Source organism: Photobacterium halotolerans DSM 18316 (assembly GCF_000425165.1).
Classification (GTDB): domain Bacteria; phylum Pseudomonadota; class Gammaproteobacteria; order Enterobacterales; family Vibrionaceae; genus Photobacterium; species Photobacterium halotolerans.
Genome location: NZ_KE384323.1, coordinates 1 through 48,183 on the forward strand (window position 1 = coordinate 1; position 48,183 = coordinate 48,183).

The 48,183-nt window shown below is 52.3% G+C and carries 46 protein-coding genes, 7 tRNA genes and 2 rRNA genes; 19 read left to right on the plus strand and 36 right to left on the minus strand.

The genetic code is table 11. From position 1 onward, the window contains the following. The 5 genes from H511_RS0119120 to H511_RS0119140 all read left to right on the plus strand — a co-directional run. Positions 1 to 197: ribosomal RNA gene (locus H511_RS0119120) — 23S ribosomal RNA — on the plus strand; the annotation flags it as partial. 240 nt (positions 198 to 437) lie between these two features. Continuing rightward, positions 438 to 553: ribosomal RNA gene (rrf, locus tag H511_RS0119125) — 5S ribosomal RNA — on the plus strand. A 41-nt stretch (positions 554 to 594) separates the two neighbouring features. Then, positions 595 to 671 (plus strand) — tRNA-Asp (locus H511_RS0119130). Positions 672 to 694: 23 nt separating this feature from the next. Then, positions 695 to 771: transfer RNA gene (locus tag H511_RS0119135), tRNA-Trp, on the plus strand. A 217-nt stretch (positions 772 to 988) separates the two neighbouring features. Beyond that, complete coding sequence (locus H511_RS0119140; protein ID WP_027253770.1) at positions 989 to 1,846, plus strand: endonuclease/exonuclease/phosphatase family protein; 858 nt, start codon at positions 989 to 991, stop codon at positions 1,844 to 1,846. Here the strand turns inward: H511_RS0119140 and H511_RS0119145 are convergent. The 3 genes from H511_RS0119145 to gloB form a co-directional block, all read right to left on the minus strand. Beyond that, entirely contained in the window at positions 1,812 to 2,501 is a 690-nt protein-coding gene (locus H511_RS0119145; RefSeq protein ID WP_027253771.1) for a YIP1 family protein, read from the minus strand. The genes H511_RS0119140 and H511_RS0119145 overlap by 35 nt on opposite strands. Continuing rightward, complete coding sequence (locus H511_RS0119150; protein WP_027253772.1) at positions 2,498 to 4,087, minus strand: LysM peptidoglycan-binding domain-containing protein; 1,590 nt, start codon at positions 4,085 to 4,087, stop codon at positions 2,498 to 2,500. The genes H511_RS0119145 and H511_RS0119150 overlap by 4 nt, the downstream gene beginning before the upstream one ends. Before the next feature lie 71 nt (positions 4,088 to 4,158). Continuing rightward, a complete protein-coding gene (gene gloB, locus H511_RS0119155) occupies positions 4,159 to 4,917 on the minus strand; it encodes a hydroxyacylglutathione hydrolase (protein ID WP_027253773.1) in 759 nt (252 codons plus the stop codon). 38 nt (positions 4,918 to 4,955) lie between these two features. On the opposite strand from gloB, the gene H511_RS0119160 reads away from it, so the two are divergent. Then, the gene (locus tag H511_RS0119160; RefSeq protein ID WP_081669334.1) at positions 4,956 to 5,699 is read left to right on the plus strand and encodes a methyltransferase domain-containing protein; all 744 of its coding nucleotides are present in this window, start codon (positions 4,956 to 4,958) and stop codon (positions 5,697 to 5,699) included. 16 nt (positions 5,700 to 5,715) lie between these two features. Here the strand turns inward: H511_RS0119160 and rnhA are convergent, their stop codons facing one another. Continuing rightward, positions 5,716 to 6,180, minus strand: a complete 465-nt coding sequence (gene rnhA, locus H511_RS0119165) for a ribonuclease HI (protein WP_027253775.1) — start codon at positions 6,178 to 6,180, stop codon at positions 5,716 to 5,718. 51 nt (positions 6,181 to 6,231) lie between these two features. Here rnhA and dnaQ point away from each other — a divergent pair, with 51 nt between their 5' ends. Together dnaQ and H511_RS0119175 are read left to right on the plus strand one after the other, a co-directional pair. Further along, positions 6,232 to 6,963, plus strand: coding sequence for a DNA polymerase III subunit epsilon (gene dnaQ / locus H511_RS0119170; RefSeq protein WP_036760053.1), 732 nt, complete (start codon positions 6,232 to 6,234; stop codon positions 6,961 to 6,963). Positions 6,964 to 6,970: 7 nt separating this feature from the next. Beyond that, positions 6,971 to 8,227 carry a TIGR03503 family protein gene (locus tag H511_RS0119175; protein WP_036760054.1) on the plus strand — a complete coding sequence of 419 codons (1,257 nt, stop codon included), beginning with the start codon at positions 6,971 to 6,973 and terminating at the stop codon, positions 8,225 to 8,227. Between the two features lie 155 nt (positions 8,228 to 8,382). Here the strand turns inward: H511_RS0119175 and fadE are convergent, their stop codons facing one another. After that, the gene (gene fadE, locus H511_RS0119180; protein WP_027253778.1) at positions 8,383 to 10,836 is read right to left on the minus strand and encodes an acyl-CoA dehydrogenase FadE; all 2,454 of its coding nucleotides are present in this window, start codon (positions 10,834 to 10,836) and stop codon (positions 8,383 to 8,385) included. A 357-nt stretch (positions 10,837 to 11,193) separates the two neighbouring features. Here fadE and lpcA point away from each other — a divergent pair, with 357 nt between their 5' ends. Both lpcA and H511_RS0119190 read left to right on the plus strand, forming a co-directional pair. Next, positions 11,194 to 11,778 carry a D-sedoheptulose 7-phosphate isomerase gene (gene lpcA / locus H511_RS0119185; RefSeq protein WP_027253779.1) on the plus strand — a complete coding sequence of 195 codons (585 nt, stop codon included), beginning with the start codon at positions 11,194 to 11,196 and terminating at the stop codon, positions 11,776 to 11,778. A gap of 30 nt (positions 11,779 to 11,808) precedes the next feature. Next, positions 11,809 to 12,621 carry a class II glutamine amidotransferase gene (locus H511_RS0119190; protein ID WP_027253780.1) on the plus strand — a complete coding sequence of 271 codons (813 nt, stop codon included), beginning with the start codon at positions 11,809 to 11,811 and terminating at the stop codon, positions 12,619 to 12,621. 64 nt (positions 12,622 to 12,685) lie between these two features. Here the strand turns inward: H511_RS0119190 and purN are convergent, their stop codons facing one another. Continuing rightward, entirely contained in the window at positions 12,686 to 13,330 is a 645-nt protein-coding gene (gene purN / locus H511_RS0119195; RefSeq protein ID WP_027253781.1) for a phosphoribosylglycinamide formyltransferase, read from the minus strand. 3 nt (positions 13,331 to 13,333) lie between these two features. Continuing rightward, on the minus strand, positions 13,334 to 14,374 hold the full coding sequence (gene purM / locus H511_RS0119200; RefSeq protein WP_027253782.1) for a phosphoribosylformylglycinamidine cyclo-ligase: 1,041 nt from the start codon (positions 14,372 to 14,374) through the stop codon (positions 13,334 to 13,336). Positions 14,375 to 14,568: 194 nt separating this feature from the next. On the opposite strand from purM, the gene upp reads away from it, so the two are divergent. Beyond that, positions 14,569 to 15,195 carry a uracil phosphoribosyltransferase gene (gene upp, locus H511_RS0119205; RefSeq protein ID WP_027253783.1) on the plus strand — a complete coding sequence of 209 codons (627 nt, stop codon included), beginning with the start codon at positions 14,569 to 14,571 and terminating at the stop codon, positions 15,193 to 15,195. A 75-nt stretch (positions 15,196 to 15,270) separates the two neighbouring features. Here the strand turns inward: upp and H511_RS0119210 are convergent, their stop codons facing one another. After that, complete coding sequence (locus H511_RS0119210) at positions 15,271 to 16,521, minus strand: uracil-xanthine permease family protein (protein ID WP_027253784.1); 1,251 nt, start codon at positions 16,519 to 16,521, stop codon at positions 15,271 to 15,273. A 458-nt stretch (positions 16,522 to 16,979) separates the two neighbouring features. Between H511_RS0119210 and H511_RS23820 the strand changes: the two genes are divergently transcribed. Beyond that, positions 16,980 to 18,116 (plus strand): DUF2066 domain-containing protein, encoded by a 1,137-nt coding sequence (locus tag H511_RS23820; protein WP_248616622.1) that lies wholly within the window; start codon positions 16,980 to 16,982, stop codon positions 18,114 to 18,116. Between the two features lie 61 nt (positions 18,117 to 18,177). On the opposite strand, the gene H511_RS0119220 is transcribed toward H511_RS23820, so the two are convergent. From H511_RS0119220 to bepA, 4 genes are all read right to left on the minus strand, one after another. Then, on the minus strand, positions 18,178 to 18,603 hold the full coding sequence (locus H511_RS0119220) for a DUF2069 domain-containing protein (protein WP_036760058.1): 426 nt from the start codon (positions 18,601 to 18,603) through the stop codon (positions 18,178 to 18,180). Positions 18,604 to 18,649: 46 nt separating this feature from the next. Next, entirely contained in the window at positions 18,650 to 19,228 is a 579-nt protein-coding gene (wrbA, locus tag H511_RS0119225) for an NAD(P)H:quinone oxidoreductase (RefSeq protein WP_027253786.1), read from the minus strand. After that, positions 19,228 to 19,578 (minus strand): arsenate reductase (glutaredoxin), encoded by a 351-nt coding sequence (arsC, locus tag H511_RS0119230; RefSeq protein ID WP_027253787.1) that lies wholly within the window; start codon positions 19,576 to 19,578, stop codon positions 19,228 to 19,230. Before arsC ends, wrbA begins: the two co-directional genes overlap by 1 nt. 95 nt (positions 19,579 to 19,673) lie before the next feature. After that, entirely contained in the window at positions 19,674 to 21,146 is a 1,473-nt protein-coding gene (gene bepA / locus H511_RS0119235; protein ID WP_051288337.1) for a beta-barrel assembly-enhancing protease, read from the minus strand. A gap of 157 nt (positions 21,147 to 21,303) precedes the next feature. Here bepA and H511_RS24515 point away from each other — a divergent pair, with 157 nt between their 5' ends. From H511_RS24515 to H511_RS0119245, 3 genes are read left to right on the plus strand one after another with little or no spacing between them, the layout of a single operon-like run. Beyond that, a complete protein-coding gene (locus tag H511_RS24515; protein ID WP_081669335.1) occupies positions 21,304 to 21,531 on the plus strand; it encodes a sulfurtransferase TusA family protein in 228 nt (75 codons plus the stop codon). 7 nt (positions 21,532 to 21,538) lie between these two features. Beyond that, the gene (locus H511_RS0119240; RefSeq protein WP_027253789.1) at positions 21,539 to 22,606 is read left to right on the plus strand and encodes an AI-2E family transporter; all 1,068 of its coding nucleotides are present in this window, start codon (positions 21,539 to 21,541) and stop codon (positions 22,604 to 22,606) included. A 38-nt stretch (positions 22,607 to 22,644) separates the two neighbouring features. Then, positions 22,645 to 23,499 carry a DMT family transporter gene (locus H511_RS0119245; protein WP_027253790.1) on the plus strand — a complete coding sequence of 285 codons (855 nt, stop codon included), beginning with the start codon at positions 22,645 to 22,647 and terminating at the stop codon, positions 23,497 to 23,499. Between the two features lie 59 nt (positions 23,500 to 23,558). On the opposite strand, the gene bcp is transcribed toward H511_RS0119245, so the two are convergent. Together bcp and H511_RS0119255 are read right to left on the minus strand one after the other, a co-directional pair. Then, on the minus strand, positions 23,559 to 24,029 hold the full coding sequence (gene bcp / locus H511_RS0119250; protein ID WP_027253791.1) for a thioredoxin-dependent thiol peroxidase: 471 nt from the start codon (positions 24,027 to 24,029) through the stop codon (positions 23,559 to 23,561). Positions 24,030 to 24,052: 23 nt separating this feature from the next. Next, a complete protein-coding gene (locus tag H511_RS0119255; protein ID WP_027253792.1) occupies positions 24,053 to 24,595 on the minus strand; it encodes a glycine cleavage system transcriptional repressor in 543 nt (180 codons plus the stop codon). Between the two features lie 288 nt (positions 24,596 to 24,883). Between H511_RS0119255 and dapA the strand changes: the two genes are divergently transcribed. After that, entirely contained in the window at positions 24,884 to 25,780 is an 897-nt protein-coding gene (gene dapA, locus H511_RS0119260; RefSeq protein ID WP_027253793.1) for a 4-hydroxy-tetrahydrodipicolinate synthase, read from the plus strand. Positions 25,781 to 25,797: 17 nt separating this feature from the next. Then, entirely contained in the window at positions 25,798 to 26,829 is a 1,032-nt protein-coding gene (bamC, locus tag H511_RS0119265; RefSeq protein WP_027253794.1) for an outer membrane protein assembly factor BamC, read from the plus strand. A gap of 134 nt (positions 26,830 to 26,963) precedes the next feature. On the opposite strand, the gene lipA is transcribed toward bamC, so the two are convergent. From lipA to leuS, 12 genes are all read right to left on the minus strand, one after another. Further along, positions 26,964 to 27,935 carry a lipoyl synthase gene (gene lipA, locus H511_RS0119270; protein WP_027253795.1) on the minus strand — a complete coding sequence of 324 codons (972 nt, stop codon included), beginning with the start codon at positions 27,933 to 27,935 and terminating at the stop codon, positions 26,964 to 26,966. Positions 27,936 to 27,937: 2 nt separating this feature from the next. Continuing rightward, positions 27,938 to 28,582 (minus strand): lipoyl(octanoyl) transferase LipB, encoded by a 645-nt coding sequence (lipB, locus tag H511_RS0119275; RefSeq protein WP_027253796.1) that lies wholly within the window; start codon positions 28,580 to 28,582, stop codon positions 27,938 to 27,940. Between the two features lie 115 nt (positions 28,583 to 28,697). After that, positions 28,698 to 28,973 carry a DUF493 family protein YbeD gene (gene ybeD / locus H511_RS0119280; protein WP_027253797.1) on the minus strand — a complete coding sequence of 92 codons (276 nt, stop codon included), beginning with the start codon at positions 28,971 to 28,973 and terminating at the stop codon, positions 28,698 to 28,700. A 157-nt stretch (positions 28,974 to 29,130) separates the two neighbouring features. Then, positions 29,131 to 30,306, minus strand: coding sequence for a serine hydrolase (locus tag H511_RS0119285; protein ID WP_027253798.1), 1,176 nt, complete (start codon positions 30,304 to 30,306; stop codon positions 29,131 to 29,133). Between the two features lie 151 nt (positions 30,307 to 30,457). Then, a complete protein-coding gene (locus tag H511_RS0119290) occupies positions 30,458 to 31,270 on the minus strand; it encodes a septal ring lytic transglycosylase RlpA family protein (protein WP_051288325.1) in 813 nt (270 codons plus the stop codon). Continuing rightward, positions 31,270 to 32,391 (minus strand): peptidoglycan glycosyltransferase MrdB, encoded by a 1,122-nt coding sequence (mrdB, locus tag H511_RS0119295; protein ID WP_027253800.1) that lies wholly within the window; start codon positions 32,389 to 32,391, stop codon positions 31,270 to 31,272. The genes H511_RS0119290 and mrdB overlap by 1 nt, the downstream gene beginning before the upstream one ends. Next, positions 32,388 to 34,325, minus strand: coding sequence for a penicillin-binding protein 2 (mrdA, locus tag H511_RS0119300; RefSeq protein ID WP_027253801.1), 1,938 nt, complete (start codon positions 34,323 to 34,325; stop codon positions 32,388 to 32,390). The genes mrdB and mrdA overlap by 4 nt, the downstream gene beginning before the upstream one ends. Before the next feature lie 5 nt (positions 34,326 to 34,330). Beyond that, complete coding sequence (gene rlmH / locus H511_RS0119305; protein WP_027253802.1) at positions 34,331 to 34,801, minus strand: 23S rRNA (pseudouridine(1915)-N(3))-methyltransferase RlmH; 471 nt, start codon at positions 34,799 to 34,801, stop codon at positions 34,331 to 34,333. Positions 34,802 to 34,808: 7 nt separating this feature from the next. Beyond that, positions 34,809 to 35,126 (minus strand): ribosome silencing factor, encoded by a 318-nt coding sequence (gene rsfS, locus H511_RS0119310; protein WP_027253803.1) that lies wholly within the window; start codon positions 35,124 to 35,126, stop codon positions 34,809 to 34,811. Positions 35,127 to 35,298: 172 nt separating this feature from the next. After that, on the minus strand, positions 35,299 to 36,330 hold the full coding sequence (holA, locus tag H511_RS0119315) for a DNA polymerase III subunit delta (RefSeq protein ID WP_027253804.1): 1,032 nt from the start codon (positions 36,328 to 36,330) through the stop codon (positions 35,299 to 35,301). Continuing rightward, positions 36,327 to 36,974, minus strand: coding sequence for an LPS-assembly lipoprotein LptE (locus tag H511_RS23825; RefSeq protein ID WP_051288326.1), 648 nt, complete (start codon positions 36,972 to 36,974; stop codon positions 36,327 to 36,329). Before H511_RS23825 ends, holA begins: the two co-directional genes overlap by 4 nt. 79 nt (positions 36,975 to 37,053) lie before the next feature. Further along, complete coding sequence (gene leuS / locus H511_RS0119325) at positions 37,054 to 39,630, minus strand: leucine--tRNA ligase (RefSeq protein WP_027253805.1); 2,577 nt, start codon at positions 39,628 to 39,630, stop codon at positions 37,054 to 37,056. Positions 39,631 to 39,844: 214 nt separating this feature from the next. On the opposite strand from leuS, the gene H511_RS0119330 reads away from it, so the two are divergent. Beyond that, positions 39,845 to 40,327, plus strand: a complete 483-nt coding sequence (locus H511_RS0119330; protein ID WP_027253806.1) for a zinc ribbon-containing protein — start codon at positions 39,845 to 39,847, stop codon at positions 40,325 to 40,327. Between the two features lie 59 nt (positions 40,328 to 40,386). Here the strand turns inward: H511_RS0119330 and lnt are convergent, their stop codons facing one another. The 5 genes from lnt to miaB all read right to left on the minus strand — a co-directional run bounded on the left by lnt (position 40,387) and on the right by miaB (position 45,952). Then, positions 40,387 to 41,946 carry an apolipoprotein N-acyltransferase gene (lnt, locus tag H511_RS0119335; protein WP_027253807.1) on the minus strand — a complete coding sequence of 520 codons (1,560 nt, stop codon included), beginning with the start codon at positions 41,944 to 41,946 and terminating at the stop codon, positions 40,387 to 40,389. Further along, positions 41,946 to 42,818: a CNNM family magnesium/cobalt transport protein CorC gene (gene corC, locus H511_RS0119340; RefSeq protein WP_027253808.1), complete on the minus strand. Its 873-nt coding sequence runs from the start codon at positions 42,816 to 42,818 to the stop codon at positions 41,946 to 41,948. Before corC ends, lnt begins: the two co-directional genes overlap by 1 nt. 96 nt (positions 42,819 to 42,914) lie before the next feature. Further along, a complete protein-coding gene (gene ybeY, locus H511_RS0119345; protein WP_027253809.1) occupies positions 42,915 to 43,379 on the minus strand; it encodes an rRNA maturation RNase YbeY in 465 nt (154 codons plus the stop codon). An 8-nt stretch (positions 43,380 to 43,387) separates the two neighbouring features. Further along, complete coding sequence (locus H511_RS0119350) at positions 43,388 to 44,452, minus strand: PhoH family protein (protein WP_027253810.1); 1,065 nt, start codon at positions 44,450 to 44,452, stop codon at positions 43,388 to 43,390. Positions 44,453 to 44,527: 75 nt separating this feature from the next. Beyond that, positions 44,528 to 45,952: a tRNA (N6-isopentenyl adenosine(37)-C2)-methylthiotransferase MiaB gene (miaB, locus tag H511_RS0119355; RefSeq protein WP_027253811.1), complete on the minus strand. Its 1,425-nt coding sequence runs from the start codon at positions 45,950 to 45,952 to the stop codon at positions 44,528 to 44,530. A 302-nt stretch (positions 45,953 to 46,254) separates the two neighbouring features. On the opposite strand from miaB, the gene H511_RS0119365 reads away from it, so the two are divergent. Beyond that, positions 46,255 to 47,415 (plus strand): 2-octaprenyl-3-methyl-6-methoxy-1,4-benzoquinol hydroxylase, encoded by a 1,161-nt coding sequence (locus H511_RS0119365; protein ID WP_027253813.1) that lies wholly within the window; start codon positions 46,255 to 46,257, stop codon positions 47,413 to 47,415. 200 nt (positions 47,416 to 47,615) lie between these two features. Here the strand turns inward: H511_RS0119365 and H511_RS0119370 are convergent. The 5 genes from H511_RS0119370 to H511_RS0119390 form a co-directional block, all read right to left on the minus strand. Further along, a tRNA-Leu gene (locus H511_RS0119370) sits at positions 47,616 to 47,702 on the minus strand. A 58-nt stretch (positions 47,703 to 47,760) separates the two neighbouring features. After that, a tRNA-Gln gene (locus tag H511_RS0119375) sits at positions 47,761 to 47,835 on the minus strand. Positions 47,836 to 47,864: 29 nt separating this feature from the next. Continuing rightward, a tRNA-Leu gene (locus H511_RS0119380) sits at positions 47,865 to 47,951 on the minus strand. A gap of 45 nt (positions 47,952 to 47,996) precedes the next feature. Further along, positions 47,997 to 48,073 (minus strand) — tRNA-Met (locus H511_RS0119385). Positions 48,074 to 48,108: 35 nt separating this feature from the next. After that, positions 48,109 to 48,183 (minus strand) — tRNA-Gln (locus H511_RS0119390).

Here is a 48,183-nt window from a genome sequence, read left to right on the forward strand (position 1 = left end):
CGCATTGCCCGGTAGCTAAGTTCGGCATCGATAACCGCTGAAAGCATCTAAGCGGGAAGCGAGCCCTGAGATGAGTCATCCCTGAGGCCTTGAGCCTCCTGAAGGGCTGTTCGAGACTAGAACGTTGATAGGCAGGGTGTGTAAGCGTTGTGAGGCGCTCAGCTAACCTGTACTAATTGCCCGTGAGGCTTAACCATACAACACCCAAGGGGTTTTACGGACTCCATAAGCACTTGAATGTTGTGCTGAGAACACTAGTTAGTTTCCAGAATTGTGAAAATATCCCACCTGCTCAGGTAGCGCCGGGATAAAGTTCGATAGCAAGGCAAGTTGTGAGTCGAGAGAGGGAGTTTAGTACGCTAAATGACCGAACGAGAGAGCCACTTAACGCCGATAGCGGGCTTTATAACCAGCGGGATATTTTCAACCAGAATTTGCTTGGCGACCATAGCGTTGCGGACCCACCTGATCCCATGCCGAACTCAGACGTGAAACGCAGCAGCGCCGATGGTAGTGTGGGGTCTCCCCATGTGAGAGTAGGACATCGCCAGGCTTCCTATTTAGAAATCAGATTTACTCTGGTTTCGGCCGTGTGGAGCGGTAGTTCAGTTGGTTAGAATACCGGCCTGTCACGCCGGGGGTCGCGGGTTCGAGTCCCGTCCGCTCCGCCACTTATTAGCTAGCAATAGCTTGCAGGGGATTAGTTCAGCCCGGTAGAACGTCGGTCTCCAAAACCGAATGTCGGCGGTTCGAATCCGTCATCCCCTGCCACCTATAGAAAGCCTCGTCTTAGGACGGGGCTTTTTTGTCTGTGGTTCAGCGCGTCTCAATTCTTCCAGTCACCTTCTGTTTCCTGCTCAGTTATCCATCTGTGTTACTGGCTTTGAGGATTTTGCAACAGGTTCACTTAGGGTATGTCTGAAGCCAGCCGACTGATAATATAACAACTTGCTTACCAATATGATCAATCGAGCTGAAGGGTGTACTGATGCTGAAAAAATTGAGTTACTTGGCTTTGTTTCTGATGGCGGTGGTCGTGACTGGTGCATATCTGGCCTTTAATGTACCAGAACAGCCTGAAGTTGCGTCTGGCGCTCAGGTTAGCCAGTACAGTATTCGCTGTGTTGAAAATGCATCAGCAGCGTCGATAGATAAAAATGGTGAGTTAAGTATTACGGTCTGGAATATTTACAAGCAGCAGCGAGATAGCTGGCATCAGGCTCTCGTCGGGTTTAGTGCAGACAGTGATTTAGTCCTGTTACAGGAGGCGAAATTAACTCAGGAGCTAGGCCAGTACCTGCAAGAAAGTCGCTGGCAGGTGACAATGGCAAATGCTTTTACCTTCTTAGATACCCCTGCGGGGGTAATGAACTTGTCACGGGAAAAGGCAGAAAAGACCTGTGCTTATCTGGCGGTAGAGCCCTGGCTTCGTTTACCTAAATCTGCATTGTTGTCGAGATACCCATTATCAGATGGCTCAACCCTCACTGTAGTGAATTTGCATGGAATTAATTTTGCCTGGGGGGTGGATGAGTATCGGGCGCAGTTTGCAGCATTAGCCAATCAGATTGGTAAGGCAGAAGGCCCTGTGATCGTGGCCGGAGATTTCAACACCTGGCGCGAGGAGCGGATGGCGGTGGTTCAAGAGTTCGCTGAACAGTTAGCACTTCATGAGGCGACAATGGAAAAAGATCTGCGAATCAGAATCCTCGGCTGGCCGCTTGATCACCTGTTCTACCGTGGTCTGAAGCTGGAACAGGCAGAGGCACCAGTAACTGATGCCTCAGATCACCATCCAATCATTGCCCGTTTCAGGCTGCTAGAATCAAAAGGGGCCAAACAGTAACGACCAGCAGCCAAGGTAATGCGGCAATAACAATGGCTTTGGCGCGCTCAATACCACACCACAGGCTGACAGCTATATAGCTAAGCGCAATATACCATGGTGCAAGCAAAGGAATGCTGGAGGCAAAAGCGGCCCAGGGATGATGCATCGGCAGTTTGATGAAAGCGTTCAGGCTGTTCAAGTCAGCGGCGTTTGGCAGTACTTGCGCTGGATTGAACAATACATTCAGATAGCTGGCCAGATCACCGATCAGAGTTGGCAGCATAATAAAGCAGCTCGCAGCCAGCCACTTGCCGAAACTTTGTGGCGCTTTGCTGTTCTTGGTCGCCAGATTCAACCAAAGCGCCAAAAGCAGGAGGTTGGCAGTGCGACCAAAAATATCACTGAACACTTCTCCGGCAAGCAGCACTTCGCGTGACAGCCAATCAAGCTGATTTTCTTCTGTCAGTTGGGGTAACTGGTTGCGAAGTGTGTCCTGCAGCCAGGCCAGATCGACCTGATTAAAGTAACTGCCCCACAAACCAAAGGGGGTGAGTATCAATAGCAGATAAGGTAACAGCGCCCATTTAGGGCGCTGGTGCAATGCGGTAAAGCAATCTGCCGGGGAGCGAAACAAGTCCAGTAAAGCGATAAATGGATTGCTGGACGGCATCATACGCTCACCTTAGTGACATCGACAAACAGCTTCAGCTTCTGGCCCGGCTTGAGGTACTTCTGGCTTCCCAGCTGGTTCCATTTAATCACATCTGCCAATTTTACATTGAAACGATCAGCGATAGCACTGAGGTTGTCGCCGGTACGGACTTCATAGAAAACCGTTCTGATCACACCGCCGCTTTGACTGGTTTTCCAGATGTTCAGCTTTTGTCCGACGCGAAGCGTTGATTGCTTGCTTAAGCCATTCCACTTCATCAGCTCTTTAATACTGACTTTCTGTTTTTTCGCAATGGTCCACAAACTGTCACCGGACTCCACTTTGTAAATCGTGCGGTATCCGCTGCCGTGGCTGACCTGGGAGCGAACTTCGGTCAAGCTTGGAAGTGCATTTTCACCATTCATAGCAACAGGGATAAGGATATGCTTACCTGCTCTGATGCCTGAACCTGCCATTTTGTTAGCCCGTTGAATGAGATCAACCGAAGTATGGTGCTTCTTGGCCAGCACGCTCAGGCTGTCTCCGGCTTTGACCTGATAGCGCACGACTTTCATGCCCTGTCGGCCATTCTTTTCAAAGGACTGATTGAAAGTCGCGACATTAGCTACTGGCAGCAGGAGATGCGTCTGGCCTTCAGGTGCTGTTGCCCACTGATTATAAGCAGGGTTGAGCGATTTCAGCTCTGAAAGAGAAAGTCCTGCATATTTGGCGGCCATAGCCAAATCCATCTGAGTTTTTGGATCGACGGTTTCAACCGCAGGTTCATTGGCAATGAAAGGAATATCGACGCCGTATTTGCTTTGATTACGGACGATGTCAGCGACAGCCAGCAGCTTTGGCACGTATCCGCTGGTCTCTTCCGGCAGATTCAGTGACCAGAAGTCTGTAGGCTTACCGGCTTTCTTATTCTCGCGAATCGCCCGGAATACTCTGCCTTCTCCTGAGTTATAAGCGGCAAGAGCATGCAGCCAGTTACCATCGAAACGGCGGTTGAGGTACTCAAGCAGGTCAAGGGCTGCTTCGGTTGACTGGACGACATCGCGGCGACCGTCATACCACCAGTTTTGCTTCAGGCCAAACTGGCGGCCTGTACCTGGGATGATTTGCCACAAACCGGCCGCGCGGCCATGCGAATAGGCAAACTGATCAAATGAGCTTTCTACGATAGGCAGCAGGACCAATTCCAGCGGCATGCCACGTTTTTCGACAGCGTCAGTAATGTAATAGAGGAAAGGTTCTGCACGTGAAGCGACGATAGTGAGATGTCCGGGGTGGCGAAGATACCAGTTACGGTAATAATTGACACGTTTGTTATCCGGGACATCGAATTTGAGCTGCATGGCGATACGCTGCCATGCATCATCCTGTTCCTGTGGTGTCACCACGGGGGCTGGCGGAGCAACAGCAGCCATTGCTGTATCCAATGCGGTCACTGACTTGTCTGCTGTGCCTGTATCTGTATTGTTATTATCTTGCGCTGCAGCTGAACTTTCCTGATTAGTTGCCACAGGCTCTTGTTGAGAATTTCCTGTTATTTGGCAACCAGCCAGAAGCAGCGCACTCGCTAAAAAAAATCGGGATTTCATGTAACCTGCCTTTAGCCAAAATCGCAGGTGATAATACTTGGCGAAAGGTGCTGGTTACAAGTGACCGTCCTTCAAAAATTGTCCTTCCAGCGTCTGAGGGCTGCGAAGGTTTCCAGGTCACTATCGTTAAACGCTTTATCTGAAACAGCTTTTTTGATACTTGGCTGATCACAGCGTAAAAACGGATTGACGCGTTTTTCCAGTCCTAAAGTCGTTGGGATCGTACTTATTCCACGGGCACGTCGCTGACTGACCTCTTCACGGTAACGCTGCAGGTGGGGATTATCCTGCTCTGCAACTAGCGCAAAGGCCAGATTACTACTGGTATATTCATGCGCACAGAAAACTTCTGTTTCGTCTGGCAATGCGGCTAATTTTTGTAACGAATTGTACATCTGGGCTGCCGTGCCTTCAAACAGACGGCCACAGCCAGCTGAGAATAATGTGTCGCCGCAGAAAAGTTTGCCATCGCCAACATAGGCAATATGTCCCGAGGTATGACCGGGTAAGCCCAGCACCATGAAACGTTCGCCGAAAATATCTACCTGATCGCCATCTTCGACCGACTGTGTCAATCCGGGAATGGCTTCTGCGCCTGGGCCGACTATCTTACATGAGGGGAAAGCCCGCTTCAGTTCACTGATTCCGCCAACATGGTCATGATGGTGATGGGTAATCAGGATTGCTTCAAGTGTCAGAGTGTTAGCTTGTAAGCAATCCAGAACAGGAGTGGCGTCGCCCGGGTCAACAACAACACAGCGGTTATCCGGCCCTTGAATTAGCCAGATGTAATTGTCGTTAAATGCAGGTATGCTCTTAATAGTTAGCATGAAATTGTCTCCAGTCCTTGATGTGTGAGTCATCATTTATGAAGCCAGCCCGCACGATAAAAGAAATCGACACACCCTATTCCTGGTCTCAGCTGGTTCAGGGAGAATGGGCGGCACAAATGCTTCAGGCTCAGCTGGATGAATGGTGGCCGAGACTCTTTGGCTACCACATGCTGAAGTTGGGCGGCCTGAGCTGCGAATTAGTCAGTGGTCATTGTAACATCCGCCATCAGGTTTGTATTGATCGCGATAATCCGCTTCGCAATCTTGAAGCGGATCCTATGGCCTTACCTTTTCTGGAAAAATCCTTTGATGCCTGTGTGTTAGCGCATCAGCTGGATTTCTGTGGTGATCCCCATACCTTGCTTCGGGAAGTGGACAGGGTGCTGGTCGATGACGGCTATTTGCTGATCACGGGTTATAATCCTCTCAGCTTGCACGGTATGCGGGGGCTGTTGCCCTGGAACCGGAAACGTGCGCCTTGGTCGGGACGCATGTTCATGCCTATCCGGGTCAAAGACTGGCTGGGGGTCTTGAATTACGAAGTGGTATTTCATGAAAATCTGGCGATTTTACCTCCGACCCGGTATCCGGCGTTTTCTGCCTGGGCAGAAAGCATGCTATCGGGATCCTTCTCCGGAATCGGCGGGATTTATCTGATTGTAGCCAGAAAGCGCACTTTTCCACTCAAGCCGATTAAACCAAGCTGGAAGCTGCGGCGGCAACTCACGCCTATCAGAGTGAACTGCCGCTCTCAGGCTAACAAGAAACAGTCGGGATAACTCCGGCTGCGAGCCGTCAGCTTTCCCGGTAACCGGTATCGTCTTTCGAGGGGGATTCGGCTGCCTGGCGGGCCAGTTCGTCACAGCGTTCATTTTCGGGATGACCGGCATGGCCTTTTACCCAGTGCCAGCGCACTTGATGGCGTTGCGTTTCCTGATCCAACTGCTGCCACAGATCGGCGTTTTTGACCGGCTTTTTATCTGCTGTTTTCCAGCCGCGCTTTTTCCAGTTGTGGATCCACTGTGTGATCCCCTGACGTACATATTGGCTATCTGTGGTTAAATCTACCTCGCACGATTCTTTGAGGCTGGCCAGTCCGACTATGGCCGCTAGCAGTTCCATGCGGTTATTGGTGGTCATGAAAAAGCCATCATTGAGCTCTTTGACATGACCTTTATAACGTAAAATTGTGCCATAGCCACCTGGGCCTGGGTTGCCGAGGCAAGAACCGTCGGTGAAAATCTCTACCTGCTTGGTCATCTTTGGTAGTATTCATCTTTATTAAAACTCTAGTCTGACATAACCGATACTATGAAAGCCACCAATGAACGCATAATTGTATTTGATACCGAAACCACAGGTATGAATATGACCGGCCCTCACTATGAAGGGCACCGCATCGTTGAAATCGGTGCTGTGGAAATCATCAACCGAAAATTCACCGGACGGACCTTCCACGTCTACATCAAACCGGATCGTCCGATTGATCCAGAAGCTGTTGCTGTTCATGGTATTACGGACGAGTTTCTGCGTGATAAGCCGACCTATGCTGACATCCATCACGAGTTTATGGATTTTATCCGCGGTGCTGAGCTGGTCGCACATAACGCCCCCTTCGATATCGGTTTCATGGATTATGAATTCAGGAAGCTGGATCCTTCGATCGGAAAAACCACCGACTTTTGCTCGGTGACCGATACCCTGGACATGGCGAAGAAAATCTTCCCGGGTAAACGCAATAATCTGGACATACTTTGTTCGCGCTACGGTATTGATAACTCTCACCGTACACTGCACGGCGCTTTGCTCGATGCGGAGATCCTGGCCGACGTTTATCTGATGATGACGGGCGGGCAGACCTCGCTGGCATTAAATGCCGCCGGTGAAGAAAGTGACAGTGGTGCAGAAAGCGGGATACGCCGTCTTGCCCCGGGAAGGAAAACATTAAAGATTATCCGTGCTTCTGCCGATGAACTAGAAGCGCATGAAGCGCGTCTGGATATCATTGAGAAAAAAGGCGACGTCACACTCTGGCGTCGATAGGAGAAGCATGCGAAGGCTAGCGTTACTGTCTACATTGATCCCGGTGCTGCTTGGTACGCAAAGCGTGCAGGCAGCGTCCTGGCTGGACAACCGATTTCGGGTTGATCCTACCATCAAGCAAGTGGCCTTCGTGGTAGAAAGAGAGACCGAGAACCAGAATGTGGTCCTGGTCAGGCCGGACGGGGAGAAATACTATCCGTGGCGGCATCCGGATAATGTCGCCTGGCACGAAGAGCCGGGCAGGGACATTATCACGATTGAAAACCCGATGCCGGGCCCCTGGCAGGCGGTTGGCCGGGTGAGTGATAAGAATCAGGTCAAGGTGCTTTCCAACCTGAAGCTGGATGCGGCACCGTTGCCGGAACGACTGTATCAGAGTGAATCTTACAAATTCACCGCTCGTCTGACCCAGGATGGTGAGCTGCTCACTGACAGGGATTTTCTTGACAGCGTCAAGATGTCGGTGAATTTCTATGAATATGTGGACGAGCCTGAAACGCAGTCTGAAGATGCTTTACCCACCCCTCTGTCATTGGGTGAGTTTGCCGATGATGGGCTGAAGCTTGATGAAGCCCCCGGCGACGGTGTGTTTACCGTCGCCCTGCCGGTACACATCCAGCCGGGTCGATACCGAGTGAAGATCACCTCAGGTAATGGCATTTTTCTTCGTACCCATGAGCAGCAGGTCATGGTTTATCCGCCGCCGGTCTTATCCACTTTCATTCAGGCAAGAGCGCAGGAAGATGCCCATCAGTTGGTAGTGACCTCTGAAGAAGGCATGATTGAGCCAGGTTCTGTGTCAGTACATGTCGAGCAGGAAGCTCCTGATGGCAGCGTGACCGTCAGTCAGGAGCAGTCTCAGCCAGAGACAACTAACCTGAACGTTGCCGTTCCTAATTTGCACCAGCCCGGCAGTTATGCCTGGTCCGGCTGGCTTTACGCGACGGACACCTATAAAAAGCGGCCTTTGGTTTTTCCGTTAGAGAAAAGCCATTTTGCCATTACGTCGGTACTGCAATTGGATAAGAACCTGGCAGAGTACCGTGCCCGGCAAGAGGAAAAAGCCCGGCTTGAAGCTGAAAAACAGCGGCTCGAAGAACAGCTGGCCGCCCGCAGGCAGGCATGGAAAATGATTCTGGCGGGGAACGGTGTGATGGTATTGATGGCGCTGGTCTTTGTGATGCTGAGAAAAAGACGAACAAAATCGGTTGCAGCCGAACCGGAAGCACCGAAATTGGAAATACCACCGGATATGAAGGTCTAGCCGTCTAAGGCGCACTGATCCCTGAATTGGGTGCCATGTTAATCAGGCCGGACAATCAGATGAAAAGAAAAAGGGAAGCGCTATGCTTCCCTTTTGGTTTGTGCTTTAAACAAGCAGATGTGTTTACGCAAGCAGGCTGTTACGTAAGTAAATAGTTACGCAGCATTTTCAATGTCTTTCTGCGTATCAGCCACGCCTGCGACTAAACGCTGGGGGTCGAAGTCATCCACATTGATGGTGCGCAGTCGGCCAGCTTCAGCGCGTCGCAGCAGCTCAGCTTCATCTTCGTTGATTGCCTTCAGCGCCAGGCCGGTGTCAGCCACTTGATCCAGCTGCATGAACGGCAGTTTTTTACCGGCAGCCTGACAGACTCTATCGTATAGAGGTTCCGCAGCCAGAATGTCTTTCAGCGCTTCTTCCATCATACCTGCCGGGTTAGTCTCAATGGCTTCAAGGAACTGACCGCGGCCTAACCGATCACGGGTTTCACACGGTGTTTGCAGCATAACGGCCAGCTTGTGATCCAGTTTGTCGCTGGGTTGAACACGAGACAGACCACGCGGCAGGATCAGCACGCGTAGCAGTCCGGCAACGGCACGGTTAGGGAAGTTGCGCAGGAACTGGTCGATGGCTTGCTCGGTCTGATACAGCGCATCCTGCAGGCCCCAGTGAACCAGCGGCAGATCTTCTTGCTTACTGCCGTCATCGGCATAACGTTTCAGGGTCGCAGAGGCCAGATACAGCTGACTCAGGATATCGCCCAGACGCGCCGACAGGCGTTCTTTACGCTTCAGTGAGCCACCCAGAACAGCCATTGACATATCAGACAGCAAAGCCATGTTGGCACTGTAGCGGTTCAACTGCTGGTAATAGCGTTTAGTGGCGTCTTTACGCGGTGAGGAAGAGCCACGACCGTCGGTCAGACCCAGCCAGAATGAGCGCATCAAATTACTGATCACAAAGCCAATATGCCCAAACAGCGCATCGTCAAAGTCGATCAGTGCCTGACGCTGGTCTTCGTTGTAGGCAGCATTCATTTCTGTCAGCACATAGGGATGGCAGCGAATGGCACCCTGACCGTAGATAATCATGGAGCGGGTCAGGATATTGGCGCCTTCCACGGTGATCGCGATAGGCGCACCCTGATAGCCACGCGCCAGGAAGTTACTTGGACCCAGGCAGATACCCTTACCGCCGATGATGTCCATCGCGTCGATGATGCCGCGCTGGCTGCGGTGAGTACAATGGTATTTCACGATGGCAGAAATAACCGACGGCTTTTCACCGAGATCAATACCGGAGACCGTCAGGCTGCTGGCAGCGTCCAGCACATAAGCATTACCGGCAATACGTGCCAGCGGCTCTTCAATACCTTCCATCTTACCGATAGGCAGCTTGAACTGACGACGGATACGTGAGTAGGCACCGGTTGCCAGGGCTGTCGTTTTCAGGCCGCCAGTGGTGTTTGATGGCAGTGTGATACCGCGGCCGACCGACAGGCATTCCACCAGCATGCGCCAGCCTTGTCCCGCCATTTCCTGACCACCAATGATGTAGCTCAGCGGAACGAAGATTTTATCGCCCTGAGTCGGACCATTCTGGAACGGTACGTTGAGCGGGAAGTGGCGGCGACCGATCTTCACGCCGTCTAAGTGAGTCGGGATCAGGGCACAGGTGATACCCAGTTCTTCTTCATCGCCTATCAAATGCTCAGGATCGTAGAGTTTGAAAGCCAGGCCCAGAACCGTGGCCACGGGAGCCAGCGTGATATAACGCTTGTTCCAGGTCAGCTCCATACCCAGGATTTCTTCACCCTGCCACTGGCCTTTTTTGACAATACCGAAATCTGGAATCGCGCCGGCATCAGAGCCTGCCTCCGGACTGGTCAGAGCAAAACAGGGAATTTCTTTACCTGCTGCGAGGCGGGGAAGGTAGTGGTTTTTCTGCTTTTCTGTACCGTAGTGTTGCAGCAGCTCACCCGGACCTAATGAGTTAGGTACGCCAACGGTTGATGACATTACCATAGACACACTGGACAGCTTTTGCAGTACCAGTGATTGCGCATAAGCCGAAAACTCCAGACCACCGAACTCTTTTTTGATGATCATGGCAAAGAATTTCTTGTCTTTCAGGAACTGCCAGACTTCCGGAGGGAGATCGGCCATGTCATGCGTGACTTCAAAGTCATTGACCATACGGCAGACTTCATTGACCGGGCCTTCCAGGAAGGCTTTCTCTTCTGCACTCAGGCGTGGTGCAGGAATATCATGCAGCTTGTTCCAGTCCGGCGCACCGCGAAACAGATCCGCTTCCCACCAGACAGTGCCGGCGTCGATCGCTTCTTTTTCTGTCCGCGACATTTCCGGCATCACGCCTTTGAAGGCTTTCAGGGCAGGTTTGCTGAGTAATTTCTGACGGATTGCCTGCAGATTCAGCGGTAATGCAATGATCAGGAAAGCCAGCCAGCTGTATTCGCCGGTGATATCCAGCACAGTACCAACAGCAAGCGCTACGGCGAAAACAAGGGTGAAGGTTCTGAGGCTGGCTCTGTGATAAGCGAGCACTCCGGTTATCCCCAACAACCCCAGCAGGTACACGAGTGTAGCCATTCTTTCTTCTCCTTATTAGAGATATTCCCTTAGGGTATTTTTAATGAATTTTGTATTCGGGTAAGAGGTCATACCACTTGATTTGATTGTAAGGTAATCTTTAGCGAAATGTAAAAATCTTTTTTTGGTTTTGCTGAGCAGGTTCTCATCGTCATTGGAGGATAGGGGCGACCAAAAGGCGGTAAAAGTGGCAGGAGACCGGGCTCCTTGTCCGTCGGGACGCTGATATGAGGGGAAAATCACTGCAATTGCAGCCCGGTCAGTCGACACTTCCTAGTGTTTGTGGGTAAACTGCCTGTCAGGGCATATCCGGCAGGGAATACCTTGCTTTACACAACAATTCACAGAGAAAAGCCTATGTACCAAGATCTCATTCGTGCCGAACTGACTGAAGCGGCGGACGTTCTGAACCGATTCATCAGCGATGAAAAAAATCTGGCGGATATTCAGGCTGCCGCAAAGCTGCTGGCAGACTCTTTCAAACAAGGCGGTAAGGTTCTGTCCTGTGGCAACGGCGGCTCGCACTGTGATGCGATGCACTTTGCCGAAGAGCTGACTGGCCGTTACCGGGATAACCGTCCGGGCTATCCGGGCATAGCGATCTCTGATCCCAGCCATCTGTCCTGTGTCAGTAACGACTTTGGCTATGAATATGTGTTCTCCCGTTACCTGGAAGCGGTTGGTGCGAAAGGCGATGTACTGTTTGGTCTGTCAACGTCAGGTAATTCAGCGAATATTTTGAAGGCCATAGAAGCGGCAAAAGCGAAAGGCATGAAAGTGATTGCGCTGACAGGCAAAGACGGCGGCAAGATGGCCGGTATTGCGGATGTGGAAATTCGTGTGCCGCATTTTGGTTATGCTGATCGCATTCAGGAAATCCACATTAAGATCATCCATATTCTTATCATGCTGGTTGAAAAGGAAATGGAAGAGGCCGAGTAATTCGGCAGCCTGACTGAGGGATAAGGAAACATGTGTGAATTGCTTGGCATGAGTGCCAACGTGCCTACTGATATTTGTTTCAGTTTCACCGGTCTGATGCAGCGCGGTGGGCGAACCGGCCCGCACGCAGACGGCTGGGGCATTACCTTCTATGAGGGTAAAGGGTTTCGTACATTCAAAGATCCCAAACCCAGTTGCCATTCTAAAATTGCTGAGCTGGTACAACAGTACCCGATCAAGAGCTGCGCGGTGATCAGCCATATCAGGCAGGCGAACCGGGGTGGGGTGTGTCTGGAAAATACCCATCCCTTTACCCGTGAGCTATGGGGACGCTACTGGACTTTCGCACATAATGGCCAGCTGACAGGGTATGAAGAACTGGAAGTCGGGCGCTTTCAGTCAGTCGGAGATACAGACAGCGAAATTGCCTTCTGTTGGTTGATGAATCAGATTGACAGCAAGTTTCCCCAGCCACCGGATGACTGGAGCCAGATCTTTGAGGTGGTGGCTGAATGTTGCGATGAGCTGAGGAAGTTCGGCGTATACAACATGCTGCTCAGTGATGGTGAGTTTGTACTGGCTTACTGTACGAATAACCTGCACTGGATCACCCGGCGGGCACCCTTTGGCAAAGCCTCGCTGATTGATGAAGATGTCACCATTGATTTTCAGAAAGAGACCACACCGAATGATGTGGTGACTGTGATTGCCACTCAGCCGCTGACCAATGATGAGCGCTGGCACAAAATGGCAACGGGTGAATTTGCGGTATTCCATTATGGCGAACTGATCAATAAGCGCGTGCTGGCCGTACCGGAAGATCCCCCGCCGTCACCGAGTTAATCTTGTTCCCTGGATATAAAAAATGCGGCTGTATAGCCGCATTTTTGTATTTGGCACCGAAAGATCACTCTTCCGAGGCGTAACCCTGTTGTGGCAGACGCTCGCCGTCCAGCAAGGCGGCATCATCTTGCATGATCACCCGTCCTTGCAGGAACCACTGACACACCAATGGGTAAATTCTGTGCTCTTGCTGCTGAACCCGTGCCATCACATCTTCAGCTGTATCATCAGAAAAAATCGGCACTTTGGCTTGCAGAATGACCGGACCACCGTCTAACTCTTCCGTGACAAAGTGCACACTGGTGCCGTGTTCCTGATCGCCGGCCTCCAGCGCACGCTGGTGGGTGTGCAGGCCGGTATACTTAGGCAGCAGGGAGGGGTGGATGTTCAGCATACGACCATGGTAGTGACGGACAAAGTCGCCACTCAGGATACGCATGTAGCCTGCCAGCACCACTAAGTCCGGTTGATAGCCATCGATGAGATCAGCCAGTGCGCGATCAAAGCTGTCGCGGTCGGCATAATCTTTTGCAGCGAGGTGGGCCGTTGCAATACCGGCCAGTCGCGCCCGCTCCAGGCCATAGGCGTCCGATTTATTGGAAATAACGGCTGCAATGCGGCCGTTATCTATCACGCCGTTTTCACAGGCATCTATGATGGCCTGTAAATTAGAGCCGCTGCCTGATATGAGGACAACAATGTTTTTCATTGCTTAGCGAATCTCCACCTGGGCTTCACCCTCGGCAGCATCCGCAATGGTTCCCAGCAGCCAGGCGCTCTCGCCTTCAGCATTCAGCAGGGCAACAGCTTGCTCCGCCTGTGCCTGAGGCAGGGCAATGACCAAGCCAACGCCACAGTTAAAGGTACGGTACATTTCATGCGTTTCCACATTGCCCGCGGTTTGCAGCCAGTTGAACACGGCTGGCCATTGCCAGCTCTTGCCATCAATAACCGCTTTTGTACCTTGTGGCAGTACGCGTGGGATGTTTTCCCAGAAACCGCCACCGGTAATGTGAGAGATGGCGTGCAGTTCGCAGCTTTCCATCAGCTTCAGTACGGATTTCACGTAAATGCGGGTGGGTTCCAGCAGGTGGTCAGCCAATGGCTTACCTTCCAGATCCTGAGTCAGATCAGCCTGCGACACTTCAAGGATTTTACGGATCAGAGAATAGCCGTTTGAGTGAGGGCCGCTGGATGCGACGGCAATCAGTGCATCGCCTGCTTTCACTTTGGTGCCATCGATGATTTCAGATTTTTCCACGACACCGACACAAAATCCGGCCACGTCGTAATCTTCACCATGGTACATGCCCGGCATTTCCGCCGTTTCACCACCGATCAAGGCACAGCCAGACTGCACACAACCTTCACCGATACCGCTCACTACGCTTGCTGCCGTGTCCACGTCCAGCTTGCCCGTGGCATAGTAGTCGAGGAAAAACAGCGGTTCTGCACCCTGTACGATCAGATCGTTGACACACATGGCGACCAGGTCGATACCAATGGTGTCGTGCTTTTTCAGATCCATCGCCAGACGCAGCTTGGTTCCTACACCGTCTGTACCGGAAACAAGTACAGGTTCTTTGTACTTGGTCGGCAGTGAGCACAGGGCGCCAAATCCACCCAGACCACCCATGACTTCAGGACGAGTCGTGCGTTTGACTACACCTTTGATTCGATCAACCAAGGCATTCCCTGCATCAATATCGACACCTGCATCTTTGTAACTAAGAGAAGAATGATTACCGCTCACAACAGATCCTCACCGGTTAAATCGCAAAATCCGCAGTATGATAACAGCAGTCAGGGTGGAAAGGAAAACGTTTGCGTCAAATATTCCAGCTGGGGAAATGCTAAGCAGATAAGCGGCTATTCCCTACCTGTAAGACTATGGACTAGTGTATAATAGATCGATTTTTTTGAAATTTTGTTGTGTAGGAGTCCAAGATGAAAGTCGTTGAGGTAAAACACCCGCTGGTGAAGCATAAAATTGGCCTGATGCGTGAAGCCGACATCAGCACCAAGCGGTTCCGCGAGCTGGCGACTGAGGTGGGAAGCCTGCTGACTTATGAAGCGACGTCTGATTTCGAAACAGAGAAAATTACCATTGAAGGTTGGAATGGCCCGGTTGAGGTTGATCAAATCAAAGGTAAGAAAGTGACAGTGGTGCCGATTCTGCGTGCCGGTCTGGGTATGATGGACGGTGTGCTGGAACACATGCCTAGTGCCCGTATCAGCACGGTCGGTATTTATCGTGATGAGGAAACGCTGGAACCTGTGCCTTATTTCCATAAGCTGGCATCAAACATTGATGAGCGTATGGCGCTGGTGGTGGACCCTATGCTGGCGACCGGTGGTTCTATGATTGCCACGATTGATTTGCTGAAAGAGCACGGCTGTAATGCCATTAAAGTGTTGGTGCTGGTGGCAGCGCCTGAGGGCATCGCAGCTCTTGAGAAAGCGCACCCGGATGTAGAGCTGTATACAGCGGCTATCGATCAGAAGCTGAACGACAAAGGCTATATCGTCCCAGGCCTGGGTGATGCCGGTGACAAAATCTTTGGCACCAAGTAACAGCAGATAACGCGCATAAAAAACCGGCAGTCCGCCGGTTTTTTTGACTCTGTTTATTGGCTCAGAACCATGGCATCAGGCGTCGTTAGAACCCATTTGCGCATTATCCACCACTTTGCTCTCACCCAGGTCTTTCGGCAGCACCAGGTTCAGGACAATGGCCACGATACCGCACAGGCTGATGCCCTGCAGGCTGAATTCGCCAATGCCAAATGCCATCCCGCCAATGCCGAACACCAGAGTCACAGCCACAATCACCAGGTTGCGTGATTTGTGCAGATCAACCTGATGCTTAATCAGAGTATTCAGCCCTACAGTCGCAATCGAGCCGAACAGCAAAATCATAATCCCCCCCATCACAGGCACGGGAATGGTTTGCAGTGTGGCGCCCAGCTTACCGACAAAAGCCAGAATGATGGCAGTGACTGCGCTCCAGGTCATGATGGCCGGGTTGAATGCTTTGGTCAGCATCACGGCACCTGTGACTTCTGAATAAGTGGTATTGGGCGGCGCGCCAAACATGGACGCGGCAATAGTCGCCACGCCGTCACCGGCCATGGTGCGGTGCAGACCCGGTTTTTTGAGATAGTCTTTGCCCGTCACATTGGAAATGGCCAGCATGTCTCCCACGTGTTCAACCGCCGGGGCAATAGCGACGGGAATCATGAACAGAATGGCATTGATATTGAATTCCGGCATGGTGAAATTCGGCATGGCCAGCCAGCTCGCTTGCTGTACCGGGGTGAAATCGACCACACCGAATGCCAGACTGGTGGCATAACCGGCCAGAATACCTGAAATGATAGGCACCAGCTTGAAGATGCCTTTGGCAAATACGCTGACCAGAATAGTCACCAGCAGCGAGATACTGGCAATCCACAGAGCCACATCGCCGTTGACGATCTGAATGGCGCCATCACCGCTTTTTCCCAGTGCCATATTGACCGCCGCAGGTGCCAGCCCTAACCCGATCACCATGATGACGGGGCCAACCACTACAGGCGGAAGCAGTTTATGAATAATGCCGACCCCGCGCACTTTAATCACACTGGCCATGATCAGGTAGATCACCCCGGCCATCATCAGGCCACCGAGTGTTGCTGGGATCCCCCAGGTTTGGACGCCGTAAAGAATGGGAGCAATGAAAGCAAAAGAGGAAGCAAGGAAGATGGGGACACTGCGTTTGGTGATGACCTGGAAAAGTAAGGTGCCGATACCGGCGCCGAACAGCGCAACGTTGGGATCCAGTCCGGTTAAAAGCGGTACCAGAACCAGTGCACCAAATGCTACAAAAAGCATCTGCACACCTTGTAATATCTGCATCATTGTCACGAATCTCCCTTGATATAAAAAAAATCGCGCAATGCTAGCACAAGCGCAAACGTTTCCCCAATGTTCCTGAGTATTAATTTTATAATCCTGTTATTAGTGTGGCGTGAAAGGCTGAAGCGTGCGGACTGGCTATGATTTCATCTTGCGATGGGTATGCCATCAGTTTGCTTCGAGTGCCAGCACCCGGTTGCAAGCTCAACCTGTATGAAGAAAGAAAGCTAACTTGTCCCCGTTTTTGGTATTTTTTTATGGTAAATAACGTCATTTGTCGCTGGCTAAGGTATAGTGAGTCCTGTCAATTTGCTGACGTCAGGTTATGCTCACTGCAGTCATAACTCTTACAACAGGGTGGCTCTCATCCTTTATTTACAATGATATTCGACGAGTGATTTATGTGGCGTGTTGCTTTTTTCCTTGTAGCGCTCATGGCTTTGCCGCTGCAGGCGGCTACAGTGAATACTTTATATCAGGCGCAGGTGCCTCTGCCTGATTCCGACCGGCAAACTGAGCAGACCGCGCGGGTTGCCGCCTTACAACAAGTGCTGGTGAAAGTGTCCGGGCAGCGAGACATCGCCAGCAACGAAGTTATCCAGAAAGCGCTGGAAAACAGCGGCTCTTATGTCAGCCAGCTGGGCTACGGTAATGAGCAGGGACAGCCTGTGCTGGAAATCAGTTTTGACAGCGAGAAAATCCGTACGCTGCTGACTCAGGCCAATGCCACCTTTTGGTCTGAGCAGCGTCCTACTGTGCTTGTCTGGCTGGTGGAAGAGGCTAATCGTGATCGCGCGATAGTGTGGGATCAGTCCGGCAATAGCCTGCAAGCGAATCTGAATCTGGCGGCGGCACATCGCGGCGTGCCGGTGCTGCTGCCTATCGGTGATTTTCAGGACGTGACGGCGATCAGTGTGCCGGATTTGTGGGGCGGATTTTCGCAGCCCATTGCGAATGCCAGCACTCGCTATCAGCCCGATGCAGTACTGATTGCGCGTGTTCAGCGTCGCAGCGACAGCATGCAGCTGGCCTGGCAACTGTTTCCGAGTTCCCCGGCAGCCATGCTGGATGGCCATTCAGCGTCACTTGAGGGACGTAACAGCGGAGACAGTACGGCGGCCATTACGGCGATGATGGATCAGGTTGCTGACAATCTGGCAGCACGCTATGCCGTCCAGCTGGGTGGTGCCACCGAAGGCGGCTTTGCCATTGACGTGGCGAATGTACGCCGGGTTGAAGACTTTTTTCAGCTCGAAAAACTGCTGAAAGATCTCAGCTCAGTGGCCTCTGTGAATGCCAGTCACTTGCAGGGTGATAAGGTCCGCTTTGCGATTCAGCTGTTGAGCAACGAGCAGGTGTTTGCCCGCGAGTTGAGCATGGAGCCCAGAATTCAGGCCCAGCCGGTGTCGTCGCTGGTGCGTGATGTTACTTTTGATAATCAATCGCCAGGAGATGAAAGCCGGGAAAATCTGAACGGTATTATTGTGCCGACCTCCAGAGAAGGCTCGGCGTCTGAGCCATTGCCTCAACTGGATGTGTCCGGTACTCAGCCTGCAGCATCTAGCGTTGGTCTGTATTACTGGAATCCAAACGCCTGATTGTCATTACAGAAAAAAGAACCCCGGTTGAGTGTCGGGGTTCTTTTTTCTCGTGCTGGTATTATTTATCGCCGTGGGCTTCGCGCTCTTCCCGCTCAACCTGAGACAGCTTTTTAAGCTTGTTGCCCATTTCCCGGCCTCGTGTCCGTGCAAACAGAATGTTGGCGAAAAAAGCCGCGGTGGTCAGCCCGAGTTCAATCAATGCCAGCCAGCGTTCCCCGCCGTCTACCCAAAGCAGCGTCAGGGCGTGCAGAAAATAGAACATCAGAATGAAGTTTGCCCATGCGTGGGTATAAGGCTTACCTTCCAGCATCCCTTTCAGGGGGAGTAGCAAAGGGAGTATCCACATTCCGGCGACTACATAGTTGTTCAGGTGCGGGTGGGGTGAAATCACGCTCTGCCACAGAAAAACCCACAGCAGCAGAGACAGGTTGGCTGTCAGTGCGAAGTAGCGTAATTTCCGGGTTGAAGGGCTCATCGGTTTCATATCGGTATCCGTATCCATAAACTGCGCAGATGCGACAGGATAATACTTATTGATGCAACTGCCTGGCCGTTTGTGCCAGCCTTTTGCCTAACGCTTGCGCCAGCGATGCTTCGTCTGGTGTCAGCCCGTCGTGCTGATTGAGGTGTGAGGCGCCGTAGGGGGTTCCGCCAGACTGGGTGGTATGCAGCAGTGGCTCGGAGTAAGGCAGTCCCAATACCAGCATGCCGTGATGCAGAAGCGGTAACAGCATGGACTGCAGAGTCGTTTCCTGCCCGCCATGCATCGAAGACGATGCGGTAAACACGCAGGCGGGTTTGCCAATCAGGCTGCCCGAGAGCCATTGCGCACTGGTACTGTCGATAAAGTGTTTCAGGGGCGCGGCCATATTGCCGAAGCGGACAGGGCTGCCCAGCGCCAGCCCCTGACACTGCTCCAGATCAGTCACTGAAACATAGGGATCGCCGTTGTCCTGCGCGTTTTCCAGCTCGCCGTTTGCACGTATTTCAGGGACGGTACGCAGCACCGCCTCACACCCTTCAATCTGGCCAATGCCGCGGGCGATTTGTCTGGCGAGCTGGCGGGTGCTGCCATGGTGGCTATAGTAGAGCACCAGAATGGGTAGCATCAGAGAACATCCAGTACTTGCTCAGGCGGACGGCCAAGCGCCGCTTTATCGCCTTTGACTACGATAGGGCGCTCAATCAGTTTGGGATGGGCAACCATAGCTTCGCGTAACGTCTGCTCAGAGACAGAGTCGTCGCCCAGGTTCAGCGCTTTGTAGATGTCTTCTTTGGTGCGCATCATCTGGCGGGCAGAGTCAAACCCCAGTTTACGTTGCAACTCTGCTAATTGTTCTGCGGAAGGCGTCTCTTCCAGATACTTAATAATGTCTGGCTGGATGCCTTTGCTTTCAAGCAGGCTTAAGGTTTCCCGGCTTTTTGAACAGCGTGGATTGTGATAAATGGTGACAGACATAGTATCTCCCGGATTGTCGGTATCTTATTGTTAAGACAAAGCCCGCCACAATAAGCAGGCTAAATAACAGATATTAAGGTGAAGTATTGCTTTGATCAAAGGTCGGCAAACCTGGCCCGGGCCAGGCGCAGCTGATCGATGCGTGCGTCATATCTGGCCTGATCCAGCGAGCCGACATCGACCATCTGGCTGGCCTGAATATAATTCTGGATCGCTTTTTCCCAGTCGCCGCGCAATGCCATCACTTCAGCACGCGCTGCCAGCTCACCGTCTCTGCGTCCGATGCCGGCATAAGCCTCGGCCAGCATCCCCCAGCCGTTGATATCGGCTGGGTTATCATAGGTAAAACGGCTTAACAGCGACAGGCTGTCTTTTGCCCGTCCGGCTTCAAGATAGGCATGGGCCAGATTGAGCCTGAGCACGGCATTTTCCGGGTTGGATTTGAGCGCTTGCTGCAACCGGTTAATGGCGCTGTCATAGCGCTGCTGGAACACATCCAAATCGGTTGCGGAATCAATAAAGAAGCGGTTACCCGGCTCTGCCTGCAACAGCGGCATCAGCAGTTCCCGCGCCTGGTCATATTTTCCGCTGTCCATATACACCAGGGCTTTACCGTAATTCACTGCCATCTGGCTGGCGCCGCGAGCCTCTTTTCCTTTGCGGTTGAACCAGTCCAGCGCATTACGGCTGTCCAGGTTGGCATACCGGGCGATAATTCTGGCCTGAGCCAGCAGATAGTTTTCCGACACCGGTACACGGTGAGGCGGATACTGAGCGGCACGGCTGCGGGTATCGGCGATGCGTGATTCCGGTAAGGGGTGAGTCAGCAACATAGCAGGAGGCGTACTGGCGTATCGGTACTGATCGGCTAAACGGGCAAAAAAGCCGGGCATAGCCTGAACATCAAACCCGGCTTTGGCTAAGGTCGCGATGCCGATACGATCTGCTTCCATCTCATTGCTGCGGGTATAGTTTATCTGACCCTGCACTGAGGCGGCGGTGGTTGCCTGAATGGCAGCAATACCTGCTTCCGGCGCCGCGATCGCCAGCATCAGAGAGCCAATCAGGGCAGCCATGGTGGCCGGTGATTTCTTGGCCTGATCTTCCATGCTTCTGGCCAGATGGCGCTGCGTGATATGGGCAATTTCGTGCGCCATCACAGAGGCCAGCTCACTTTCACTTTGGGCATGCAGGAACAGCCCGCTGTGCAGGGCAACGTGGCCGCCAAAAAAGGCAAAGGCGTTGACTTCCCGGTTCTGAATCAGAAAAAATTCAAACGGAGTACGCACATCCTGCGCATTGGCCACTAATCTGTGTCCCAGATCTTTGACATATTCGGCGAGCAAAGGATCATTAATGATAGGTTTACTGGCCCGCAGCAAGCGCATGTAGGCATCGCCGTATTCCAGCTCTTTTTCGATTGTCAGTGTCGCGGCGGCCGTTGTCCCGATCTCGGGCAGATCTTCCAAAGAAGCATCGGCCCAGGTCGCTGGCGCTGTGCTGAGCAGAGCGCACAGCAGCAAACAAACTGGCCTTTTGACAAATCGAAGCTTAGAAAAGGTGATCATCTTCATTCGTGTGTTGATATTCCGGTTGCTGCGGGATTTGCAGTAAATCAATCTGCGCGCTTACAGATATGACAACAAAAGCTCCAGGGTGTTTCTTTCTTGTCGTCATAATGTTATTTACAATAACTTGTTGGATAATAACCGCCTGTGCCTGAGAATGGAAATACCTAAGCTGGATTTAACTGATACCCGTTGCCCGCTGGCCTTACTGATGGCAAAGCGAGCCTGCTGTCCGCTCAAAGCAGGGCAGCCGTTGGAGATACATATCTGTGATACCGGCTCGAGAAAAGATATACCACGCTATTTGTTGAATCATGGGTTTCAGGTTCATATTCAATCAGATAACCCACAGTTACTTGTAATTACCGTTACTAGAAGGTTGTGACGCTCATATGCTCGAAATGATTAGTCGCTGGTATCAGCGCAGATTTTCTGACCCCCATGCGGTCAGTTTGGTGGCGATCCTCTTGGTGGGCTTCATCACCATCTATTTTTTCGGCAACCTCATCGCACCTTTGCTTGCCGCAATAGTGCTTGCTTACTTATTGGAATGGCCGGTGATGTATCTGACCCGGATGAAAGTGCCACGAACGCTGGCCGTCACACTGGTCATACTGCTGTTCGCCGGGTTAATGGTGATGGCCGTTTTCGTGTTGATTCCTGTTATTTGGCATCAGATCAGTAATTTACTTTCTGATGTGCCAAGTATGTTTAACGATCTGCAGCATTACGTGTCCAGCCTGCCAGAGCGGTACCCTGAACTGGTTCAGCCGGAGCAGATAACGACTGTCATGACCAGCCTTCGCGCTAAAGTGCTGGGGATGGGCGAGAGTGCACTGAAAGGCTCTGTGGCATCACTACTGAGCCTGGCAACACTGGCGGTCTATCTGATTCTGGTGCCATTACTGGTCTTTTTCTTGTTGAAAGACAAGGATGAGATGCTCAGTGCGTTCGGCCGTATACTGCCCCGCAACCGTCGCCTGGCCAGTAAAGTCGGTGCTGAGATGAACCAGCAGATTTCGAATTATATCCGGGGCAAGGTCACTGAAATTTTTATTGTTGGCACTGTCAGTTACATCACTTTTGCACTGCTTGATTTACGTTATGCCTTGTTACTGGCTGTGCTGGTGGGTTTCTCGGTATTGATTCCATATATAGGTGCCGCAGCGGTGACTTTGCCTGTCGCTATGGTCGGGCTGTTCCAGTGGGGACTGACGCCAGACTTCTGGTGGCTTCTGGTGGCCTACGGCATTATTCAGGCACTTGATGGTAATGTGCTGGTTCCCGTACTCTTTTCTGAAGCGGTGAATCTTCACCCGGTTGCTATCATTATTTCAGTGCTGGTCTTTGGCGGGTTATGGGGCTTCTGGGGCATTTTCTTTGCGATTCCGCTAGCCACACTGGTGAAGGCCGTCTGGAATGCCTTACCGGCCACAGATCATGGCGAAGAGGCCGATTAACCATCACTTAGCTAGTCAGCGCACAGGGAGGTTGGGTGATGATATCAGTGAAGATAGTCCTGCTGACCGCCCTGGCGATGCTGGCGTTTGCTGCCAATTCACTGCTCAACCGGGTGGCCTTGTCGGACACGGCAATCGATCCCGCCAGTTTTACTCTGATTCGCTTACTGGCGGGAGCCCTGTTGTTATGGCTGATTCACGCTTACAGCCATTCAGGTAAGAAACACAAAGCGAGTGTGGGCGGCAACTGGCTGTCTGCGCTGGCACTCTTCATCTATGCTGCCGGCTTTTCTTTTGCTTATCTCAGTCTGTCGGCGGCGACTGGTGCATTGCTGCTGTTTGCGGCGGTGCAAATCACCATGATGGCCGTTGCGCTGAGCAGAGGTGAAAGGCTGACTTTCTTGCAAATGAGCGGTTTTACGCTTGCCCTGACAGGGCTGGGGGTACTGTTGTTACCCGGCGTGTCAGCACCTTCCTGGCAGGGAGCCGTTCTGATGCTGATGGCCGGAGTGGCCTGGGGAGCTTATACCCTGCGAGGCAAAGGTGCCGCAGATCCGCTCCAGACGACGGCAGGGAACTTTTTACGTGCTGTGCCATTTGGTCTGGCATGCTGGTTTATATGGGGGAAAACTGAGCTGGATGCGCTCGGGGTGTGGTATGCCGTGCTTTCTGGTGGGCTAGCCTCAGGTGTCGGTTATGCGGTTTGGTATACGGTTTTACCCTCGCTGAGCGCAATGATAGCGGCTATCGTTCAGCTCAGTGTGCCTGTTCTGGCGGCTGTCGGTGGTGTGCTGATGTTAGCGGAGCCCGTGACATTACGGTTGTGGGTCGCTTCGACGGCGATTCTGGGAGGGATAGCCATGGTTATCGGGGCCCGAAAAGTGACCGGTTGAGGCGATGACACTGGAAGCACAAAGGCCGAATTGACGGCCTTTGCCGAGTGTCTGCAGGACTAGCTGTTGCCGTTCAGGTAAGCCAGCACGACCTCGTGGTGATCTTTAGTTTTGAACTTATTGAAGACATGTTCAATGACGCCGTCTTCGTTGATCAGAAAGCTGATACGGTGCAGGCCATCGTATACTTTGCCCATAAACTTCTTCTCGCCCCATACGCCAAACTGTTCAGCAACCGCATGATCCTCATCAGAGAGCAGGGTGAAGTTGAGGTTGTCGCGTTCAATGAATTTAGGCAGGCGTTTGACCGGATCAATACTGATACCCAGAACAACGACGTTCAGCGCATCGAGCTCCGATTTGCTGTCGCGTAATCCACAGGCTTGCACTGTGCAGCCCGGGGTCATGGCTTTAGGATAAAAATAAGCGAGTACTTTTTTACCTTTGAAATCGTTCAGGCTGACAGGCGCACCATTCTGATCTGGCAGAGTGAAGTCAGGTGCAGGAGTCCCCGCAGTCAAGGTTTGCATGTGTCGTTCCTTATTATTCGAGGTTACTTGGGTAAATGACCGGTAAAGGTCACTGTGCCTGTTACTTGCACTGTCTGGCACAGTGCTTCAAATTCTTCCTGCAAAGACATCAGATTGCAACCTTCGGGCAGGTTAGTGCTGAGCTGTAAGGTGAGCTGGTCTTCCTCACCTTTACCTTCTTCTTCCTGAGAATGGGCACTGAGTGCGGAAATGTCTATCTGGCGGCTGGCACAGAAATGGGTGAACTTTTCTATCAGGCCCGGGGCATCATTGCCTTCAATATGGAAGTCGGCGGTATAGGGATAAAAGCGGTGTTCGTGCTTGGTGGTTCTTTTCATCACGGTCAGCAGGTCAAACTGCTGGGCCTGAAGCGGCAGGGTCGCTTCAACTTTGGCAATCGATGCTGCGGTTCCTGACAGTAAAAGTATGAAGGTAAATTCACTGCCAAAAATAGCCAGTCGGCTGTCTTCAATATTGCAGCCGCTGAGTGAGATATGTCGGGTAATTTCATCAGTAATACCCGGGCGATCTGAGCCGATTGCGGTGATGACGAGGTAGTGTTCCATACAGTTTCACATTGATGACCTTTATGTTTGCATGGTAGCACAGCCAACTTATCTCCTGCCATGAAGTTACCTGTGCAAATGATGATATTGTTATGATTGATATATTTTGTTGTTAAATTCGCTGGCTATGGTGCAAGTCACTGGTTTAATCCACTTTTGACAGGGGATCACAGGACAGAATTAACGAACAGGATATGGCCAGCTATGACAGCTATTTTACATTCTACTTGCTTGTGTTTACTGCCACTGAAAAGTACCATGAGAAATCAATAAAAAAGGGAGATCGACATGTTTACTGGTAGCATGGTAGCGCTAGTTACGCCCTTGGATGAAGTCGGCGAAGTGGATTACGCCAGCCTGAAATCCTTGGTTGAATATCATATTGCAGCGGGTACAGACGCGATTGTCGCTGTCGGTACCACAGGTGAGTCAGCGACTCTGACTGTTGAAGAGCACGTCAAAGTCGTGCTGAAGACAGTCGATTTTGCTCAGGGACGTATCCCTGTTATTGCCGGTACAGGCGCCAATGCCACCCATGAAGCCATCACTTTTAGCAAACTATTCTCGGGCACGGGCGTAGCAGCTTGCCTGACCGTCACACCGTATTACAACAAACCGACTCAGGAAGGTTTGTATCAGCATTTTAAAGCGATTTCAGAAGCCACCGATCTGCCTCAGATTCTGTATAACGTACCAGGTCGTACATCGGTGGACATGTTGCCTGAAACGGTTGCCCGCCTGTCTAAGCTGGATAACATTATCGGCGTCAAAGATGCGACAGGTGATTTAGCCCGGGTGGAAAAAACACGGGAACTTTGTGGCAAAGATTTCCTCCAATTCAGCGGTGATGATGCAACAGGGCTGGAATTTGTGGCACGCGGCGGTCACGGTGTGATTTCTGTGACGGCGAATATTGCAGCACCGGATATGGCAACTATGTTCCAGCTGGCCTTAAAAGGGGAACTGGACGAGGCGAAAGCCATCGATGCCAAACTGATGCCGCTGCACAAGCACCTGTTTGTTGAGTCCAATCCCATTCCGGTGAAATGGGCAGCACAAAAGCTAGGACTGATTCAGCACGGCACACTGCGTTTGCCATTAACGCCACTGAGCAAAGAGGCCGAACCTGTGGTGTTGCAAGCGTTGAAAGATGCGAAACTGCTGCCTTCACTGGCTACCGCATAGGAACGTAAGAACTCTACATGAATGTGAATTACAGGCTGGCAGTTACGGCTGTCATGGTGGCTGCTCTGGCTGGCTGTTCGGGCAGCGCAGAGCGACGCCGACAGGCTAATCAGGATTTTAATTATCTCGAAACAGCGCCGTTAAGCAGCTGGAACAGCCCTAGTGGCTCGGCGGCGACGCTGTCGAACGAGTATGCGATACCGTCGAAAGAATACCCGGGCGCGATTGGCAGAGCCGTTGATATTCGCCCTCCTCAGCAAGTTCTGGCTCTGATCCCTGGTGCCAGAACCGTGCACAACAGTGATGGTACCGTGAGTCTGCAGTTAGTGAATTCGGCTGAACTGGACGAGTTGTGGACACTGACCAAACGTATGGCCACTGAGCGTAATATTGCTTTTGATGTCAATACGGCCCAGACGCTTGAAACCGGATGGGTGAAGTGGAACAACGAAGATGAAGATACAGAGATAAGCAGTCGCTATCGGATTTCTCGTTCCAGCGCCAACAACCAGAACCTGTATACCATCAAACTGCTCGACTGGCGTGAAGGCGGTGTAGAGAAGCCTGTCAGTATTGTTAACCAGGAGCGTTACAGTATTCTGATGACCAACCTGGTGATGGCAAAGTACGATGCTTATGAGCGAGAGAAAGCACGGTTACGCGCCGAGGAGCTGGTGAAACAGATCCCAATCACTATGGGGCAGGATCGTAGCGGCTTGCCTGTGATTATTGCCCGCGCGCCTTATAACGTGTTCTGGGAACGTCTGCCAAGTCTGTTGCAGACCCTGGGCTTTACTGTCGACGGGCGCAACCGCTCGCAAGGTACGATCGATGTGAGCTTCCGTAATCCGGATGACAGTTTCTGGGTCGATTTAGGCATTCAGCCTCTGCAGCTGGAAAACCGCGATTATAAGTTGCAGCTGGGGGATTTGGGTAACCGGACTTCTATCACAGTGACAGATGAAGACGGTAAACCGATCACAGACGAGGCGTTAGAAAGTATTGCTCCGGTATTGGCGGCTGTGATTGACAAAGATAATCAGAAGTAATCTTGTGATTATTATCGCGACAAAAATTACCTGACAAAACGAGAACGAAAAAAAACGCTTCGGCATCTGAAAGGATTGCCGAAGCGTTTTTTTAGGTACGGATAACAGAGAAGGATGCCCTGTTATCGCGCGTCTTATTTGACTTCTTCGCCTTTTGCCTGCAGATCGGCATGGTAGGAAGAGCGTACAAACGGGCCGCAGGCTGCATGGGTAAAGCCGAGCTCCAGCGCGATTTCTTTCAGCTCATCAAACTCTGACGGCGGCACATAACGTTCAACCGGCAGGTGATGTCGGCTTGGTGCCAGGTACTGACCCAGTGTCAGCATGGTGACGCCATGTGCGCGAAGATCTTTCAGCACTTCCACAATTTCTTCTTTGGTTTCACCCAGTCCCATCATCAGACCTGATTTGGTCGGCACTTCAGGATGCATTTCACCAAACTTTTTCAGCAGATCCAGTGACCACTGGTAGTTGGCTCCCGGGCGTGCCTTGCGGTACAGACGCGGGGCGGTTTCCAGGTTGTGGTTGAAAACATCCGGCGGGTTATCGCGCAGGATTTCCAGTGCATGATCCATGCGGCCACGGAAATCAGGTACCAGAGTTTCGATTTTGATGTCAGGGTTTTTCACCCGAATTTCACGGATACAGTCAGCAAAGTGTTGAGCGCCACCATCACGGAGATCATCACGGTCAACCGAGGTGACGACCACATAGCGCAGTTTCATGTCGGCAATGGTCTGAGAAAGCTGCACCGGCTCTTCAGCATTCGGTGGCAGAGGACGGCCGTGGGCCACGTCGCAGAATGGGCAACGGCGTGTACAGATAGCACCCAGAATCATGAAGGTCGCAGTACCGTGACTGAAACACTCTGCCAGGTTAGGGCAAGAGGCTTCCTCACACACAGAGTGGAGGTTGTTCTTGCGCATCGCCGCTTTGATATCCTGAATACGCTGAGTGTCGGCCGGAAGCTTGATCTTCATCCATTCTGGCTTACGCAGCATTTCGCGAGGCTTTTCCTCTGCTTCCATGTTACGTACAGGAATCAGGGCCATTTTATCGGCGTCACGGTATTTGACACCAGGTTCAATTACGATCGGTTTGCTCATGATTAATTGCTTTCCGTTGTCCACTCTATGCTCTGGTAATCGAGCAGTTTCACTAACTCATCGACAAGTACAGGTTGCACGTCAGCCAGTTCTGTTGGGCCATTTAGCCCGGCCAGCTGAGTCATTTCCATACCCGCATAGCCGCAGGGATTAATACGCAGAAAAGGTGTTAAATCCATGTCGACATTCAGCGCCAGACCATGAAAAGAACAGCCGCGACGGATACGTAGGCCGAGTGAGCAGATTTTTTTACCGTCGACATACACGCCAGGTGCATCAGGACGGGCGTTGGATGCTACACCGAAGCGGGATAGCGTGTTGATTACGGTGTTCTCAATGTGCGTGACCAGTTCGCGGACGCCAAGTTTATGGCGACGCAGGTCAATCAACAGATACATCATTTGCTGTCCGGGACCATGATAGGTCACCTGTCCGCCACGGTCACTCTGAAAAATCGGGATGTCGCCGGGATTGAGCACGTGTTCAGCTTTGCCAGCCTGACCCTGTGTAAAGACGGGAAGGTGCTCAACCAGCCAGATTTCGTCGACAGTGTCGTCATCACGGTTGGCGGTAAAGTGATGCATGGCCTCATAAGTAACAGAATAGTCTGTCAGGCCCAGATTGCGGACAATGAGATTTCGTTGCACATTTCACCCATGTTGTCTGTCGGTCTCAGTTGAGAGCCATTCGAGACCAATAATGGTGCATTATAAATCGTGGCGGCTAAAATTTCAGCCGCCAATTGCTCGGTACGACCAGGTATCAGAGCACAACGCGAACAATGTCGATTTCACCCAGCTCTTTATACAGGGTTTCAACCTGCTCAATATGGGTTGCTGTGATAGTGATAGACACGGCACTGTAGGTTCCTTTTCCGCTTGGTTTAACGGTTGGGGTATAATCGCCAGGTGCATGACGCTGGACAACGCCCACCACCAAATCAGGCAGCTCAGGCTTGTTAAAGCCCATTACCTTGAAAGAAAACTGACAAGGGAACTCGAGTAAATCTTTAAGTTTTGGCTGTTCTTGCTGTTGCATGCTGAACTCCCGGAAAGGTATGCGGTATATCACAATTTAGGGCAGCATATTAATGGCTCGCAGTCCATAACACAAGTCAAGCATAGGGACAGGGTAGCAGGCCGCAGCGGCAAAAAGAAAAAGGACAGCGAGGCTGTCCTTTTTCAAAAGCGGTGGCTTAGCTTAGCCAGCCTTTAAAGAGCAAGACTATGTAGTCAATCAAACGGCTGAAAATGCTGCCTTCGTTAACTTCGTTCAGTGCCAGAAGCGGATATTCGGCCACGTCTTCGTCGCCCAGACGGTAGTAAAGTTTACCCACCACGTCGCCTTTATGGATCGGCGCTTTTAACTCTTTTTCCAGCACAAAGTTAGCTTTCAGATCTTTGGCTGAACCGCGAGGCAAGGTCACGAAAGTATCCTGATCGACACCCAGCGAGACTTCATCGTTGTCGCCCATCCAGACTTTTTCAGTGACGAAGGTTTCGTTCGCTTTATGCGGCGACACGGTTTCGAAGAAGCGGAAACCGTAGTTCAGTAACTTCTTACTTTCGGCCTTACGGGCATTGGCACTTTTGGTGCCCATGACGACAGCAATCAGACGCATCTGACCGTCGGTGGCGGTAGTAACCAGGCTGTAGCCCGCGTTGTCTGTGTGGCCGGTTTTCAGGCCGTCAACATTCAGGCTTTTGTCCCACAGCAGGCTGTTACGGTTAAATTGCTCAATGCCGTTGTAACGGAAAGATTTTTCCTTATAGATGGCAAACTCATCCGGCACATCACGAATCAGCCCCTGTGCCAGCAAGGCCATGTCATAAGGTGTGGTGTACAGACTGTCGTTGTCCAGGCCGTGTACATTGGCGAAGTGCGTAGAATCCATGCCCAGAGATTTGGCCCAGCCATTCATCAGGTCAACGAACGAGTCTTCAGAGCCGGCGACATGTTCAGCCATGGCCACGCAGGCATCATTGCCGGACTGAATAATAATGCCGCGATTAAGGTCTGCAACTTTTACTTCGCTGCCTACTTCAATGAACATTTTTGATGAGCCGGGGAAATTTTTTGCCCAAGCGTTTTTGCTGATCACCACAGTATCATCCATCGAGATGTTACCGCGTTTGATTTCCTGACCAATCACGTAACTGGTCATCATTTTTGTCAGGCTTGCGGGTGGAAGCTTATCGTATTCTTGTTGCCCGGCAAGAATTTTGCCTGAGTGGTAATCCATCAGGACATAACCTTTAGCGGCTATCTGCGGGGCTTCTGGAACAACGGCAGGTGCCGCAGCCGCTGAAAAACTAGTGAGTAAAGCGGCTGAAACAGCGACAGAGCGAAAAAATGCAGCAGATGTATTCATGATATAGGTTACTTGGGTTACGGATATCAAAAAATTGGAATCACTATATCAGATTGAGCTTGTTTAAACAGTTCTCAACCGGAGGAATCGTGGTTCATTGAGGATTCTTGTGAAATTTTTACATTCTTTTGTCAGACTTTACCCTGACAAATTAGTTCAATTCACGTTGTTCAGACACGACGAATGCTTCCGGAAATTGGCTCGCCCTGGCTTTCTTTCGCTGTATCTCGGCTTCGCCTGAGTCCAGGTACGGACCCAGGCGAAGCCGGTAGATGGCGGCAGACTCGGCTTTTTTTACATCCACCTGGGTATTGAACTCTGATTTGAGTTTCTGGGCGGCGAGCTGGGCTTTATTGAGATCGCTGAAGGCCGCCAGTTGCACAAAGAACCATTTGGGATTCGCGCTTTGCCACTCTGCGGCAGAGTCTGGCTTGGGCATCTGCAACAGCTCAATTTTGACCGGGGCCGTGCCGTGACCCACCACATCCAGCTTGGTGGCTGCCGCCATGCTGAGATCTATGATACGCCCTTCATGGAACGGACCGCGGTCATTGACCCGGACAATGGCACTTTTGCCATTGTTTTTATTGGTGACTCTGACATAGCTGGGTAACGGCAAGGTTTTATGCGCTGCTGTCATTGAATACATGTCATAAATTTCGCCGTTCGAGGTTTTGTGGCCATGAAATTTTTTGCCGTACCAGGATGCCAGCCCTTCTTCGCTAAAAGGCTGTTCGGCCGGTACAATGGCGTAGGCCTGGCCTCTCAGTGTGTAGTCTGAGTTACCGGCCAGGCTTTTGGGTTCGTACCTTGGCTGTGCATCTTCAATATGATCCAGGGTAGGGGAACGCTCTGGTGCGCGGTCATCTGTTATCTGATAACGATCTGATTGTGTAGTGCTGCACCCTGCCATGAGCAGGGTGACACTGAGTGAAAAAGCGAGTGATTTGGACACTGTGTGCATCAGTTAGCCTTGGACAACATTTTTCTGTGGGTGTGGATAGACATCAGGATACCGAAACCTGCCATCAGGGTGACCATAGAGGTACCGCCGTAGCTGACCAGGGGCAGCGGAACACCGACCACAGGTAATAAGCCACTGACCATACCAATATTGACGAATACGTAGACAAAAAAGCTCAATACGATACTGCCTGCCATCATACGGCCAAAGGCGGTTTGTGCCCGGCTGGCCAGCAACAGCCCGCGGCCGATCACGAACAGATACAGGGCCAGCAGGCCGATGACCCCGGACAATCCCCATTCCTCGGCGATGACGGCAAAAATGAAGTCGGTGTGGCGTTCCGGCAAAAACTCCAGTTGTGACTGGGTGCCGTGGAGCCAGCCTTTGCCGGTAATACCGCCCGAACCTATGGCAATTTTTGACTGAATGATGTGATAACCCGCGCCGAGTGGATCGGATTCCGGGTTAAACAGTGTCAGCACCCGGGTGCGCTGATAATCGTGCATCAGGAAGAACCAAAGCACCGGGATGAAGGCACCGATCAGCATGCCGGCAAAGATAATAATCCGCCAGCTGATGCCGGACAGAAAAAGCACAAACACCCCGGAGGCGGCGATCAGGATCGATGTGCCCAGATCGGGTTGTTTGGCAATAAGAATAGTTGGCACGAAAATCATCAGGGTGGCGATGATGATATTTTTCAGGCTGGGGGGCAGCGGCTGGTTCCCGATAAAACGGGCCACCATCAAGGGGACAGCCAGCTTGATCAATTCCGATGGCTGGAAACGGACCACACCCAGATCCAGCCAGCGTTGTGCCCCTTTGGAAATTTCACCCACCAGCAGTACACCCACCAGCAGCAGCAAGCCGACCCCGAACAGATAGGGCGCCCAGGCTTCATAGTGGCGAGGGGCAATCTGGGCAAGGATGAACATCACCGCCAGAGACAACAGCATACGGACCGCCTGGCGCTCCATCATGTCAAGGTTCTGGCCGCTGGCACTGTACATGACGACCAGAGCGAACCCCATCAGCGTCAGGATCCCCAGTAATAAAGGAACGTCGATATGCAGGCGATCACTCAAGGTGGCTTTGCTGCCTGCCGCTGCCATGATACTCATTGCGAAACCTCAGCCAATGTCGATTTATCTTTGTCATCGTGTTTGAGCAGCATATGATCGAAAATCTGCCTGGCGACCGGGCCACCATTACTGGAACCGCCGCCGGCATTTTCAAGCACCATGGCCACTACGTATTCAGGGGCCTCGAAGGGGGCAAAAGCGGTAAACAGCGCGTGGTCTCGCAGATGCTCTTCAAGCTCTTCGGCATTATATTCTTCATCTTCAGCCAGTCCGAAGACCTGAGCTGAACCGGATTTACCGCCAGCTTTGTATTCTGCGCCATAGAAAGCGCGTCTTGCCGTGCCGCGGCTGCCATGCAGTACCCGGTACATACCATCTTTGGCGACCTGCCAGTATTTAGGATCGACGCCCGTTATAGGCGGGAAAACTTCATATTTGGCGGGGGTTTCACCGTCGGCATCCATAATGCTTTTCAGCAAATGTGGTGCCCGGACGACACCGTCATTGACCAGTACTGTGGTTGCTTTGGCTATCTGCAGTGGCGTTGATGTCCAGTAACCTTGTCCTATTCCGACAGGAATGGTGTCACCCTGATACCAGGGCTGACGGAAACGTGCCTGTTTCCATTCACGGGTCGGCATGTTGGCTTTGCTTTCTTCTGCAATATCAATCCCGGTATATTCACCGTAGCCAAACTTGCTCATCCACGAAGACAACCTGTCGATCCCCATGTCATAGGCGATCTGATAGAAAAAGGTATCGACTGACTCTTCAATGGCTTTGTGGATGCTTACTTTACCGTGACCCCAGCGCAGCCAGTCACGGAATGGCCGGCTGTTGGTGTTTGGGATTTTCCAGTAGCCGGGATCGTTGCGTGTCGTCCGTGTTGTAATGACGCCTTCGGCCAGGGCCGCGACAGCAATCGCGGGTTTGACGGTGGAAGCCGGCGGATAAATCCCCAGAGTCACCCGGTTCACCAGCGGCCTGTCTTTGTCATTGAGTAATTCGTTGTACTGTTTCGAGGAAATACCATGCACGAAGAGGTTAGGGTCGTAACTCGGGCTGGAAACCATGGCGAGCACCGAGGAGTCTTTAGGATCCATGACGACCACGGAACCCCGCTTCAGTTTGACGTATTCTTCACCGGTCTCCGGGTCGATTTTCTTTTCAGTCAGCAGCTCTTTAACATACAGCTGCAGATCAATATCCAGATTCAGACGCAGATCTTTACCCGGTACAGGCGGTACATATTTCAGGGTGCGGATAATACGGCCGCGGCTGTTGACTTCGACTTCCTGATAACCGGAGGTACCGTGCAGCAAGTCTTCGTAGTATTTTTCAATGCCCAGCTTGCCGATATCCTGGGTGGCTTTGTAGTTGTTAAGGCGATCTTCCCTGTCCAGCATCTCTAAATCCCTGTCATTGATTTTGGCGACATAACCAAGGACATGGGTGAGTGCATCACCATAAGGGTAGTAACGTTTCAGGTAGGCTTTGACCTCAACACCCGGGAAGCGGTGCTGATTAACGGAGAAAAGGGCGACTTCTTTTTCGGTAAGCTGGTTGCGCAGCGGCACAGAGTTGAAACGCCGGGTACGGCGACGCTCTTTGTCAAAGCGTTCGATTTCTTCCTCTGTGATCCCCAGCAGCGATTTGAGACGGTTAAAGGTATCATCCAGATCAGCGACTTTCTCTGTGACCACTTCCAGCGAATACACCGGCCTGTTTTCGGCCAGTAATACCCCGTTACGGTCGTAAATCATGCCGCGGTTAGGTGAGACAGGGACAATTTTGATGCGGTTGTCATTAGAGCGGGTCTGGTAATCCTCAAATTCACTGACCTGAATATGATAGAGATTAGCAATCAGCACGCCAATCAACGCAAAGATGCCGACAAAGGAGAAGACCGCCCGTCTGAAAAACAGGGACGATTCTGCCTGGTGATCCCGGATCTGAAGTCGCTTTCTGCGCATGCCGTCTATTCCCTGTGATATGGGTGGTTGGCTGTGATACTCCAGGCCCGGTAAAGGCTTTCGGCCATCACAATACGCACCAGCGGATGTGGCAGTGTTAACGGAGACAGGGACCAGCTTTGCTCTGCTGCGGCTTTACAGGCCGGCGCCAGACCTTCGGGGCCGCCAATCAGTATCGACACATCCCGGCCGTCCAGTTTCCAGCTTTCCATCTGATCGGCCAGCTGTTCTGTGTTCCAGGGTTTGCCCGGAATATCTAAGGTGACGATGCGGTTACCTTTGGCAACGGCTGCCAGCATGGCCTCGCCTTCTTTTTGCAGAATACGGGTAATATCAGCATTTTTACCCCGCTTGCCCGCTGTAATTTCAATCAGCTCCAGCGGCATATCTTTAGGAAAACGGCGGCGGTATTCCTCAAAGCCGGTTTCTACCCATTTAGGCATTTTTGTGCCGACCGCGATCAGTTGCAACTTCATCCGTCAGTTAGCCCCAAAGCTTCTCCAGTTGGTAAAGCTGACGCGCATCTTCTTGCATGATGTGCAGCATGACGCTTCCCAAATCAACCACTACCCACTCAGCGTCTTCTTCGCCACTGATACCAAAAGGCGGGAAGTCGATCAGTTTGGAGGCTGTGTTGACATTGTCTGCTATTGAAGCGACGTGGCGGTTTGAAGTACCGGTACAAACGACCATGAGATCGGTAATGCTGGATTTGCCGCGAACATCCAGGGTGACTATGTCCAGGGCTTTCATGTCATCAATTTTGTCAATGATGAAGTCGTGTAGTTCTTGTAGCTGCAAAGGGGTCTCCCTCAATTCAGTCTTCTCTTGTTATTAGAGTCAGGTGAGCCGATCGGGTTCACATTTTAACGTTGGAGTATACCATGCTCAATTCTGGCTGACGCTTGCGTGGTGCCGTGATGTACAGATTTTTTGAGCATCAGCCAGTTTTAACAATAATTTGCCAGCGGCGTCAGTGTGACTGCAAAGGTAAGCCCTTACTTAGCCCGCACATCATGGCGCACAATGTGCTTAAACCGGGCCAGACACTGGTGTCATAGTCAGTTTTTGCCTGACGTTCAAGCTGGCTGAGTTGTTGGATAGCCTTTAACAGGGCAGGCAAGGGCAATCGGTGCAAGGCGCCCACATAGAGTTCGCGCCGATTTTGCCAGATCCGGAAATTTTCGAGGATCCGGCTCAGGGGGATGCCCTGTTTACCCATTTCCTGCATACGGTACAGCTGGGTCAGTTCACGCTGTAAGGTACGCAGAACAATAATGGCTTCTACCCCTTCGGCTTCGAGCTGGCGCACAATGCGCTGACTGCGTTTTGCCTGACCGGCCAGTAAGGCATCCAGCAACTGAAAAGGGGTGTAGTGATTATGGCGGCTGAGCGCCTCCTGAATCCGGGGCAGGGTCAGGGTGCCGTCAGGATAAATCAGGGTGAGCTTGTGCAGGCTCTGTGCCAGTGCCAGCAGGTTACCTTCATGCCACTGCGCCAGTATCTGTATGGTTTCTGCATCGGCATTCAGCCCCAGTTGCTGACAACGTTGCTGGATGAAGCGGGGCAACTGACGGGCGTCAGGCGTATTGCAGGGCACATACACCCCCTGAGCGGTGAGCGCTTTAAACCAGGCGCTACTTTCTTGTTTTTTATTGAGACGCGGGCCCTGCACCAGCAGCAGGATATCCGGGTGCAAGGCATCAATCACCGTTTGCAGTGATTTGGCCTGAGCCGCAGTGATACCGCTGTCTGGCATGGTCAGTTCGATGATCTGGCGTGAAGAGAACAAGCTCAGCGCCTGGCAATTATCCAGCACTTCATTCCAGTCCAGCTGATTATCTATGCTGTAGCTGTGGCGCTCGAGAAAACCGGCGTCTCTGGCCTGTTGCCGCACCCGGTCAGCCGTTTCCTGTAACAGTAAAGGTTCGTTACCAGCAAGCAGGTAAGCCGGGGCTAATCCCTGTTTTAACCGCTCAGCCAATTGTTCCGGGTAGATCCTCATTGCGCCGTGCTGTCCCTGGTGTCGAACATCTGATCTGCGGCCTGTTTATCGGCATCGGTTTCTGTTTCAATGGTGGTGACACTGCCGTGGGTATCGCTGGCAGGAAGGTCTGCATCGTCAGAGTCTGACTGGTTCAGGTCGGCGGTCAGACGGGCAAGCTGGCGCATAATCTGGCGCGAGGCCTGCTGGCGCATTTCATTGAGCAACATATCGCGTTCCACCGACTTTGCCAGTGCGGTTAACGGGTTATCCAGAAAGCTGCGGTTAACTTTCGTGGTAAAGCGCTTGGCCCCTTTTTCAGGCACCACCACCTGATAGCTGACGGTATAAGTCAGTTCGTACTCGGCGGCACGGCTGTTCTGGTACAGCGACAAGGTGCGTGAGCCCTGAGATTCACTGATCAGATGCAGATTGGGCACCTGTGACGATGGCGGAACGGCTTCAATACCGTGCAGTTTAAACTGAGATTGCACCATACGGGTCAGGGGGCCGTATTTATCAAAGCTGGTCAGAGACAGGCGGGCAATATCGTCGGGCAGCATGTAGTTACCACGCAAATGGAAGCCGCATGATGCCGTGGCCAGTGCCAGTACGACGACAAAGATCAGACGGAAACGGGACAGTAGGGATGACGCTGCGCTCACCGTGTCTACTCCTTAGTAACAAATTCAAGAGTGAAAGAGAAAACGCCTTCCCACTGGGAAGGCGTTGTTGGTATGCCTGTTAGTTGGCAACAATGTTCAGCAGCTTGCCCGGTACGTAAATCACCTTACGAATGGTTTTATCGTCGGTGAATTTGGTGACGTTCTCGTCTGACAGTGCCAGCGCTTCTACCTGATCTTTGCCGGCATCTGCCGCGACAGTCAGCTTGGCGCGCAGCTTGCCGTTAACCTGAACTATGATGAGTTTTTCATCTTCCACCATAGCTTGCTCATCGGCAACCGGCCAGTCAGCATGATCCACCTTAGACTCACCCAGCGCATGCCACAGCTCAAAGCAGATATGCGGGGTGATTGGGTACAGCATACGGACCACCGCTTTCAGCGCTTCGTCCAGCAGGGCGCGATCCTGGGCGTTGTCTTGCGGCGCTTTACCCAGCTTGTTCATCAGTTCCATGATAGCTGCGATAGCGGTGTTGAACGTCTGACGACGGCCAATATCATCGCTGACTTTGGCGATGGTTTTGTGCACATCACGGCGCAGCGCTTTCTGATCGGCGTTCAGTGCTGAAACATCCAGTGCTTCGACCGCACCTTTTGCGGTATGTTCAAAGACCAGTTTCCAGACACGTTTCAGGAAGCGGTTGGCGCCTTCCACGCCAGACTCCTGCCACTCCAGTGTCATATCGGCCGGTGAGGCGAACATCATGAACAGACGAACGGTATCCGCGCCGTACTTGTCGACCATTTCCTGCGGGTCGATGCCGTTGTTTTTCGACTTCGACATCTTGGTCATGCCGGAGTGCACCAGCTCGTTACCTTGCTCGTCAGTGGCTTTGGTAATGCGGCCTTTTTCATCGCGCTCCAGCGTCACCTCTGTTGGTGATACCCAGACTTTGGCGCCTTTGTCACTGGTGTAGTAGAAGGCATCTGCCAGCACCATGCCCTGACATAACAGCTGTTTGAACGGCTCGTCGCTGGTCACCATACCGCTGTCGCGCAGCAGTTTGTGGAAGAAGCGAGAGTACAGCAGGTGCATACAGGCGTGTTCAATCCCGCCGATGTACTGATCAACCGGCAGCCAGTAGTTGGCGGCATCAGAGTCCAGCATTTCGTCCGCCTGAGGTGAGCAGTAACGCGCGTAATACCAGGACGATTCCATAAAAGTGTCGAAGGTATCGGTTTCACGCAATGCCGGTTCACCGTTAAAGGTGGTTTCTGCCCAGCGCTTGTCGGCTTTGATCGGGCTGGTCACACCGTCCATCACCACATCTTCCGGCAGGATCACCGGCAGTTGATCGGCAGGGACAGGATGGACTTCGCCGTCTTGGGTGGTGACCATAGGAATCGGTGCCCCCCAGTAACGCTGGCGGGAAACGCCCCAGTCACGCAGGCGGAAGTTGACGGTTTTTTTGCCTTTACCTTCGGCTTCCAGCTTGGCGGCAATCGCATCAAACGCCGCCTGGAAATCCAGACCGTCGAACTCGCCAGAGTCGAACAAGACGCCTTTTTCTGTGTAAGCGGCATCGCTGATATCCAGTTCGCTGCCGTCGGCCGGCTTGATAACCGGGACGATATCCAGCCCGTATTTGGTGGCGAATTCAAAGTCACGCTGATCGTGGGCAGGTACGGCCATTACGGCGCCTGTGCCGTAGTCCATCAGTACGAAGTTGGCGACATAGACAGGCACACGGCGGCCATTGAGAGGATGAACGGCATACAGGCCTGTGGCCATGCCTTTCTTCTCCATGGTAGCCAGTTCGGCCTCTGCCACTTTGGTGTTCTTACACTCTTCAATGAAGGCAGCCAGCGCAGGATTGTTCTTGGCGGCCAGATCAGCCAGAGGATGACCGGCGGCGATGCCGACGTAAGTCACCCCCATCAGGGTGTCCGGACGTGTGGTATAGACTTCCAGTGGTGTATCCTGGCCTTCAACGGCGAAGGACAGCTCAACGCCTTCTGAGCGGCCAATCCAGTTGCGCTGCATGGTTTTGACCATCTCAGGCCAGCCTTCCAGGTTGTCCAGATCGTCCAGCAGCTCCTGGGCGTAGGCCGTGATCTTAATAAACCACTGCGGAATTTCTTTTTGCTCTACCGGGGTATCACAACGCCAGCAGCAGCCGTCTTCAACCTGCTCGTTGGCCAGTACTGTCTGGTCATTCGGGCACCAGTTCACGGAAGAGGTTTTCTTATAGACCAGGCCTTTGTTATACAGCTTGGTAAAGAATTCCTGCTCCCAGCGGTAGTATTCCGGGGTACAGGTAGCAAACTCACGGTTCCAGTCGTAACCAAAGCCCAGTAATTTGAGCTGGTTCTTCATGTAGTCGATGTTTTCGTAAGTCCACGGCGCCGGGGCGGTGTTGTTCTTCACTGCCGCATTTTCTGCTGGCAGGCCGAATGCATCCCAGCCGATTGGCTGCATCACATTCTTGCCCTGCAGGCGCTGATAACGGGAAATCACATCACCGATGGTGTAGTTACGCACGTGGCCCATGTGCAGACGTCCACTTGGGTACGGGAACATGGAGAGACAGTAGAATTTTTCTTTATTAGGGTCTTCACTTACAACAAAGGTTTGGTTGTTGTCCCAATGTGCTTGAACTTTAGGTTCAATGTCCTGTGGACGGTATTGTTCTTGCATCGATGACTTCCGGAATCGTTGTGAGTTAATACAAACACAGTCAAAATAATCGACATAGAATAACTAAAGGTAAAGGTAGCAACAATAGCTGAGGCCGAATAGGCCGGTTATTATCATCATTCAGCCACGGATTGCCCGTGCCGGACAGGTTACTGACCCGGCACTATGTGTCAGGGTGCCTATGTCCGGCGGATTAAGCCTAGGAGAAACTCACATGGCGAAAGAAAAAGATGCGTATGAATCCATGTTGGAAGAGATCACGGAAGCCCTTAAGCATAGCCCTGATGAACTGAAACATTGGATTGATACCAGTGAAAAATATCGCACCGCAGCCAGTGACATGACCAAAGATGAACTGGCGCTGATCCGTGCGTATTTCAAACGGGATCTGAAAGAATTCGGGCAAAATGTACAGGAAAGCCCGACCCCTTTCTCTGAAAGTCCGTTTTACAAACTGGTGACCGAGACGATTTGGGAGGGGCTGGCTGAGGTGACCGATAAGACACAGCTGGAATGGTTAGAGGTCATGGACGATATCAAGCATCAGGGCATCTATAAAGCCGGTGAAGTGGTCGGCCTGGGTAACCTGGTCTGCGAGCAGTGCGGACACCATGAACAGTACACGCACGTGCGGACGATTGAGCCTTGTACTAAGTGCGGGCACACCCAGTTCACCCGTCAGCCTTTAGCTCCGTAAATCCCCGGCTAAAAAAACAGGGAGCTGTGGCTCCCTGTCTGACACATTTGGTGTTGGCTTTAGTGGACACCTTCCTGTGGGGTGGTGTCTCTGAAATCGCCCCGGCGGCGCTTGATCAGCAGCCAGGAAACGGCAACGGACCAGAGCAGGTACAGGTAAAGCGGCCAGCTGCCCAGCGTGCTGTAGGGCGTCAGACCCTTGGTCGGGGTCACAGTGGCACGCAGGACACCGGTTTCAAACTGCGGTAGCTCGGCAATGATTTTACCCTGATGATCAACCACCGCTGTCACGCCTGTGTTAGTGGCCCGCAGTAAAGGTTTTCCTGTCTCCAGTGCCCGCATCTGGGCAATTTCCATGTGCTGGTGCGGACCGATGGAGCGGCCGAACCAGGCATCATTGGACAGGGTCAGCAGCATGTCGGTGCCCATGCCCACATTCTGGCGAACCTGCTCGCTGAAGGCGATTTCGTAGCACAAGGCCGGAGCCAGCGCATAACCTTTGGCTTCCAGATTGGTCTGGACAAAACTGCCGCGGCTGAATGATGACATCGGCAGATTGAAAAACGGGGCAATCGGGCGCAGTAAATCACCGAAAGGCACAAACTCACCAAACGGCAGCAAGTGGTGCTTGCTGTACCGGCTGGCGGTATCGTAGTGGTATTGACCGTCACGGTTGACACCCAGCGTCAGTATATTGTTGAAGAACTCACCCTGTTCGGTTTTATCAAGCACGCCTGTAATCACCGCACTTTGATTTAAACGGGCGGCTTCATCGAGATGACTGAGGAAGGTTTCCACCTGTTTTTCCAGAGCGGGGATCGCCGCTTCCGGCCAGATAATGATATCGGCATCCCAGTTTTCACGGGTGAGATCTAAGTATTTCATCAGGGTTGGCCAGCGCTGCTCAGGCTGCCACTTCAGAGCCTGCGGGACATTGCCTTGCACCAGCGCGACCTTGACCGGTTTGTACGGTTCAGGCTGAACCCATTCAATGCCTTTCGCCTGATACGCCAGCAGCAAGACCAGTACCGGTACGGTCAGGGGGCGCCAGTTGCGGTAATAGCCGGCGGCGACCAGCGCACCACAACTCAGCACCAGTGCAAGTGTCAGGCCTTCAACCCCCAGTATTGGCGCGAAACTGGCCAGCGGGCCGTGAATTTGCCCGTAACCCATCCACAACCAGGGAAATCCGGTAAACAACCAGCCTCTGACCCAGTCCAGCAGCAGCCAGAAAACCGGCCCCAGCAGCATCAGCTGGTGGAAAGGTCTGCCCTGACCGAACCGGGCAAACAAGGCGCCAAACAAGGCAGGGTAGAGCGCCAGATAACCGACCAGCAGCACCATAAGGAACAGACCGGCAATGACGGGCATGCCGCCAAAGTCGGCAATACTGACATGTACCCACCAAACGCCACTGCCGAATAATCCTAACCCCCATGACAAACCTGTCCAGAAGGCGGTTTTAGGGCGTTGATTCTGCAGCAGAGTAAAGAAAATAATCAGGGAGAGCGGGGCGAGATACCAGAGCTTATAAGGGGCGAAAGACAGGGTTGCCAGTGCGCCGGAAGGGACGGCCAGTAGCAGCCGTCCTGTCAGGTTTAGATTGTCGATTCGTCTCATCAGGGCGTCATCGTTGGTTGGTGTGCCTCCTGTGGCACTGTCACTTGTAATTGGATGACCCGGCGGCTGTCTGCGGCGGTGACTTTGAACGCATAGCCTTCCAGTTCGACCACTTCACCACGGGCAGGCAGGTGACCAAAGCTGGTCATGACCAGTCCGCCAATGGTGTCGATATCGTTAGCACTGAAGTTGGTCTGGAACAGTTTGTTGAAGTCATCGATAGTGGTCAATGCTTTCACATTCCAGGTGTGCTTACTGAGCTGACGGATGTCCTGTTCTTCTTCATCGTCGAATTCATCTTCGATTTCACCAACGATTTGCTCCAGAATATCCTCAATGGTGATCAAGCCGGATACGCCACCAAACTCATCGACCACTATGGCCATGTGGTAGCGTTCTTCCCGAAATTCTTTCAGCAGGCGATCCACCCGCTTGCTTTCCGGCACAACAACTGCCGGGCGCAGAATGGCGCTGAGGTCAAATGGCTCGCTGTCCGGGCGCAGGTAGCGCAGCAGATCTTTAGCCAGAAGAATACCTTCAACGTGGTCTTTATCATCACTGATGACCGGGTAGCGCGAGTGCTGGGCATCAACAATGATATCAATGAGGTCTTCAACCTTCTGTGAACGCTCTATGGTGGTCATTTGGGAGCGGGGAATCATGATATCCCGAACCCGCATCTCAGAAATCTGAATCACACCTTCGAGCATGTCGCGTGTGTGATGATCAATCAGATCATTTTCTTCGGAATCACGGATCACATCGACCAGTTCTTCCTTATTCTGAGGTTCGCCCTGAAAGAGCTGGCCAATACGTTCAAAGAAGGTCTTTCGACTCGGACCGTCAGAATTTTGGGGGTTATCGTCGTTCATTGCTTTCTATTCAAATATGTGGACAGAGCCACGGAAGGTCGGCGTCGCCACGGCGCAGCCGACAGTATCTTAGCCAAAGACAGCCACAAGCTGATGTTAGTATTGGTCAGCTTCGTAAGGATTGGCAAACCCTAAACCTTGCATTATCTCGGTTTCCAGGGCTTCCATTTCTTCGGCTTCTTCGTCATCTATATGGTCATAACCTAGCAGATGAAGTGAGCCGTGTACAACCATATGTGCCCAGTGGGCAAACAAGGGTTTACTTTGCTCCAGCGCCTCACTTTCAACCACCTGACGGCAGATAATCAGATCGCCCAACAGCTCCAGCTCCACACCCGGAGGCGCTTCAAACGGAAAAGACAGCACATTGGTTGGCTTGTCCTTGCCCCGGTATTCACTGTTGAGTGCCTGGCTTTCGGCTTCGTCAACCAGTCGCACAGTCACTTCGGCTTCGGTTTGAAACGGGGTCACCGCCGCGTCCAGCCAGCGCTGAAAATCAGCCTCAGCCGGCATGCCACTCTCATCAGCGGTGGCAAGCTGTAAATCCAGATAAATAGCCATCTGTAAGATTATTCCGTTTCAGGACTGGCCTGACGCGCTTCCTGCTGGTCGCGACGGCGTTGTTCAGCCAGTTTTCGTTGCTTCTGATCTTCGCTCTCCCAGGCTTCATACGCCTGGACGATACGAGCCACAACAGGGTGGCGAACCACGTCAGTGGCCTGGAAAAAGTTAAAGCTGATTTCATCCACATCGGCCAGCACTTCAATGGCATGGCGCAGCCCGGATCGCGCCCCGCGCGGCAAGTCGATCTGGGTCACATCCCCGGTGATCACGGCACGCGAGTTAAAGCCGATACGGGTCAGGAACATTTTCATCTGCTCTACAGTCGTATTCTGGCTTTCATCAAGAATAATGAAGGCATCGTTCAGTGTCCGGCCGCGCATGTACGCCAGCGGTGCCACTTCAATGACATTACGCTCAATCAGTTTTTCTACCCGCTCAAAACCCAGCATTTCGAACAAGGCATCGTAAAGCGGGCGCAGATACGGATCGACCTTCTGGCTCAGATCCCCCGGCAGGAAGCCCAGTTTTTCACCGGCTTCCACGGCAGGGCGGGTCAGCAGAATACGGCGGATTTCCTGGCGCTCCAGTGCATCAACCGCAGCGGCAACCGCCAGGTAGGTTTTCCCCGTACCGGCAGGACCAATACCGAAGGTGATGTCGTGACCGACCATATTGGCAATGTACTGTGCCTGGTTCGGTGTCCGCGGTTTGATCACGCCTTTTTTGGTCTTGATGTGAATTTCTTTACCGTAAGGGATGCTTGAACTCACATCTTGCTCCAGCACACCCGATTCTTTAATGGCCAGATGAATGTGCTCAGGCTCAATATCCGGGATCACGTTGCGCACCGGTGCGGTGTCAACATACAGATTCTTAAGGATATTGGCCGTGGCTTCGGCAGTGTGCGGCTGACCCACTATGCTGAAATTGTGGCTGCGGTGGTTAATTTCAACGCCCAGACGGCGTTCCAGCTGCTTGATATTGTCGTCGAAAGGACCGCAAAGGCTGGCCAGGCGGTGGTTATCGGCGGGTTCGAGATTCAGTTCAACAGTAATAATTTTGCTCAAGATTTGCCTCTCTGTGGGCCACCCACTGTGACGGGTGGCCGGAATAGTTGGGCACAGGCAGAAATTTCTGTCCTCTTATTAAGGAGTATAAACGCCTACACCTAATTGATCTTCTTTACGGGTTTTCTCCATGATCTCGCTGGGGGACATGGCAATGCGCAGGTTCATGTCTGCTTCAGTACGGACAAGCTCACCACGCAGGGAATTGTTGAAGACATCTGTGATTCTGACATCAACAAATTGGCCGATCAAATCCACTGAACCTTCAAAGTTCACCACACGGTTGTTCTCAGTACGGCCGCGCAGCTCCATGATGTTCTTTTTCGATGGCCCTTCCACCAGAATACGCTGTTCAGTGCCCAGCATCTGGCGGGAGTAGCGCATTGCCTGCGCATTGATCTGCTGCTGCAGTTCATACAAACGCGCTTTCTTCACTTCTTCAGACAGATCACAAGGGTAATCGGCCGCTGGTGTCCCCGGACGGGCTGAATAAATGAAGCTGAAGCTCATGTCAAAGTCGACATCGCGGATCAGCTTCATGGTGTCCTGGAAGTCCTGATCAGACTCACCCGGGAAAGCGACGATAAAGTCGGAGCTGATGGTGATGTCCGGACGAGCCTTACGCAGCTTGCGGATCTTGGACTTATATTCGATGGCGGTATGAGGTCGCTTCATCATCGCCAGGATACGGTCGGAACCGCTCTGAACCGGCAGGTGCAGGAAGCTGACGACTTCCGGCGTGTCTTCATAAACGGCAATGATGTCGTCGGTGAACTCAATCGGATGGCTGGTGGTATAACGAATGCGATCGATACCGTCAATTGCTGCCACCAGGCGCAATAGCTCAGCGAATGTAGCGATCTCGCCATCGTGTGTCTCACCGCGGAAGGCGTTCACATTCTGGCCCAGCAGGTTAACTTCACGCACGCCTTGCTCTGCCAGCTGAGCAATTTCAAACAATACGTCATCGAGCGGACGGCTGACTTCTTCACCACGGGTGTATGGCACTACACAGAAAGTACAGTACTTGGAGCAACCTTCCATGATAGAGACGAACGCGGTAGGGCCTTCGGCCCGTGGTTCAGGAAGACGGTCGAATTTCTCGATTTCCGGGAAAGAGATGTCCATGACCGGCGCATCGGAAGACTGCGATTTGCTGATCATTTCAGGCAGACGGTGCAGCGTCTGCGGGCCAAAGATCACATCGACATAGGGCGCGCGGTCGCGGATGGAATCCCCTTCCTGAGTAGCGACACAGCCGCCTACACCAATCACCAGGCCGGGCTTTTTGTCTTTCAGCGTTTTCCAGCGGCCCAACTGGTGGAAGACTTTTTCCTGTGCCTTTTCGCGAATAGAGCAGGTGTTAAGTAGCAGTACATCGGCTTCTGCTGGTTCTTCTGTTAATTCATAACCGCCATTGGCGTTGAGAAGATCGGCCATCTTGGATGAATCGTATTCATTCATCTGACAACCCCAGGTTTTGATAAGCAGTTTCTTCGCCATGTCTAACTCTTCACTCGTAGTGTTAATTCAGTGCATTTACGTTGCGTTTGCAGCGTCAGAGGTCGCCTCTGGGGCCGCCTTAAATTGCAAGCCGCGTATTGTACTGCTTTCGACCCGGCGTGACCAGATCATCCATGCTGATTATAAAATCAGCAGCAGGCGTGTTTCTGACCTGTGGCAATTGGCACAGATCAAGCTTCAGTGCCAAAGATGGCAGAAAAGCGAGCGCAGAAAGTGTTGAGTGTAGTAAACCCGCGTAAAGCCGTTAGAATGTCGGCAGAGTAATGAGATGAGATACCTGCATGGAACAGTTTGATATTGTGATTGCTGGCGGCGGCATGGTGGGTGCAGCGGCAGCATTGGGAATGGCCCGGCAGGGACGCAGAGTGGCGGTGATTGAAGGTCAGCCTCCGGTGCCTTTTGATTCCGCCCAGGAGATGGATCTGCGTGTGTCTGCCATTTCTGCTCAGTCGGTCACTCTGCTGAACCGCCTGGGGGCATGGCCACATATCCAGGCCATGAGGATGTGCCCTTTCCGGCGTCTGGAAACCTGGGAGCACCCGGAATGCCGCACCCGTTTTCATGCCAGTGATCTCGGCTTAGCTGAGCTGGGCTTTATGGTGGAGAACCGTTTAATTCAGCTGGGTCTGTGGCAGGCGTTTGAGGCTTATTCCAATCTGTCACTGATCTGTCCTGCCCGTTTAGCGCATTTTCAGCGTGTTGATGAAGGGTACCAGGTCACACTGGATAACGGCCAGGTGCTGCAGACCCGATGGCTGGTGGGCGCTGATGGTGCCAACTCCCGCGTACGCCAGCAGGCCAATATCGGCATCACAGCCTGGGATTATCGTCAGCATTGCCTGCTGATCAATGTTGAAACCGCCTTGCCCCAGCAGGATATTACCTGGCAGCAGTTTACGCCGCACGGCCCTCGCTCTTTCCTGCCGATGCCGGGCCACAACGGATCGCTGGTCTGGTATGACAGTCCTCAGCGGATCAAACAGCTATCGGCCATGTCGGCGGAGCAACTGGAAAAAGCGGTGCGGAGTGAATTTCCTGCTGAACTCGGCGCCGTTCGTGTGCTGAACAAAGGCAGTTTTCCGCTGACACGCCGCCACGCCCAGTCTTACTATAAAGACGGGATCGTTTTGCTGGGCGATGCCGCGCATACCATTAATCCGCTGGCGGGGCAGGGAGTCAATCTCGGCTTTAAGGACGTTGATGTGCTGCTTGATGAAATGGCGCACGGCGGAGAGTTCTGGTTCGAAGAGCCGGTTCTCCAGCGCTACCAGAGGCGGCGCAGACCCGATAACCTGATGATGCAGACCGGGATGGATGTGTTTTACTGTGCCTTCAGCAATGATTTGAAACCCGTTGCCTTACTGCGAAACCTAGGCCTTAAACTGGCCGAGCATACCGGACCGCTGAAACATCAAGTACTGAAGTATGCGCTAGGATTGTAAGATTTTGTTTTTATTCGATTTTATAAGCCACCACAGTGTGGCTTTTTTACTGCGTGTGGAATAGAGACGTGAACAAAGAGAGGCGTTGGAGCGGGCTGTGTTTTTCAGGTATAAAAAAACCAGCCAAAGCGCTGGTTTTTTTATAGATATTACTGCTAGTAATACCCAGATGTTTTACAACCCCTGCCTGAACAGGAAGTTGGTGCGGAGGGAGAGACTTGAACTCTCACGTCCTTGCGGACACTAGCACCTGAAGCTAGCGCGTCTACCAATTCCGCCACCACCGCAACATGGTGAAAGAGACTCAGTCTCTAACTTTTTTGACACTTTGGCTCAGCATCAAGATGGCAGGGCTACCTGGATTCGAACCAGGGAATGGCGGCATCAAAAGCCGCTGCCTTACCGCTTGGCGATAGCCCTAAAGTCTCAGAACAATATCAAAAGTCAATTGGTGCGGAGGGAGAGACTTGAACTCTCACGCCCTTGCGGGCACTAGCACCTGAAGCTAGCGCGTCTACCAATTCCGCCACCACCGCGTGTATTGACTCTGTTCCATTTTCAACCTTGGTAGGGGATGAAAATGGTGGCTACGACGGGATTCGAACCTGTGACCCCATCATTATGAGTGATGTGCTCTAACCAACTGAGCTACGTAGCCATTTTCAAAACGCTATTTAAACAGCGTGTTGTTAATGGCAGGGCTACCTGGATTCGAACCAGGGAATGGCGGCATCAAAAGCCGCTGCCTTACCGCTTGGCGATAGCCCT

What these genes read in the sequence shown, in the direction of transcription:
- H511_RS0119140 (WP_027253770.1), top strand. Translation starts at nt 989, where the DNA reads ATGCTGAAAAAATTGAGTTACTTGGCTTTGTTTCTGATGGCGGTGGTC.
- H511_RS0119145 (WP_027253771.1), bottom strand. Translation starts at nt 2,501, where the DNA reads ATGATGCCGTCCAGCAATCCATTTATCGCTTTACTGGACTTGTTTCGC.
- H511_RS0119150 (WP_027253772.1), bottom strand. Translation starts at nt 4,087, where the DNA reads ATGAAATCCCGATTTTTTTTAGCGAGTGCGCTGCTTCTGGCTGGTTGC.
- gloB (WP_027253773.1), bottom strand. Translation starts at nt 4,917, where the DNA reads ATGCTAACTATTAAGAGCATACCTGCATTTAACGACAATTACATCTGG.
- H511_RS0119160 (WP_081669334.1), top strand. Translation starts at nt 4,956, where the DNA reads ATGAAGCCAGCCCGCACGATAAAAGAAATCGACACACCCTATTCCTGG.
- rnhA (WP_027253775.1), bottom strand. Translation starts at nt 6,180, where the DNA reads ATGACCAAGCAGGTAGAGATTTTCACCGACGGTTCTTGCCTCGGCAAC.
- dnaQ (WP_036760053.1), top strand. Translation starts at nt 6,232, where the DNA reads ATGAAAGCCACCAATGAACGCATAATTGTATTTGATACCGAAACCACA.
- H511_RS0119175 (WP_036760054.1), top strand. Translation starts at nt 6,971, where the DNA reads ATGCGAAGGCTAGCGTTACTGTCTACATTGATCCCGGTGCTGCTTGGT.
- fadE (WP_027253778.1), bottom strand. Translation starts at nt 10,836, where the DNA reads ATGGCTACACTCGTGTACCTGCTGGGGTTGTTGGGGATAACCGGAGTG.
- lpcA (WP_027253779.1), top strand. Translation starts at nt 11,194, where the DNA reads ATGTACCAAGATCTCATTCGTGCCGAACTGACTGAAGCGGCGGACGTT.
- H511_RS0119190 (WP_027253780.1), top strand. Translation starts at nt 11,809, where the DNA reads ATGTGTGAATTGCTTGGCATGAGTGCCAACGTGCCTACTGATATTTGT.
- purN (WP_027253781.1), bottom strand. Translation starts at nt 13,330, where the DNA reads ATGAAAAACATTGTTGTCCTCATATCAGGCAGCGGCTCTAATTTACAG.
- upp (WP_027253783.1), top strand. Translation starts at nt 14,569, where the DNA reads ATGAAAGTCGTTGAGGTAAAACACCCGCTGGTGAAGCATAAAATTGGC.
- H511_RS0119210 (WP_027253784.1), bottom strand. Translation starts at nt 16,521, where the DNA reads ATGATGCAGATATTACAAGGTGTGCAGATGCTTTTTGTAGCATTTGGT.
- H511_RS0119220 (WP_036760058.1), bottom strand. Translation starts at nt 18,603, where the DNA reads ATGAAACCGATGAGCCCTTCAACCCGGAAATTACGCTACTTCGCACTG.
- wrbA (WP_027253786.1), bottom strand. Translation starts at nt 19,228, where the DNA reads ATGCTACCCATTCTGGTGCTCTACTATAGCCACCATGGCAGCACCCGC.
- arsC (WP_027253787.1), bottom strand. Translation starts at nt 19,578, where the DNA reads ATGTCTGTCACCATTTATCACAATCCACGCTGTTCAAAAAGCCGGGAA.
- bepA (WP_051288337.1), bottom strand. Translation starts at nt 21,146, where the DNA reads ATGATCACCTTTTCTAAGCTTCGATTTGTCAAAAGGCCAGTTTGTTTG.
- H511_RS24515 (WP_081669335.1), top strand. Translation starts at nt 21,304, where the DNA reads ATGGAAATACCTAAGCTGGATTTAACTGATACCCGTTGCCCGCTGGCC.
- H511_RS0119240 (WP_027253789.1), top strand. Translation starts at nt 21,539, where the DNA reads ATGCTCGAAATGATTAGTCGCTGGTATCAGCGCAGATTTTCTGACCCC.
- H511_RS0119245 (WP_027253790.1), top strand. Translation starts at nt 22,645, where the DNA reads ATGATATCAGTGAAGATAGTCCTGCTGACCGCCCTGGCGATGCTGGCG.
- bcp (WP_027253791.1), bottom strand. Translation starts at nt 24,029, where the DNA reads ATGCAAACCTTGACTGCGGGGACTCCTGCACCTGACTTCACTCTGCCA.
- H511_RS0119255 (WP_027253792.1), bottom strand. Translation starts at nt 24,595, where the DNA reads ATGGAACACTACCTCGTCATCACCGCAATCGGCTCAGATCGCCCGGGT.
- dapA (WP_027253793.1), top strand. Translation starts at nt 24,884, where the DNA reads ATGTTTACTGGTAGCATGGTAGCGCTAGTTACGCCCTTGGATGAAGTC.
- bamC (WP_027253794.1), top strand. Translation starts at nt 25,798, where the DNA reads ATGAATGTGAATTACAGGCTGGCAGTTACGGCTGTCATGGTGGCTGCT.
- lipA (WP_027253795.1), bottom strand. Translation starts at nt 27,935, where the DNA reads ATGAGCAAACCGATCGTAATTGAACCTGGTGTCAAATACCGTGACGCC.
- ybeD (WP_027253797.1), bottom strand. Translation starts at nt 28,973, where the DNA reads ATGCAACAGCAAGAACAGCCAAAACTTAAAGATTTACTCGAGTTCCCT.
- H511_RS0119285 (WP_027253798.1), bottom strand. Translation starts at nt 30,306, where the DNA reads ATGAATACATCTGCTGCATTTTTTCGCTCTGTCGCTGTTTCAGCCGCT.
- H511_RS0119290 (WP_051288325.1), bottom strand. Translation starts at nt 31,270, where the DNA reads ATGCACACAGTGTCCAAATCACTCGCTTTTTCACTCAGTGTCACCCTG.
- mrdB (WP_027253800.1), bottom strand. Translation starts at nt 32,391, where the DNA reads ATGAGTATCATGGCAGCGGCAGGCAGCAAAGCCACCTTGAGTGATCGC.
- mrdA (WP_027253801.1), bottom strand. Translation starts at nt 34,325, where the DNA reads ATGCGCAGAAAGCGACTTCAGATCCGGGATCACCAGGCAGAATCGTCC.
- rlmH (WP_027253802.1), bottom strand. Translation starts at nt 34,801, where the DNA reads ATGAAGTTGCAACTGATCGCGGTCGGCACAAAAATGCCTAAATGGGTA.
- holA (WP_027253804.1), bottom strand. Translation starts at nt 36,330, where the DNA reads ATGAGGATCTACCCGGAACAATTGGCTGAGCGGTTAAAACAGGGATTA.
- leuS (WP_027253805.1), bottom strand. Translation starts at nt 39,630, where the DNA reads ATGCAAGAACAATACCGTCCACAGGACATTGAACCTAAAGTTCAAGCA.
- H511_RS0119330 (WP_027253806.1), top strand. Translation starts at nt 39,845, where the DNA reads ATGGCGAAAGAAAAAGATGCGTATGAATCCATGTTGGAAGAGATCACG.
- lnt (WP_027253807.1), bottom strand. Translation starts at nt 41,946, where the DNA reads ATGAGACGAATCGACAATCTAAACCTGACAGGACGGCTGCTACTGGCC.
- corC (WP_027253808.1), bottom strand. Translation starts at nt 42,818, where the DNA reads ATGAACGACGATAACCCCCAAAATTCTGACGGTCCGAGTCGAAAGACC.
- ybeY (WP_027253809.1), bottom strand. Translation starts at nt 43,379, where the DNA reads ATGGCTATTTATCTGGATTTACAGCTTGCCACCGCTGATGAGAGTGGC.
- miaB (WP_027253811.1), bottom strand. Translation starts at nt 45,952, where the DNA reads ATGGCGAAGAAACTGCTTATCAAAACCTGGGGTTGTCAGATGAATGAA.
- H511_RS0119365 (WP_027253813.1), top strand. Translation starts at nt 46,255, where the DNA reads ATGGAACAGTTTGATATTGTGATTGCTGGCGGCGGCATGGTGGGTGCA.